A 55,200-nucleotide genomic window follows, 5' to 3' on the forward strand; every position below is an offset into this window, starting at 1 on the left:
GTCCGCCTCTGGCAGTACCCACCCCGCAGCGCTGGGCAGCGCCCTCACGCTCGCCATTTCCCGCCACGGCCCGCCGCCCGACTGCATCTCCCGATTATTCGCAAATCGCGAACACTGTCCTCGGACTTTGCTACGTAGTCAGTGCACGGCGCCTTGCCTACTATGCACACACCCCAGGCGAACACCACTGGTGAACGAATACAGCGGTAGCAATAACTAACTTCACAGCCTATCCAGGCGCCCCCTGACCGGAGATCATCATGACGAACCCCAAGCTCGAAGTCCTGACCCCGCAAAACAGCCAGCTGATCTTTATCGACCACCAGCCGCAGATGGCCTTCGGGGTGCAGTCGATGGACCGCCAGGCCCTGAAGAACAACACCGTTGGCCTGGCCAAGGCGGCGAAGATCTTCAATATCCCGACCACCATCACCACGGTGGAAACGGAGTCGTTCTCGGGCTTCACCTACCCGGAACTGCTGGATGTGTTCCCGGACCACAAGCTGCTGGAGCGCACCTCGATGAACTCCTGGGACGACCAGAAGGTGCGTGACGCCCTCAAGGCCAACGGTCGCAAGAAGGTGGTGGTGTCCGGCCTGTGGACCGAGGTCTGCAACAACAGCTTTGCCCTTTGCGCCATGGCCGAAGGCGACTATGAGATCTACATGGTGGCCGATGCCTCCGGCGGCACCTCGAAGGAAGCCCACGACTACGCCATGCAGCGCATGGTCCAGGCCGGCGTGGTGCCGGTCACGTGGCAGCAGGTGCTGCTGGAATGGCAGCGCGACTGGGCCCACCGCGACACGTATGACGCGGTGATGAAACTGGTCAAGGAGCACTCGGGCGCCTACGGTATGGGGGTGGACTACGCCTACACCATGGTCCACAAGGCCGCGCAGCGCACCGCCACGCCGCATGAGGCACTGGCCGCCGTGCCTGCCCGCTGAGCCGGCACTGAACCAGCCGCAAGCTCACCCGATCCCTTGATTGCATCCAGGAGTCCCATCATGACCACCATTACGACGCAGGACGGCACGCAGATCTTCTACAAGGACTGGGGCAGTGGCAAGCCCGTGGTCTTCTCCCACGGCTGGCCCCTCAATGCCGATGCGTGGGACGCGCAGATGCTGTTCCTGGTGCAGCAGGGGTTCCGGGTGATCGCCCATGACCGCCGCGGCCACGGGCGATCGGACCAGCCGGCGCAGGGCAACGACATGGACACCTACGCCGACGACCTGGCCGCGCTGCTGGACGCGCTGGACCTGCGCGATGCCACGCTGGTGGGGCATTCCACCGGTGGCGGCGAGGTGGCGCACTACATCGGCCGCCATGGCACCGGCCGTGTCGCCAAGGCGGTGCTGATCGGCGCGGTGCCGCCGATCATGCTCAAGACCGCGGCCAACCCCGGCGGGCTGCCGATCGATGTGTTCGACGGCATCCGCAAGGGCGTGGCCGACAACCGCTCGCAGTTCTACCAGGACCTGGCGACGCCGTTCTTCGGCTTCAACCGCCCCGGCGCCAAGGTCTCGCAAGGCACCATCGATGCCTTCTGGGCGCAGGGCATGGCCGGCGGCATCGTGGGCCAGTACGCCTGCATCAGGGAATTCTCGGAAGTGGACTACACCGAGGACCTGAAGAAGTTCGACGTGCCCACGCTGATCCTGCATGGCGATGACGACCAGATCGTGCCCATCGATGCTGCGGCGAAGCGGTCGGTGGAACTGGTCAAGGGCGCGACCCTCAAGGTGTATCCGGGCGCTTCGCACGGCATGTGCGTGGTCAATGCCGACCAGGTCAACGCCGACCTGCTGGCCTTCCTGAAGGCCTGAGCCCGATGTCAGTCACCCGCCGGCAATTTATCGCCTCGGCCGCCGCGCTCGGCGCGGCGCCGCTCTCGGAGACCTTCGCCATGCCGCCTGGCAGCCAGCCCAGCCTCATTCTCGTCAACGGCAAGTTCGCCACGCTCGACAAGTCCAGGCCGCAGGCGGACGCCGTTGCGATCCGCGACGGGCGTTTCGTCGCCGTCGGCACGCGCCAGGACATCATGAAGCTGGCCGGCGCGCAGACGAAGGTGGTCGACCTGAATGGCCGGCGCGCCATTCCCGGGCTGATCGACAGCCATATGCATATCATCCGCGGCGGCCTGAACTACAACATGGAGCTGCGCTGGGACGGCGTGCGCTCGCTCGCCGACGCCATGCGCATGCTGAAGGAACAGGTCGCGCGCACGCCAGCGCCGCAATGGGTGCGGGTGGTGGGCGGCTTCACCGAGCACCAGTTCGCCGAGAAGCGGCTGCCCACCATCGAGGAACTGAATGCCGTGGCGCCCGACACCCCGGTCTTCATCCTGCACCTGTACGACCGCGCCATCCTGAACGGCGCCGCGCTGCGCGCGGTGGGCTACAGCAAGGACACCCCGAACCCGCCCGGCGGCGAGATCGCGCGCGATGCGCGCGGCAATCCCACCGGCCTGCTGCTGGCCAGGCCCAACGCCACCATCCTCTACGCCACGCTGGCCAAGGGCCCGAAGCTGCCGCCTGAATACCAGAAGAACTCCACGCGGCATTTCATGCGCGAGGTCAACCGGCTGGGTGTCACCGGCGTGATCGACGCCGGCGGTGGCTACCAGAACTACCCGGAGGACTACAGCATCATCGAGGAACTGCACCAGGCCGGGCAGCTCACGGTGCGCCTGGCCTACAACCTGTTCACGCAGAAGCCCAAGGAAGAGCTCAGCGATTTCAAGACCTGGGCCTCCAGGGTGAAGCCTGGCCAGGGCGACGACCTCTACCGCCACAATGGCGCCGGCGAGATGCTGGTCTACACCGCTGCCGACTTCGAGGACTTCCGCGTCGAGCGCCCCGAGATGGCGCCGTCGATGGAGGCCGACCTGGAGCCGGTGATCCGCCTGCTCGCGGAGAAGCGCTGGCCGTGGAGGCTGCATGCCACCTACGACCAGACCATCTCCCGTGCGCTCGATGTCTATGAAAAGGTGGCCAAGGACGTCCCGTTCAACGGCCTGAACTGGTTCTTCGACCACGCCGAGACCATCTCCGACCGCAATATCGACCGCATCGCCGCACTCGGCGGCGGCATCGCGGTGCAACACCGGATGGCCTACCAGGGCGAGTACTTTGTCGAGCGCTACGGCGCACGCGCGGCCGAGGCGACGCCGCCGGTGAAGAAAATGCTGGAGAAGGGCGTCAAGGTCGGCGCCGGCACCGACGCCACGCGCGTGGCCTCTTACAACCCGTGGGTGTCGCTGTACTGGCTGACCACTGGCAAGACCGTGGGCGGCATGTCGATGTACCCGCAGGCCAACCTGCTCGATCGCGAGACCGCGCTGCGGCTGTGGACCGAGGCCAATACCTGGTTCTCGTCCGAAACCGGCAAGAAGGGCCAGATCAAGGCGGGCCAGCTGGCCGACCTGGCGGTGCTGTCCGCGGATTACTTCAGCGTGCCGGGCGACGAGATCCAGGACATCACCTCGGTGCTGACCATCCTCGGCGGCGAAGTGGTCTATGGCGACGGCGACTTCGGCAAGCTGTCGCCCGCCATCCCGCCGGCCATGCCGGACTGGTCGCCGGTGCGCCACGCGGGCGGCTACCAGCCGCGCCCGCAAGCCCAAAAGCTGGCCTTGAACACAGCCTGCGGCTGTGCCAGTTCATGCGGCGTGCACGGCCATGCGCATGCCAGGGCCTGGACGGCCGGCGTGCCCACCTCGGACGAGAGTACGTTCTGGGGCGCGCTGGGTTGCTCATGCTGGGCGTTCTGATGCCGCTGCGTTGCCGATACCAGGAGACCCGACCATGACTGCCCATCCCATCCGCCCCACGGCGCGCGCGGCGACCACGCCCGGCGCGCCCTCGGCCTGGCTGCGCTGGCTGGCGCTGCTGGCACTGTCCGCGCCCTACCTGCAGGGTGGACTGGTCAAGGCGGCTGACTTCGGTGCCGCCATCGCCGAGATGCAGCACTTCGGCCTGGCGCCGGCCGCGCCGCTGGCAGCGGCCGTGATCGTGCTGGAACTGGGCGCGGCCGCGCTGATGCTGAGCGGGCGGCTGCGGTGGCTGGGCGCGCTGGCGCTGGCCGTCTTCACCTTGTTGGCAACCTTTGTCGCCAACCGCTTCTGGCAGGCGCCGCCGGATGCACGCTTCGGGCAGGCCAACGCCTTCTTCGAGCATATCGCGCTGGCCGGCGGCCTTTGCCTGGTCGCCTGGGAAGACCTGCGGCAACGCCGCGCGGGCAGGGGCCAGGCATGAGCCCGGCCGCCAAGCCCGCGCCGATCCCCGGTGCCGCCGCGCCGGCCGGCGGCAGCTTCGCGCCGCTGGCGCATGGCACCTTCGCCGTGCTGTGGGCGGCGACGGTGCTGGGCAATATCGGCAGCTTCATGCGCGATGTGGCCAGCGCCTGGCTGGCGACTGACCTGTCGGGCTCGCCCGCCGCGGTCGCCATGATCCAGGCGGCCGGCACGCTGCCGGTGTTCCTGCTGGCGATTCCCGCCGGCGTGCTGTCTGACATCCTCGACCGCCGCCGCTTCCTGATCGTGATCCAGGTGGGGCTGGCAATGGTCAGCGGTTCGCTGATGCTGCTGGCATGGCAGGACGGGCTGACCATCGAGCTGCTGATCGGCCTGGCTTTCCTGGGCGGCATCGGCACCGCGATGATGGGGCCGACCTGGCAGTCGATCGTGCCGGAACTGGTGCCGGCCGGTGAGCTGAAGCCGGCGGTGGCGCTGAACTCGCTGGGCGTCAATATCGCGCGCGCCATCGGGCCGGCCGCGGGCGGCCTGTTGCTGGCCGCGTTCGGCGCGGCGGCGACCTATGGCGCGGACGTGGCCAGCTATCTGTTCGTGATTGCCGCGCTGCTGTGGTGGAAGCGCCCGGCACGCGCCGAAGACCCGCTGCGCGAGCATTTCTTCGGTGCTTTCCGCGCCGGCGTGCGTTTTGCCAGGGCGCACAGCAAGCTCCATGTGGTGCTGCTGCGCGCGGCCTGCTACTTCGCGCTGGGCAGCAGCATCTGGGCCTTGTTGCCGCTGGTGGCGCGCCAGATGCTGCACGGCGGCGCATCGCTGTACGGCATGCTGCTTGGCGCGGTCGGCGTGGGTGCGATCCTGGGCGCGCTGGTGATGCCGCGCCTGCAGAAACGGCTGGACCTGGACCAGCTGATGCTGGCCGCGGCACTGGCTACCGCCGCGGTGATGGCGGTGCTGTCGGTGGCGCCGCCGGCATGGGTCGCCATGCTGGCGCTGCTGCTGCTTGGCGCCGCGTGGATCCTGGCGCTGACCACGCTGGCCGGCACGGCCCAGGCGATCCTGCCCAACTGGGTGCGCGGCCGCGCGCTGGCGGTCTACCAGATGGTGTTCAACGGCGCCATGGCGCTGGGCAGCCTGGTGTGGGGCTTTGTCGCGCAGGGGCTGGGCACTCCGGCGGCGCTGATGATCGCCGCGGCCGCGCTGTGCGTGGCCGCCTTCGTCATGCACCGCGTCAAGCTGCCGCGTGGCGAGGAAGACCTGGGCCCGGCACGGCACTGGCCAGCGCCCGAAGCCGCCGAAGAGGTGGCGCACGACCGCGGCCCGGTGATGATCCTGATCGAATACCGCGTGCGCGCGGCCGACCGCCAAGGCTTCCTGCAAGCCATCCACAAGCTGTCCGAGGAACGGCTGCGCGACGGCGCGTTCAACTGGGGCGTGATGGAGGACCCGGCCGATGCCGAGGCCTACACCGAGTGGTTCCTGGTCGAATCCTGGGCCGAGCACCTGCGCCAGCACGAGCGCGTGCCGCACGCGGACGCAGACCTGCAGCGCGAGGTCGCGCGCTTCCACACCGGCGAAGGGCCGCCGCGGGTGCGGCACCTGCTGGCAGCGGGGCGGCCTCTGGAATAAGCAAGCCATAGCGACGGCCTTCCGATCTGCCGCTGCGGAACTCCCCTCTCCCGCTTGCGGGAGCGGGGCAGGGGTGAGGGCAGGCGTGGCGACCGACACCGCCCTTCAGGCAATGCCGCCACCCTGCCACCTACGCGTCCCTCGTCCCCAAGGACCCCCCATGCACAACCAGCTGTTTATCGACGGCCGCTTCGTCGACGCCCTTGACGGGGACACCCTCGACGTCGTCAATCCGCACGACGGCAGCCTGATCACGCGCGTGACCGCGGGCGCGCAGCTCGATATCGACCGCGCCGTGGCCGCGGCACGCCGCGCCTTTCCCGCATGGTCGCGCCTCGCCGCCGGCGAACGCGGCAGGCTGCTGGCACGGCTGGCCGACGCCATCGAGGCCGACACGGGTCTGGCCGAACTCGAAAGCGCCGACACCGGCCACCCCATCCGCGATGCGCGCGGCCTCGACGTACCGCGCACCGCCGCGTGCTTCCGTTACTTCGCGGGCATGGCCGACAAGATCGAAGGCACCGTGGTGCCGGTCGAACCCGGTTTTCTCAACTATGTGCAACGGGCCCCGGTCGGCGTGGTGGGGCAGATCGTGCCGTGGAACTTCCCGCTGATGTTCACCGGCTGGAAGCTGGGGCCGGCACTGGCGGCGGGCAATACGGTGGTGCTCAAGCCGTCGGAGCTGACGCCGCTGTCCGCGCTGCGCGTGGCGGCGCTGGCGGCTGACGTCGGTTTCCCGCCGGGCGTGATCAACGTCGTGCCCGGCTTCGGCAACGTGGCCGGGCAGCGGCTGGCCAATCATCCCGACGTGGACAAGATCGCCTTCACGGGGTCCACTGCCACCGGCCGGCGCATCGTCGAGGCCTCGCGCGGCAACCTCAAGCGCATCCAGCTAGAGTTGGGCGGCAAGGGCGCCAATATCGTCTTTGCCGATGCCGACCTGGATACCGCCGTGGCGGGCGCGGCCTGGGCCAGCTTCCACAACCAGGGCCAGGCCTGCATCGCCGGCTCGCGCCTGCTGCTGCATGAGGACATCGCCGATGCCTTCCTCGAGCGCTTCGTGGCGCTGGCGCAATCGATCCGCGTGGGCGATCCGGCCGACCCTGCCACCGAGATGGGGCCGCTGACCTCGGCCGCCCACCGCGACCGCGTGCTGGAGTCTGTGGAGATGGCACAGGCCCAGGGCGGCACCGTGCTGGCCGGAGGCAAGGCCCCTGCCGACCCCGGCCTGCGCCAGGGCTTCTATGTCGAGCCCACTGTGGTCGCTGCGCGCCCGCAGGACCGCATCGCCCAGGAAGAGGTCTTCGGCCCGGTCGTCACGGTGCTGCGCTTTGCCAGCGACGAGCAGGCGCTGGCCATCGCCAACGCCACGCAATACGGGCTGGGCAACGGGCTATGGACGCGCGACCTGGCCCGCGCGCACCGCCTCGCGCGCGATATCCGCGGCGGCATGTGCTGGGTCAACTGCTACAAGCGCGTCCATCCGGGCAGCCCCTTCGGCGGCGTGGGTGAATCCGGCTACGGGCGCGACATGGGGTTCGAGGCGATGCACGGCTACACCGAGTCGCGCTCGGTATGGATCAACGTGGATGCCGGCATTGCGCCGCACTTTGCGCGCTGAAGCCCGCGCGGCACCACCAATCATTTCAGGGAGAACGCAATGAAGCTCTATCTGGTATCACTGGCCGCCGGCATCCTGGTCGGCATCATCTATGCACTGCTGCAGGTGCGCTCGCCGGCGCCGCCGGTGGTGGCGCTGATCGGCTTGCTGGGCATGCTGATCGGCGAGCAAGTGGTGCCGCCCGTCAAGCGCCTGCTGGCGGGCGAGGCGGTCACGGTGGCCTGGTTCCGTGGCGAGTGCGTGCCGAAGATCACCGGCGCACCGTCGGCGCCGACGGCGGCACGCCCGGCTGCGGAAGCAGCACGGGACGAGCCGCAGGCGCACTAGGCATCGCGCTAGCTCAGCGCCAGCGTGCGTTGCCGCGCCAGTTCCGCCCAGCGCGCCGCTTCGGAAGCGACCAGTGCATTCATCGCCTCGCGTCCGCTGGCCACGACTTCAAAGCCATTGTCGTACAGGTACTGCGTGACGGCCGCTTCGCGCAGCGTCTGGCTGACTGCGGCGGCCAGGCGGTCGAGCTGCGCGGCCGGCGTGCCGGCCGGCGCGATCATGCCGACCCAGGAATAGGTGACCAGGCCCGGCCAGGTGTCGGCCAGCGTGGGCACCGTCGGCAGATGCGGATTGCGCGCAGAAGAGCTGACCGCGAGCGCCCGCAGCTTGCCGGCCTGCAGTTGCGCCAGCACCAGCGGCAGGCTGGCGAACATCGAATCGACATGGCCGCCCAGCAGGTCTTTCAGTGCCGGGGCGCCGCCGCGGAACGGCACGTGCAGGCCATGGGTGCCGGCGGCCTGGTGGAACCATTCGGCGGTCAGGTGGTTGGAACTGCCGACACCCACGGAGGCATAAGACACCTCGCGCCATTGTCGGCACGCCCGCACATAGTCCTGCAGCGTGCGCCACGGCGACGCGGCCGGCACCACCAGCGCCATTGGCGCGCGCACCATATACGACACGCCGGTGAGATCACGCCCGGCGCGGTAAGGCAGGTTCGGGTAGGCCAGCGGCTCGGTCGCATACGAGTCATAGACCAGGCCGATGGTGTGGCCGTTGGCCTTGCTGCGCGCCACGATGCCCGTGCCGATGGTGCCGCCGGCGCCGTCGTGGTTCTCGATCACCACGGTCTGGCCGAGCCGGCGTCCGAGGCCAACATGGACTGCGCGCGCGGTCTTGTCGACCACGCCGCCTGGCGCAAACGGCACGACCAGCACCAGCGGGCCGTTGCTGCGCGCTTGTGCGCCGGTGCGGCCGGCCAGCAGCATGGCCGCGGCGCCGCCCAGCACCAGGCGACGGCGATGCAATGCACGGATCTGCATGACGGATCTGCCCCTCGTTCGCTATGATTGCCGTCGAACTGCCTTCTGATCGCGGCCGGGATGTCGCCGCGCCTCACCGTTGTGCAAGCAACCGCGGTACGTTCGGCCTTGCTGGCCCGGCGAGGGCCAGATGGTAGCACTGCGGTGGGTCATGATCCTCTTCGCACGGGTTTGCCATGGACCGTTTTCTCAGTATCGAAGCCTTTGTCAGGGTCGCGGACACGTTAAGCTTTGCCGAGGCCGCGCGCCAGCTCGGCGTGACCAATTCCGTCGTCAGCCACCGCGTGCAGCAGCTCGAGAAGTACATCAACGCGCCGTTGTTCCATCGCAGCACGCGGCACGTGCGCCTGTCGGAAGTGGGCGAGACCTACTACCGTCAATGCGCCGACGTGGTCGCCAACCTGGCCGACCTGACCGACCAGATGCGCGACCTGCGCGCCACCCCGGCGGGGCGCCTGCGCATCCAGGTGCTGCCCGGCTTCGCCATTGGCCACTTCGCCGATATCCTGGCCGGCTTCAGCCAGCAGTATCCGGATATCGAACTGGACGTCGTCGTCAACGACCGCGTCATCGACCCGATCGAGGAAGGCTTCGACGTGGCCTTCCAGATCTTCGCGCCCCAGAACGATTCGCTGATCGCGCGGCGCCTGTTCACACTGCGCCGGATCTTCTGCGTGGCCCCGGAGTTCATTGAACGCTGGGGCAAGCCGGAGCGGCCGGCGGACCTGATCTGCAGCAAGGTGGCGCTGTACTCCGCCTACCCGACCCGCAACAAGTGGACCTTCTCGCGCGATGCCGAATCGGTCGAGATCGACCTGGCCCCGCGCATGCGCACCAACTCCGTCCACCTGCTGCGCGACTATGCGGTCAGCGGTGCCGCCGTGGTTTGCCTGCCCACGCTGGTCGCCAGCGAAGACCTGCTGGCCGGCCGGCTGGTCCCGGTGCTGCACGACTATGCGCTGTCATCGTTCGAGTTCGCCGCCGTGTATCCGGCCACGCAGCGGCAGGCGCTGAAGGTGCGGGTGCTGGTGGACTACCTGGCGGAAAGGCTGCAGGGCGAGCCGCCGTGGGATGTGCCGTTGATGGAGAGGGGGTGGGTGCGGTAAGGGGGAGCGATAAGCCAGTGCGACGAGGCTTCACTATCGCAGGCCGATGTAGGGGAGCATCGAGCCTTGGGACGTCCGGCGATGCCCAGAGACACGGTCGCGGCATTCATTTCCGTTGCCGAAAGGATGGTTGATATAACGCCCGGAAACGGTATCCGCCCGCTCGATTTCTTCAAACGTGAGCGCCTTGGCCCATGCGCCGAAGGGCCGGGCCTCGGGGTAGCGGGCCAGTTCGTAGAAGCCATCGTGGCCTTGCCACAGGCCTGGCTGTTGCTGACCGCGGCCACCGACCCGTCCGCCTGCAGGTCCACCGCGAAATCCTTGCGTTGGTAGCGCAGCAACTCGGCGGCGCCGGGCATCAGGCCGGGGCCGGCTGCGGTGGTGCGCTGGAACGAGCGAGCCCCGTCAGCGGAAATGCGGCTACGATAGCGTCGATCCCCAATCGTTCACCGCAAGCGATATGCTGGAACTCAGACCGGGCTGCGAGCATTGCAACAAGCCCCTGCCACCCGCATCGACCGAAGCCCGTATCTGCTCGTACGAATGCACCTTCTGCGCAGACTGCGTGGATACGCTCCGCAATGTCTGCCCGAACTGCGGGGGCGGCTTCGTGCCGCGTCCGGTGCGCCCGGCACGCGACTGGAAGAACGGCAACTACCTCGGCAACAACCCGGCCAGCACCAGGGTCAAGCACCGGCCGGTGGACCTCGAGGTGCATGCCCGCTTTGCCGGGGCGATCGCCCCGGTCCCGCCCGAGCAGCGCTAGCGGTGGCCTGGGCTAGCCCTTGGATTTCGGCTTGAGCAACTCGCCAGCCTCCTTCACATTTTGCTCGGCGCGCTTGCTGATCACGGCCAGCGCTTCGGCCTGCGCCTTCTGCGCGGTTTCGGCCAGCGCGCGCATGTTCTCCAGTGCCTGGTGCAGCTGCTGCTGCACGAATTCGCTGTGCTTGGCCATGGCCTCGGCAGGATTGCCCGCGGTGCTGTACTGCTGAGCGGCCGCCTGCAGCTGCTGCATGGTCTGGGCGAAGATCTCCTGCTGCTTCTGCACCAGGGCCTGGATGCCCTCATAGGCCAGCTTGTTGGCCTCGGTCAGGGCCTCGATGTCCTTGCGGCGCGCTTCCATTACCGCGCTCATGTCCACGCCCGGCAGGCGGAACTGTTCCATCATCTTGGTGAAGTCTGCAAAGGGATTGGGAGGCGTGGCCATGCTGGGTCTCCTTCTGGAAGGACTGGCAGGGTGGCCGGCGGCGGGGATGGAGCGTGCCCTTCGGCCGGGTTCCTGTCCACTATAGCCGGTATCCGCACACTTCTGGCCGTCAATCGAGGAAGACCCTAAAGTTTCCGGACCCCATGCCGTTGGCATCCATAGCCCGCAAGTGCGTCGGCCCGAGCGGGCCCGTCCGCGGACGATGAGAGCGAAGAACGCCGCGCCGTCCCAGGCGCGGACCGGCACTTCGCCGTAACCAGTGCTAATCAGGTAGAAGACATGAAGAATCTAGGCATCGGGGTCCGCCTCGGCATCGGCTTTGGGGTGGTATTGCTGCTTTCTGCGTTCATGACGGTATTCGGCATGATGCGCCTGCAACAGGTGGCTGAGCGCACGCACGCGATGATGCAGCAGCCGCTGACCAAGGAGCGGCTGGTCAGCGACTGGTACCGCCTCATGCACACCAGCGTGCGCCGCACCACGGCGGTGGCGCGCAGTGCCGACCCGTCGCTCGGCGCGTTCTTCGCGGCCGAGACCAAGGCGTCGATCGAAGGCATCGCCGCCTTGCGCGACAAGCTCCAGCCCATGCTCAGCTCGGCCGAGGAAAAGGCCGCATTCCAGAAGATCCTGAGCGTGCGCGACCCGTACAACAACGGCCGCGACAAGATCACCAAACTCAAGCAAGAGGGGCTGACCGAAGAGGCCAACCAGGTGCTGGAGAAAGAGTTCGTCCCGGCCGGCGACGCCTACCTGGGCGAGATCCAGAAGCTGCTCGACATCCAGCGCGCCAGCATCGACGCCACCGCGCGCGAGATCAACAGCATCTACGTCAACGCCCGCAACAGCCTGATCGGGCTCGGCGTGGTGGTGCTGGCGATCGGCATCGCGTTCTCGGTATGGCTGACGGCAGGCATCACGCGGCCGCTGCATCGCGCCGTGGCGGTGGCGCGCACCGTGGCGTCGGGCGACCTGACCAGCCGCATCGACGTCGACAGCCGCGATGAAACCGGACAGCTGCTGCAGGCACTGGCGGACATGAACGCCAATATCCTGCGCATCGTACGCCAGGTGCGCGCGGGCACCGAGTCGATCGTGTCCGGCACCAGCCAGATCGCGGCCGGCAACACCGACCTGTCGCAGCGCACGGAAGAACAGGCCTCGTCGCTGCAGCAGACCGCGGCCAGCATGGAAGAGCTGACCAGCATCGTGCGCCAGAACGCCGACAACGCGCGCCAGGCCAGCACGCTGGCGGTCAATGCCTCGGACATCGCCGAGAAGGGCGGCGACGCGGCGGGCAAGGTTGCCGAGACCATGGAGGAGATCAACGGCGCGTCGAGGAAGGTGGTCGACATCATCGCCGTGATTGAAGGCATCGCTTTCCAGACCAATATCCTGGCGCTCAATGCCGCGGTGGAAGCCGCGCGCGCCGGCGAACAGGGCCGCGGCTTCGCCGTGGTCGCGGGCGAGGTGCGCACGCTGGCGCAGCGCAGCGCTTCCGCAGCCAAGGAGATCAAGGCGCTGATCGGCGATTCGGTCGATCGCGTCGAGAAGGGTTCCATGCAGGTGACGCAGGCCGGCCAGACCATGGTGGAGATCGTTGCCGCGGTCAAGCGCGTGACCGACATCATGGGCGAGATCAGCGCGGCCTCGGCCGAGCAGAGCGCCGGGATCGAGCAGGTCAACCAGGCGGTGACGCAGATGGATACCGTGACGCAGCAGAACGCGGCGCTGGTGGAAGAGGCCGCTGCTGCAGCAGGCTCGCTGGAGGAGCAGGCGCAGCGGCTGAAGGAGGCGGTGTCGACGTTCAGGCTGGCGGCGTAAGCGTAGCCTGCTTGTTTTCTCCCCTCTCCCGCAAGCGGGAGAGGGGAGCACCCCCCATCACAGCAGACGCTCACCGCGCCTTCAGGAACTCCCCCACCTCCAGCAGCACCAGCTCGTTGTCGTCCGCCTTGTTCGGCTCGCGGCTGCTGCTGAAGGGCAGGTTGTTGTCGTTGCCCACCACGATATGCGTGGCGTCGACCACGTCGACGTTCTCGATGGTGAAGAACGGGAACGCCAGCACGCCATCGGTCAACGGCTTGCGCGCAAGCTTGCCCGGGTCGGCAATGCGCAGCAGGTCGATATAGCCGATCTTGCGCAGCGGCCCGCCGGCGTTGGCATCGCTCAGCTCGACCTTGTACACGCGCTTGAACTTCGCCACATCGTCAAAGCAGTCCGGGCGCTTCTGCCCGGCCGGGCAGGCCTTGTCCGGCGTGCCTTCGCCGTTGTCGCGCTCGATGATAAGGCCGGTGGTGGCATCGATCATGTTGAAGTCGCCGATGGCGTGGCTGGCGCCTTCCAGTACGTACTTCCAGTGGCGGCCGGTCCAGGCCTGCTGCCTGACATCAAACTCCAGCACGCGCAGGTAGGGCTTGCCGCCTTCGTTCTCGTAGCCCTTGGCGGCCTCGTCCCACAGCGCGCCTTCCAGCAGCGCGTACAGCTTGCTGCCATCGGGCGAGGACGCCATGCCCTCGAAGCCCTTGGAGCGCCGCACCTGGAACTTCACGCTGCCGTCTGGCGCACCGGGCGCGGTGACGGCGGGATGGTCGGGCGAGCGCACCACCTTGCCGTCGACCTTGGTGTCGAACACGGCCAGCACCTTGCCGTCCAGGTCCGCCTTGATCAGGAACGGGCCGAACTCGTCGCCGATCCAGATCGCTCCGTCGGCGAACTGGAAGCTCTCCGTATCGAAATCCGACCCCGTCAGGTAGCGCTGCCTGGTGCCCTCGTGGACGATGCGGAACGGCACCTTCTGGTCCGGGTCGTGCAGGAAGATGGTCTTCAGGCGCTGCAGGCGGCCGCTGCCGAAGTCCACCTTGTAGTGGTTCAGGTACAGCATGAAGTCCGGCGAGTTGGCCTTGGCGCCGGCGCCGTTGTCGGTCAGCACCCAGAAGCTGCCGTCGGCCATGCGCTTGATGCCGGAATGCCCCTGGGCCGGCTGGCCGCGGAACGGCAGCGACACGCCGGTGGGGCGGCCATTGGACTTGCCTTCGACCGTGCCCGGCGTGTCCACGCGCTGCGCGGTGGTGAACTTGCCGCTGACCTGCAGGTCAGCGGGCGCGTCCTTCGGCACGGCAAGCAGGGTCTGGGCCGGCAGCACCGCGTGGCCTGCCAGCGTGGCGGGGTAGGCGACAGGGGCCTGCGCCCACGCCTGCGCCGCGCCCAGGCAGCCCAGTGCGATGGCCGCCGGGGCCAGCAGCAAATGACGAGACATTGTGGTTTTCCTTGGCGTTGAAGAGGACAAAACCCTGCATTGTCGGCGCCAAGTTTGACAGAGCTGTGATCCGTGGGGCGCACGGCCCCGGCATGTTGCGTCGCAGCGTAGATGCGATATGGGCACCGTGCCGGTGCAATCTGCGAACGATCATGCTGTGCGGGCGGGCCCAAACGCGGCACCGGCATCCGGATTTCTGCCGATAGCCGCGCAAAAAGCAGTGGGTTTTCAGGCCCCTGAAAGCAAACTGAGGCAAAATTCTATTTTTCGCCTAGTATGCCGCCGCGCTGTGACCCAGCAGGCGGATGTCCTACCACCCGTTCGAGGATCTGAGAGAAGCAATGAGTACCCAGCAACCCACCATCATCTACACGCTGACCGACGAAGCTCCGCTGCTGGCGACCAGTGCGTTCCTCCCGATCATCCAGACCTTCACCAAGCCCGCCGGCATCAACGTCACCACCAGCGACATCTCGGTGGCGGGCCGTATCCTGGGCGAGTTCCCCGAATTCCTGACCGAAGCGCAGCGCGTGCCGGACAACCTGGCCGAGCTGGGCAAGCTGACCCAGCTGCCGGACACCAACATCATCAAGCTGCCGAACATCAGCGCCTCGGTGCACCAGCTGGTCAGCGCCATCCGCGAACTGCAGGGCAAGGGCTACAAGGTGCCGGACTATCCGGAAGATCCGAAGAACGACGAAGAAAAGGCAATCCAGAAGCGCTATTCCAAGTGCCTGGGCTCGGCCGTGAACCCGGTCCTGCGCGAAGGCAACTCCGACCGCCGCGCACCGGCAGCGGTCAAGAACTTCGCGCGCAAGCACCCGCACAGCATGGGCGAGTGGAGCATGGCCTCGCGCACGCACGTGGCGCACATGAAGCATGGCGACTTCTACCACGGCGAAAAGTCCATGACCCTGGACCGCGCGCGTGACGTCAAGATGGAGCTGGTCACCAAGAGCGGCAAGACCATCGTGCTCAAGCCCAAGGTCTCGCTGCTGGATGGCGAGATCATCGACAGCATGTTCATGAGCAAGAAGGCGCTGTGCGACTTCTATGAAGAGCAGTTCGAAGACGCGCGCAAGACCGGCGTGATGCTGTCGCTGCACGTCAAGGCGACCATGATGAAGGTGTCGCACCCGATCGTGTTCGGCCACGCCGTCAAGATCTTCTACAAGGAAGCCTTCGCCAAGCACGGCGCGCTGTTCGACGAACTGGGCGTGAACGTCAACAACGGCCTGGTCAACCTGTACGAGAAGATCGAGGCGCTGCCCAGCTCCAAGCGCGAAGAGATCATCCGCGACCTGCACGCCTGCCACGAGCATCGCCCGGAACTGGCGATGGTGGATTCGGCCAAGGGCATTTCCAACCTGCACGCGCCCAACGACGTGATCGTGGATGCCTCGATGCCGGCCATGATCCGCATCGGCGGCAAGATGTGGGGTGCCGACGGCCGTCCGAAGGACACCAAGGCCGTGATCCCGGAAAGCACCTTTGCCCGCATCTACCAGGAGATCATCAACTTCTGCAAGACCAACGGCAACTTCGACCCGACCACCATGGGCACCGTGCCCAACGTGGGCCTGATGGCGCAGAAGGCCGAAGAATACGGCTCGCACGACAAGACCTTCGAGATCGCCGAAGACGGCGTCGCCAACATCGTCGACCTGGCCACTGGTGAAGTGCTGCTGACGCAGGATGTCGAGCAGGGCGACATCTGGCGCATGTGCCAGGTCAAGGACGCGCCGATCCGCGACTGGGTCAAGCTGGCCGTGACGCGCGCGCGCAACTCGGGCATGCCGGCGGTGTTCTGGCTGGACCCGTACCGTCCGCACGAAGCCGAGCTGATCAAGAAGGTCGAGACCTACCTGAAGGACTACGATACCAACGGCCTGGACATCCAGATCATGTCGCAGGTGCGCGCCATGCGCTACACGCTGGAGCGCGTGATCCGCGGCCTGGACACCATCTCGGTGACCGGCAACATCCTGCGCGACTACCTGACCGACCTGTTCCCGATCATGGAACTGGGCACCAGCGCCAAGATGCTGTCGATCGTTCCGCTGATGGCCGGTGGCGGCATGTATGAGACCGGCGCCGGCGGTTCGGCTCCGAAGCATGTCAAGCAACTGGTGGAAGAAAACCACCTGCGCTGGGATTCGCTGGGCGAGTTCCTGGCGCTGGCGGTGTCGCTGGAAGACGTTGGCATCAAGACCGGCAATGCCAAGGCCAAGATCCTGGCCAGGACGCTGGATGCTGCCACCGGCAAGCTGCTGGACAACAACAAGAGCCCGTCGCCCAAGACCGGCCAGCTGGACAACCGCGGCAGCCAGTTCTACCTGGCGATGTACTGGGCGCAGGAACTGGCCGCCCAGTCGGAGGACGCCGAACTGGCCGCGAAGTTCGCGCCGCTGGCCAAGACGCTGACCGACAACGAGCAGAAGATCGTTGGCGAACTCGGCGCCGTGCAGGGCCAGCCGGTGGATATCGGCGGCTATTACATGCCGGAAGCCGACAAGCTCAGCGCCGCGATGCGCCCGAGCCAGACGCTGAACGCCGCGCTGTCGACCGTGACGGCCTGACCGGACTGGCCCGCTCGGCGGGCCGGCAGGTGTCGCAACCCCGGGCCCTGGCCCGGGGTTTTTCTTTGCGCCGCGGAAGGCGTTATGGCTGCTGCGCTTCCATATGGATGTCCCACCCCTGTTCCGGGCCGCTCTTCTGGTCCCGGTAGGTCCAGAGCGCGCCGCAGTCCTGGCAGACGAAGCTGCTGATGGTGACGGCGGCGGAGCCGGCGGGCTTGATGCGTCGGGTGTCGGTGATGCGCAGTGCCGCGTGCCCGGGGGCGCCGCGCACGTGGCGTTCAATGGCCTGGCAGGCAGTGCAGAGTGTCATCCGTGTCTGTTCCGTTCGATCGGCCACTGTAGCATGCCGGCGCCTTCGGGGCCGGAAGTGGGAGGGGTACATGCCGCATACACAGGATTTCGCCCGGCGAGACCCTCAACCCGCACTTTCCCCGTGATTTGGGCCCGATCCGGTGAAGTTCGTTGACACGCCTGGGTGGGGCCTGTATAAGGATGAGTGCAGGATCTTTCAAGCAGCAACCTAGAAGTCCAGGTGCTTGCCCACACGGCGCCACTTTTTCTCCTTGTGTCTTCCTTGATCGTCATGCCTTGCCGGCGCTTTTGCCGGTGAGAAAAAACTTATTGAGGAATCCAACATGGAAACCGGTACCGTCAAGTGGTTCAACGATTCGAAGGGTTTTGGCTTCATTACGCCTGATGCAGGCGGCAACGACCTGTTCGCGCACTTCTCCGAAATCCAGGGCAACGGCTTCAAGTCGCTGCAAGAAGGCCAGAAGGTGCGTTACGTCGCTGGCGTCGGCCAAAAGGGCCCGGCCGCGACCAAGATCGAGCCGATCTGAATCGCACCGACCTGAGTTGAGCTGAGCGCCGAGGCGCCAGTCCAATGAAAAAAGCTCCGCCAACGCGGAGCTTTTTTATTTCCGTTGCCGCAATTCCCCGCAACCGTGAAATAAAGCCACTGCTGGCGCGGCAACAAGCGTAGAGTGGGGGCAGGATCACCAAACGGCGGAGGCTGCCATGGATATCTATCCGGCTGCAACTTACAAGGGCTACGACCTCTATCCCCTTGTGTACAAGCACGCCGCCGAGCGCGTGTGGCCCGAGCCGCGGCCGGACCGTTCCTTCGATGCTGCCGTGGTGATCTGCCTGGAAGGCGAGTCGCCAGAAGGCATGCAGGCGCGCACGTTCCGCCTGGACGCCGCACCGTGGGATAACGTCGGTGGCGCGCGACGCGGTGCGTTGCGCTATGCCGAGGCCATCATCAATGGCGCGGTGCCGGGGGTGTCGGTAATAGCGGCCGGCGCGCCGATGGCATCCTGAAGCTCCGACGACGGGCCCTGGCGCCGTGGTGCATTTGCGCCGCTGACGCCCGCGCCGGGCCATGGCTCATGCCGTGCGCGTGATCCAATGAGTTCAGCAATCCTTCCCATCAGCGCGGCACGATGCCGCATGGAGATGTCGTGAGCGACAGCAGTCCCAGCCGCAGTCCCGGCAACACTGTTCCCGGCAGTACGCCCTTTGCCAGCTACAAGGGTTTCGATCTGTATCCCCTGGTTTATCGCCATCGGCCTGAGCAGGCCTGGCCGCGCACCAAGCCCGACAACAGCTTCCTCGCGTCGATCGTGATTTGCCGCGAGGGCTATCGCCCTGGCAGCGACCATGCGCGCGTGTACCCCATGAGCGAGTCGCGCTGGGAGAACATCGGCTCGGCGCGCCGCGGCGCGCTGCAGTTCGGCGAAGACATCATCAATGGCCTGGTCGCCGGCGAATCCGTGACGTCGATCTAGGTATCCGGTTCCGTAGCGCGGCCTGGTCACAGGCCAAGTTGCGGAGCGGGGAAACAGGCGCGGCGCTATCCGTCAGACTGCAAGGAGTCCGTTCATGGACATGCGTTCGGGATCATCTGGTTTTCTGTGCACGTTGCCCGGTGAGGGCAAAGGCATCACCTATCACGTTGCAGTCTGCTTTATCGATGCGGAGCGCCCCACCGGGGTGTTGTTTACCAGCTTCGTGGGTATGGGGCGGCGGTCGTTCGGCGTGCTGGCCGAGCCAGGGGCCCTGCAGGGCCAGCTTGCCGCCAGCGGCGAGGTGCTGTGCCGCCTGGCCATTGGCCAGGTGGTACGCGACCAGCTGCACGACAAGGCGCGCGAGGGCGATGCGGTGCTGGACCTCGCCGCCGCGCCATGGGACGGCGAACTGAGGCCGGTCGGCGCGGGGCTCAGGACGGCCCGGCCGCATGTGCGCGTGCTTGGCTGAGGCCGCACGCAGTCGTCAAGCCAGGTCAGTCAGATCTGGAATACCGGGTCGCCGTGGCGCTCCAGCAGCGCTTCGATCAGCGCCATGTCGGTAATCTCGGGAGTACGGTCTTCAACCGCGCGCGACGGCCCGCAATAGGTGGCCGTTACGTGGCGCCTGACGGTCAGCACGCCGGAAGCGGGCGGTGCGACTTCAACCGCCTGCCACGGTGCATGCCGGTAACTGCCTGCCTGCCAGCCTTCGGGCGTCAGGTGCACGGCTTCCCATTCTTCGATGACGGACATGATCGGTTCTCCTTGATTGAGGGATGAATCGTTAGCGGGACGGCACGCGCCGGCGCGGCGCATGCCATGACGACGGCCTACGACTTGTGCCGGTAGTTGATGCGCCCCTTGGTGAGGTCATAGGGCGACATCTCCAGCGTGACGCGGTCGCCCGCCAGCACGCGGATGCGGTTCTTCTTCAGCCGCCCGGACGAATACGCCCAGACTTCGAAGCCGTTTTCCAGGATCACGCGGAAACGGTTGTCGGGCAGGACTTCCGACACCTTGCCGCCGAATTCGACCAGTTCTTCTTTTGCCAAGGAGGCTCCTTGCTGTAGCCGCGCCGCTTGTGCGCGAGCTGTTGTGACGGCCAACTGGACACCAACTGGCCGATGGGATGGGGCTTACGGTGCCTGGCTTACTGCTGGCGCAGGCGTGCTGCGGCGCGTTCGCCGGCACGGCGGGCGGACTGCCTGGCGCGGGCTTCAGAGCGGTGCGTGTCGTGGCGCATTGCCACGTTGGCGACGATGCGTTCGGCGCCATTGCGGTATTCCGCAATCATGTAGGTCGCGAACCAGAGGCCGGGTTCCTGCTGGATGGGATAGACGGAAACGGTGTAAGGGGTAGGGTTGACTCGATTCAATGTGATGCCTGTTCTGAGGCACGGCCGCAGGGGCGCGGAGCATCGTTCCGATGCAGGCGTCGCGCGGTGGCGGCCGTTCGCCGTTGCTGTAGGCCAGCGTCGGGCCCGCGCGGCTGCGCAGGCGTTGCATCTGGCGTGAAGTGGACCATGCCTGCGCAGGCCGATGCGCCAGGTACAGGAGCGATCGTTGCGGAGCGGACGTGCCGCTGGTCGGATAGGGTGGTGGGCCGTTCTGCATCGGCTGGCCCAAAGACGCATCGGGTGTACGCCCGATAAGCCGCCGCTAATGCTTTTGTGGGATTGTTTGCGGCTGGCGCACAGAGGTCGGGCGTTGCCGATCCGTGCATAGGATCCTGGATGATACCACTTCCGGGCCAATCCTGCCCGCGTGACGGGCAGTGCCCCTGGCGCGGCCGCCTTGCGATGCCTAGAGTTCGCTGATCTGCGCGAAGCGCTGCGACAGGAAGTCGATCAGTTCACGCACCGAAGGCAGCAGCCCGCGCCGTGACGGGAACACGGCGTGGATCACGCCGCCCCTGACCGACCAGTCCGGCAGGACTTTTACCAGCCGGCCATCGCGCAGCTGGTCGGTCATCATCATGACCGGCAGCTGCACGATGCCGGCACCGGCCACGGCCGCGGTGCGCAGCATGATCATGTCGTCGGTGACCAGGCGGGGCTTGTGGTGCAGCTCGGCGCTGGCGCCATCGGGGCCGTATAGCGACCAGGTGTGCGAGGGGCGCGGCGGCCCCAGGTCCAGCGTTGGCAGCGCGTTGAGGTCCGCGGGTGCCAGCAGCGGCCCATGGCCGGCCAGCAGCGCCGGGCTGGCCACGAAGCACCAGGCGCGCTCGGCCAGCACGCGCATCACCAGGTCGCTGTCTTCGAGTGGCGGCACGCGCACGCGGATGGCCAGGTCGATCCCCTCCGCCACCACGTCCACGCGCCGGTTGGTGGCTTCCAGGTGCACGATGACCTTGGGGTTGGCCGCCATGAAATCCGCAATCATGTCGCCCACCCGTGCGTGCAGCAGCGCCACCGGGCAGCTCATGCGCACCAGGCCGCTGGGTTCGGCGCGGGTTTGCTCGATCGCGCTCTCGGCCGCTTCGGCCTCCACCAGCATGGCCTTGCAATGGGCGTAGTACGTCTGCCCCAATTCTGTCACGGAGAAGCGCCGCGTCGAGCGCTGGATCAGGCGCACGCCCAGGCGTTCTTCCAGCATCGCCACGCGCCGGCTCAGCTTGGACTTGGGTATGCCGAGCACGCGCCCGGCGGGCGCAAAGCCCTGGTGATCGACTACCTGCGCGAAGTAATACAGGTCATTCAGGTCGGGATGCAAGCGGGCGGCTCCTGTCGTCCTGCCAGTAGGACGCTGAGGGCAGATTTTCCATCCTAGCGATGCGATCTGCCAAGACCTATGCTTTGGCCACACGGTCGGCTTGAGGATTGCCCGGAGTCGCCGGTTTCGCCAACCGCATAGGAGAAAGCCAAATGACCACACCCGCGAATTTCAACGGCAAGCGTCCGGTACTGGATCCCGCCGATACGGCCATGCTGCTGATCGACCACCAGAGTGGCCTGTTCCAGACCGTTGGCGACATGCCGATGCCTGAGCTGCGCGCCCGTGCGGCCGCGCTGGCCAAGATGGCGACGCTGTGCAAGCTGCCCGTGATCACGACGGCATCCGTGCCGCAAGGCCCGAACGGCCCGCTGATCCCGGAAATCCACGAAAACGCCCCCCATGCCAAATACGTCGCGCGCAAGGGCGAGATCAACGCCTGGGACAACCCCGACTTCGTCGCCGCGGTGCGTGAGACCGGCAAGAAGACCCTGATCATCGCCGGCACCATCACCAGCGTGTGCATGGCATTCCCGTCGATCAGCGCGGTGGCTGACGGCTACAAGGTGTTCGCGGTGATCGATGCGTCGGGCACGTATTCCAAGATGGCGCAGGAAATCACCCTGGCGCGCGTCGTCCAGGCCGGCGTGGTGCCGATGGATACCGCCGCCGTGGCCTCGGAGCTGCAGCAGAGCTGGAACCGTCCGGACGCGCAGGAATGGGCCGAGGTCTACACGCAGATCTTCCCGGCCTACCGCCTGCTGATTGAAAGCTATCTCAAGGCGCAGGACGTCGAGAAGAAGCACGAGGTGCTGGACTCCCAGCGCTGACGCCTTGCCGGTAACGCACGGCATACCCAGGGGTACGCACGCGTGGCTCAAGCCAAGCGTGCGTACCTTTTTTTGTTGACAGGAGCACACCATGAGCAAGCCCTACAAGCGCCTTGACAAGAGCCAGGCCGCCGTCCTGATGGTCGATCACCAGGCCGGCCTGCTGTCGCTGGTGCGGGATATCGAGCCCGACAAGTTCAAGAACAATGTGCTGGCACTGGCCGACCTGGCCAAGTACTTCAAGCTGCCGACCGTGCTGACCACCAGCTTCGAGGATGGTCCCAACGGACCGCTGGTGCCTGAGCTCAAGGCCATGTTCCCTGACGCGCCGTTCATTCCGCGCCCGGGCCAGATCAACGCCTGGGATAACGAGGACTTTGTTGCCGCGGTGCGTGCCACCGGCAAGAAGCAGCTGCTGATCGCCGGCGTGGTCACCGAAGTGTGCGTGGCCTTCCCGGCGTTGTCGGCGATCGAAGAGGGTTTCGAAGTCTTTGTCGTGACCGATGCCTCGGGCACCTTCAATGAAATCACGCGCGATTCGGCCTGGCAGCGGATGTCGGATGCTGGCGCGCAACTGATGACGTGGTTCGGTGTGGCTTGCGAACTGCACCGCGACTGGCGCAACGACATCGAGGGTCTGGGCACGCTGTTCTCGAACCATATTCCGGATTACCGGAATTTGATTACGGCGTACACGACGGTGAAGGGCAGCAAGTAAGCTACGTCCTTCAGCGCTGCCGGTTCGCTCCCTCTCCCGCAAGCGGGAGAGGGAGCGAACAACTGGCGGTTGACTTCTCTCAGGCCTCCTTCACAGTTCCTCGCACCGGCGCCGCAGCGACTTCCGCCTGCGCCGACGCCGACCTCCGGTGGTTGATCATCGACACCGCCCCCACTGCAATCACCGCCGGAATCGCCATCGCCATGAAGTTCTGCTGCAACGGCAACGACATCCCAACCAGCACGCCGATCACGATCGGTGCCAGGATGGCGCCGCTGCGTCCCACGCCGGACGCCCAGCCGATGCCGGTGCCGCGCACCGCCATCGGATAGAACTGGCCCGCATAGGCATAGGTGACGATCTGCGTGCCGATGGTGGAAGCACCTGCCAGGCCCACCACGACGAACAGCGCTGCGCTGGGCATCGGGTAGCCCAGCAGCGTGATCGACACTGCCGCCAGCGTGTACATGCCGATCAGCACATGCTTGATCGGCAAGCGGTCGGCCAGCCAGCCGCCGCCGATGGCGCCGAGCATGGCGCCGAAGTTCAGCACCAGCACGAAAGTCAGCGCCGAGCCCAGGCTGTAGCCTGCGCCGGCCATCAGCTTGGTCAGCCACGAGCTGAGCGCGTACACCATGAACAGGCACATGAAGAACGCCACCCAGAACATCACCGTGCTGAAGCCGCGGCCGTCCTGGAACAGGCGGCGGATCGGCGCGCTGCCGGCCTTGTCGTCCGCAGCCAGCGTAAAGACGTCGCCGGCTTGCGCGCGATGCGACGGCACCAGGCGCGATACCACGGATTGCAGAGCGTCGGTCTGGCCGGTGCGGAGCAGGTAGGGCATCGACTCCGGCAGCGAGCGCAGCACCAGCGGGACCAGCAGCACCGGCAGGCCGGCGGCGAGGAACACCGACTGCCAGCCATAGCTTTCGATCAGTCCCTTGCCCAGCAGCGCGGCCAGCATGCCGCCCACCGAATAACCGCTGAACATCAGCGTCACCAGCGTGCCGCGCAGCTTGCGCGGCGAGTACTCGGTCATCTGCGCCACCACGTTGGGCATCACGCCGCCGATGCCCAGGCCCGCCAGGAAGCGCGTGACGCTGAACGTCACCGGGTCGCTGGTAAAGCCCGCCGCCGCGGTGAAGACACTGAACAGCACGATGCAGATGGCGATGGCGCGCCTGCGGCCGATGCGGTCGGCCACGGTGCCGAGGAAGATCGCGCCGAACATCATGCCGAACAGCGCCGAGCTGACCATGAAGCCGGCGCTGGTTGCGGTCACGCCCATCTCTTTCATGATCGACGGCAGGGCGATGCCGGCCACGGCCAGGTCGTAGCCGTCGAAGATGATGATCAGCGCGCACCAGAACAGGATGAGCGCATGGAAGCGGTTGAAGCGGGCCTCGTCGGCCAGCTTGTGGACATCGATCTGACGCATGGTTTGTCTCCGGTATGGTGGTATGACGGGGCGGGCGGCGTTGCCGCTCACGCCGCCGCGACGGCGCGCTCTGCGGCGGCCTTCAGTTCGCGTTCGCGCAGCATGAAGCGCTGGATCTTGCCGGTGGCGGTCTTGGGCAGCGTATCGACGAACTCGATCGCGCGCGGGTACTTGTATGCCGCCAGCCGCTCCTTGACGAAGGCCTTCAGTTCGCCGTCGCCAAGCTGCGCGCCCGCCTTCAGCACCACGAAGGCCTTGGTCTTGACCAGTCCTTCATAGTCGGGTACGCCGATCACCGCGGCCTCCAGCACTGCCGGGTGCTGCACCAGCGTGGCCTCGACCTCGAACGGCGAAACGTAGATGCCGCTGACCTTGAGCATGTCGTCGCTGCGCCCGGCGTAGCTGTAGGTGCCATCCGGGTTGTGCACGTATTTGTCGCCGCTCTTGGTCCAGCCGCCGCGGAAGGTCTCGCGCGACTTCTCGCGGTTGGCCCAGTACATCAGCGCGGCGCTGGGGCCCTGGATATAGAGGTCGCCGATCTCGCCGTCGGGCACCGGGCGTCCTTCTTCGTCGCGCAGCTCGATGGCGTAGCCCGGCACCGGCCAGCCGGTGGTGCCGTAGCGCACCTGGCCGGGGCGGTTGGACAGGAAGATATGCAGCATCTCGGTGGAGCCGATGCCGTCGATGATCTCGCAGCCGAAATGCGCGGTGAAGCGCTGGCCGATATCGGCGGGCAGGGCCTCGCCGGCGGACGAGCACAGCCGCAGCGTGACCTCGGCGCGCTGCGGCAGCGCCGGCGAGGCGAGCATGCCGGCGTATCCTGTCGGCGCACCGAAGAACACCGTTGGCCGGTGTTGCAGCCAGCGGCGGAAGGTGGCCTCGGGTGTGGGCCGCTCGGCCATCAGCACCACGGTGGCGCCCACGCTGAGCGGGAAGCTGAGGCCGTTGCCCAGCCCGTAGGCGAAATACAGCTTGGCCGCAGAGAAGCAGACGTCCTGCTCCTGCAAGCCGAGCACCGGGCCTGCATAGAGCGCCGCGGTCCAGTACGGGTTGCCGTGGCTGTGCACCACGCCCTTGGGCTGGCCGGTCGAGCCGGACGAGTAGAGCCAGAAGCCGGGATCGTCGCAACTGGTGGCGGCAGGCGCCTGCAACGGCGTTTGCGCGGCAAGCAGCGCATCCAGCGCCGTCATGCCATCGGGCAGAGGCTCATGCGCGCGGGACACGAACACTTGCCCGACTTCATGCCCCGGACGGGCCAGCGCCTCCTGCAGCACGGGCAGCAGCGCGGCCGACACCAGCACAGCCTGCGCGCGGCTGTGCTGCAGCATATAGCTGTAGTCGTCGGCGGTCAGCAGCGTGTTGACGGCCACCGGGACGATGCCGGCGTACATCGCGCCCAGGAAGCAGACCGGCCAGTCGCTGCAGTCGTGCATCAGCAGCAGCACGCGTTCCTCGCGGCGGATGCCGGCGCCGAGCAGCGCCGCGGCCAGGCGCCGCACCTGCTGCGCCAGTTCGCCGTAGGTGAGCTGGCCGTCGTCATCGATATAGGCGACCTTGCCGGCGCGCCCGGCATTGCAGCCGAGCAGGTGCCCGGCAAAGTTGAAGGACGTGCCGGGTGGCCGGACGGGTGGTTCTGCGGGCGTGGCGGTCATGGGTGTCTCCCCGTTGCTGGTGTACGGTGTGCCGCGCGCCGCCATGCGGACGTGGCGGCGCTGTGAAGCGGGTTGGCTTGAACGGTCAGGCGAGCTCGTCGAGCACCGCGGTACTGGCCTGAATGGCGCTGCGCCGGTGATAGAAGTGCAGGGCGCGCAGTCCGCCCAGTTCCTCGCCGCCGCCGGCGCGGCCGGGGCCGCCATGCAGCGATTGCGGCATGACGTTGCCGTGGCCGGTGTGCAGCTGCGCCACGTCGGGCGAGATCACATGCACGCGGCCATGGCTGTCGGCCAGCTCGACGGCGGCCGCACCGAGCGCGGCCGCGTCGCTGCCATAGAGCGATGCCACCAGCGAGCCCTGTCCACGGCGCACGAGTGCCAGTGCGTGGGCGGTATCCCGATAGGGCAGCAGCGTGGCCACCGGGCCGAACACTTCGGTGTCGTGCACCGCGGCGGCGGCGTCCGCATCGGCCACGCCCAGCAGCGTCGGGCCGATGCAGCAGGCCACGGCCGGATCGGCATCGACCAGCGCCTGCTGCGTGCCGTCATGCAGCACCTGTGCGTGCTTGCGCAGGGTTGCCAGCCCGTCTTGCACGGCGTTGAACTGCGCACGGCTGACCAGCGCACCCATGCGCACCGTATCGTTGCGCGGGTTGCCCACGGTCACTTTCGACAGCCGTGCGCCGATCGCCTCGGCGGCCAGGCCATACAGCGCTTCAGGCACGAACACGCGCCGGATCGCGGTGCATTTCTGGCCGGACTTGACCGTCATCTCGCGCACGACTTCCTTCGCCAGCAGGTCGAAGGCGCCGGTATCGGGGCCGTCCTGCGGCAGCAGCACGGCGGAATTGATGCTGTCCGCTTCGATATTCACGCGAACAGAGCGTTGCGCGATGGCGGGATGCGAGCGGATCACCGCGGCCGTATCGGCCGAACCGGTAAACGACACCACGTCAAAGGGCTGCAACTGGTCCAGCAGGCCGGCCGAGCTGCCGCACACCACCGACAACGCGCCGGCCGGCAGCGCCCCGGCCTCGACCACGTCGCGCACCATGCGCTGGGTCAGCCAGGCGGTGGCGGTAGCGGGTTTGACGATCACCGGCACGCCGGCCAGCAATGCCGGCGCCGCCTTTTCCCACAATCCCCAGCTCGGGAAGTTGAAGGCATTGATAAACAGCGCCACGCCGCGCGTCGGTACCAGCACGTGCTGCGACTGGAACAACGGGTCCTTGCCCAGCCGCACGGCCTCGCCATCCGGCAGGTAGTGCCGGTCGCCGAGCGCATCGCCCAGCCTGGCGTAGGTGCCCAGCGTGAAGATGCCGCCGTCGATGTCGACCGCGGAGTCGTTCCTGACGGTGCCGCTGTTGGCCGTGGCGATGTCGTAATAGGCATCGCGATTGGCCTGCAGCACCTTGACGATGTCAGCCAGCAACGCGGCACGCTGGCGATAGGTCAGCGCGCGCAGGGCCGCGCCGCCCTGTTCGCGGGCAAAGGCGAAGCCGGCAGCGAGGTCCAGCCCGGTGGCGTCAACGCGCACCAGTTCGTCGCCCAGCACCGGATCGAACAAGGGCGTGCCGGCACCGCTGCCGGCCTGCCACTTGCCGCCGAGATAGTTGGATAGCAATTCAGTCATCGGGAATCTCAGCGCGTGAAGTCGATGCGGCCTTCCGGCAGCAGGTAGAGCACCAGCGCGCGGCCGTTGCTGACGGTGGGGCGGTGGGCGCTGCCCGGCGGGCATACCAGCCAGCCGGCGGGGCGGCCGTCGAACTGCGCGTCGCCCTCGAGCGGCATGATCAGGTCGATCTCGCCGTTGGGATGGGTGTGATGCGGGCCGGCAATGTCCTGCATCTCGACCACGTCGACGGAAAAGCCGTGCAGGTCGTCGGCCGGCTTGAAGATGCGGCCGTAGCGGATGCCGCCGCCTTCGCGGTCGCACAGCCAGCCTTCGGCCACGCCGGCCTGGCAGGCGTCCTTAAGTTGCTGGTAGGTGGGGCTGCCGGCGCCGTGCTCGGCATTGAGCCAGGCATCGAGTGCGGCATCCAGCGGACGGCCTGCCAGTTGCGCGGTGAACTGCGCGATCTGGCTGCGGAATTCTGTGGGGGACATAGTGGGGGGGCTCCGTCTGGTTCGCCAGTTGCCATCACTGGCTTCATGCATTATTGTGCATGTATGAAAAATAGAGCCGCGCCGAAATCATGTCAAGCACTATATTGCATGAATCTGGGTTAACCCCGGAAGTCGACCTGCATCATGATTCAGATGCACGTGCTGCCAACGGCACTGACAAGAACCCGTTTCTGGTCGCGCTGGGCGAGCGTGTGCGCGAGTTGCGCGCCTGCCGCGGCCTGACCCGAAAGGCCGCCGCGCAGGCCGCCGGCGTGTCGGAGCGGCACCTGGCCAACCTGGAATACGGCAGCGGCAACGCTTCCATCCTGGTGCTGCAGCACATTGCCGATGCGCTGCAGTGCTCGCTGGCCGGGCTGCTGGGCGACATCACCACGTCGTCGCCTGAATGGATCCTGTTGCGCGAACTGCTGGAGCACCGCGACGAAGCCACGCTGCGGCGCGTGCGCATTGCCGTGGGCGAGATGCTCGGCACGGGTGGCGAGAATGCCGGCCAGGCTGCGCGCAGCCCGCGTGTGGCGCTGATCGGGCTGCGCGGCGCCGGCAAGAGCACGCTGGGCGGGATGCTGGCCGAAGACCTCGACTTCCCCTTTATTGAGCTGAGCCGCGAGATCGAGAAGTTTGCCGGCTGCAGCATCTCGGAGATCCAGGGCCTGTATGGCATGAACGCCTATCGCCGCTACGAGCGGCGCGCGCTGGAAGAAGCCATCCAGATCTATCCCGAGGCCGTGATCGCCACGCCCGGCGGCCTGGTCTCTGATCCGGCCACCTTCAACCTGTTGCTGGCCCACTGCACCACAGTCTGGCTGCAGGCGGAGCCGGAAGACCATATGGAGCGGGTGCGCGAGCAGGGCGACTTCCGCCCGATGGCGGCCAGCAAGGAGGCGATGGAGGACCTGCGCCATATCCTGGCCGGGCGCGCGGCCTTCTATTCCAAGGCGGAGTTCTCGCTGGACACCAGCGCTCAGCCGCTGGAACCCACATTTGCCGCGCTGCGCGAGCTGGTACGCCAGGCCTTGCGCATGCCGTTGTGACGGCAGGGGCGCAATAACCCGGCATCAGGAGCGGTGACCCGCACCTCTTGAAAGATCTGCACAATAGTGCTTGCAGGAAATCTGATTGATGAACTATAGTTCGTGTTACCAGATTCCTGTTCATGCATGATAGTGCAGTTTCGCAGAGGAGACACCGCCGTGACCACCGCCCCCCGCGTCGATTACCAGACCGCCCCCGCCCAATACAAACACCTGAAGCTGACGTTCGACGGCCCCGTCGCCACGCTGGCGGTGGACATCGACGAGAACGCCGGCCTGCGCCCCGGCTACAAGCTCAAGCTCAACAGCTATGACCTCGGCGTCGACATCGAACTGAACGATGCGCTCAACCGCGTCCGCTTCGAGCACCCGGAAGTGCGCACCGTGGTCGTCACCAGCGGCAAGGACAAGGTGTTCTGCTCCGGCGCCAATATCTTCATGCTGGGCGTCAGCAGCCATGCGTGGAAGGTCAACTTCTGCAAGTTCACCAACGAGACCCGCAACGGCATCGAGGACTCGTCGCAGCACAGCGGCCTGAAGTTCCTGGCCGCGGTCAACGGCGCGTGCGCCGGCGGCGGCTATGAACTGGCGCTGGCCTGCGACGAGATCCTGCTGGTGGACGACCGCTCGTCGGCCGTGAGCCTGCCGGAAGTGCCGCTGCTGGGCGTGCTGCCGGGCACCGGCGGCCTGACCCGCGTGACCGACAAGCGCCATGTGCGCCATGACCTCGCCGATATCTTCTGCACCACCACCGAAGGGGTGCGCGGCCAGCGTGCCAAGGACTGGCGCCTGGTCGACGATATCGCCAAGCCCGCCGTGTTCGCGCAGAAGGTGCAGGAGCGCGCGCTGGCGCTGGCCGCGCAGAGCGATCGTCCGGCCGATGCGCAGGGCGTGGCGCTCGAGCCGATCGAGCGGACGATCGAAGCGGATGCGCTGCGCTATATGCATGTGACGGTCGAGATCGATCGCGCCGGCCGTACCGCGACCTTTACCGTGAAGGCACCCGTCGGTGCGCAACCGCAAAGCATCGAGGAGATCGTCGCCGCCGGCGCCGCCTGGTACCCGCTGCAACTGGCACGCGAACTGGAAGACGCGATCCTGTCGATGCGCACCAATGAACTGGACATCGGCACCTGGCTGATCAAGACCAGCGGCGACGCCGCCGCGGTGCTGGCCACCGACGCCGCGCTGCTGGCGCACAAGGACCACTGGCTGGTGCGCGAGACCATCGGCCTGCTGCGCCGCACGCTGAGCCGCCTGGATGTGTCGTCGCGCAGCCTGTTCGCGCTGATCGAGCCGCAATCGTGCTTTGCCGGCACCTTCCTGGAACTGGCGCTGGCCTGCGACCGCAGCTACCACCTGGCGCTGCCGGACGACGAGGAGCGCGCGCCGAAGATCACCGTGGCGGAAGTCAATTTCGGCCTGTACCCGATGGCCACCGGCCAGAGCCGGCTGGGCCGCCGCTTCTACGACGAGCAGCCCGCGCTGGACGCCGTGCGCGCCAAGGCCGGCCAGCCGCTGGATGCCGATGCCGCGTATGCGCTGGGCCTGGTCACCGCCAACCCCGACGACATCGACTGGACCGACGAAGTGCGCATCGCGCTGGAAGAGCGCGTGGCGATGTCGCCCGATGCGCTCACCGGTATGGAAGCCAACCTGCGCTTCAACGGCCAGGAAAACATGTTCACCCGCATCTTTGGCCGCCTGACCGCATGGCAGAACTGGATCTTCCAGCGCCCCAACGCGGTGGGCGACAAGGGTGCGCTCAAGGTCTACGGCAAGGGCGACAAAGCCGCCTTCGACTGGAACCGCGTCTGATCCAGCCTTACACGACAACCGAATCGTCCCCTGAAGGAGACCACAATGTCCGGCATCAACTACAGCGACAAGATCCCCAACAACGTCAACCTGAGCGAAGACCGCACCCTGCAGCGTGCGCTCGAGCAATGGCAGCCCAACTACCTGAGCTGGTGGAACGACATGGGGCCGGAAGGCTCGCACAGCCATGACATTTATCTGCGCACCGCGATCAGCGTCGATCCGCAGGGCTGGGCTCACTTCGGCCACGTCAAGATGCCGGACTACCGCTGGGGCATCTTCCTGAACCCGGCCGAGGCCAACCGCAAGATCCATTTCGGCGACCACAAGGGCGAAGACGCCTGGCAGGACGTGCCCGGCGAATACCGCGCCAACCTGCGCCGCATCATCGTGACGCAGGGCGATACCGAACCGGCGTCGGTCGAGCAGCAGCGCCACCTGGGCCTCACCGCCCCCAGCATGTACGACCTGCGCAACCTGTTCCAGGTCAACGTGGAAGAGGGCCGCCACCTGTGGGCGATGGTCTACCTGCTGCACAAGTACTTCGGCCGCGACGGCCGCGAGGAGGGCGAGGCCCTGCTGGAGCGCCGCAGCGGCCAGCAGGACAATCCCCGCATCCTGCAGGCGTTCAATGAACAGACCCCGGACTGGCTGTCGTTCTTCATGTTCACCTACTTCACCGACCGCGACGGCAAGTTCCAGCTGTGCGCGCTCGCGGAAAGCGCCTTCGATCCGCTGGCGCGCACCACCAAGTTCATGCTGACCGAAGAAGCGCACCACATGTTCGTGGGCGAGTCCGGCGTGTCGCGCGTGATCCAGCGCACCTGCCAGGTGATGAACGAACTCAAGACCGACGATCCCGCCAAGCTGCGCGCGGCCGGCGTGATCGACCTGCCGACGCTGCAGCGCTACCTGAACTTCCACTACAGCGTCACCATCGACCTGTTCGGCGCCGATGAGTCGAGCAACGCCGCCACCTTCTACAGCACCGGCCTCAAGGGCCGCTACGAAGAAGGCAAGCGCATGGACGACCACGTGCTCAAGGGTCAGACCTACCGCATTCTGCAGGCGCAGAACGGCCAGCTGACCGAGAAGGAAGTGCCGATGCTCAACGCGCTCAACGAAGTGCTGCGCGACGACTACATCAAGGACAGCATGGGCGGTGTGGAGCGCTGGAACAAGGTCATCGAGAAGGCCGGCATCCCGTTCCGCCTGAAGGTGCCGCACAAGGCCTTCCACCGCAATATCGGCGCGCTGGCGGGTGTCAAGGTATCGCCGGACGGCCGCGTGATCTCCGACGCCGAATGGCGCGACTTCCGCGACCAGTGGCTGCCCAGTGAAGGCGACCGCGCCTTTGTCGCCAGCCTGATGGGCCGCGTGGTCGAGCCGGGCAAGTTCGCCAACTGGATCGCGCCGCCGGTGATGGGTATCAACCGCCAGCCGGTGGATTTCGAGTACGTGCGGTTCAACTGAGCCACGGCCTTACCCATTGCTCCCTGTTTGCTCCCCTCTCCCGCTTGCGGGAGAGGGGCCGGGGGAGAGGGCAGGCGCGTCCATGAAGCGCCGCTGCAACAACGACCCTCACCCCGAAACGCCCCTGATCCTGTGGAGACCGCCATGGACATGGCAGAAATTCAAGTCATCAAGCAGCACCTGATCGATCCCGAGATCTGCATCCGCTGCAACACCTGCGAAGCGACCTGCCCGGTGGGCGCGATCACGCACGACTCGCGCAACTACGTGGTCGATGCCGACAAGTGCAACCTGTGCATGGCCTGCATTTCCCCGTGCCCGACCGGCTCGATCGACAACTGGCGCGCCATGCCGAAGCTGCGCGCCTACAGCATCGAAGAGCAACTCAACTGGGACACGCTGCCGGAAGAGCTGACGCCCGAGCAACTGGCCGACCTGGCGCCCGGCGCCGAGCTGCAGACCGCCGCGCCGGAGATTCCCGCCGCGTCGCCGCTGGCCGGCACCGGCGAAGACGCCGTCAACAGCGCCCGCTACGGCGCCACCGTGCCGCCGTGGTCCGCCGCGCATGCCTACACCAACCTGTATGGCGCCAAGTCCGCCAACAAGACCATCACCGCTACCGTGACCGGCAATGTACGCGTGACCGAAGTGGGGCGCGAGTACGACACGCACCACATCGTGCTGGACTTTGGCGCGACCCCGTTCCCGGTGCTGGAAGGCCAGTCCATCGGCATCGTGCCACCGGGCACCGACGCCGGCGGCCGCCCGCACCATGCCCGCCAGTACTCGATCGCCAGCCCGCGCAACGGCGAGCGTCCCGGTTACAACAACCTGTCGCTGACCATCAAGCGCGTGCTGCAGGACCATGACGGCAACCCGGTGCGCGGCGTGGCCTCCAACTACATGTGCGACCTGAAGGTTGGCGACAAGGTGGAGGTGATCGGCCCGTTCGGCGCCAGCTTCCTGATGCCGAACCACCCGCGCTCCAACATCGTGATGATCTGCACCGGCACCGGCAGCGCGCCGATGCGGGCCATGACCGAATGGCGCCGGCGCTTGCGCAAGGCTGGCAAGTTCGACGGCGGCAAGCTGATGCTGTTTTTCGGGGCGCGCACGCAGGAGGAACTGCCGTATTTCGGCCCGCTGCAGAACCTGCCCAAGGATTTCATCGACATCAACCTGGCGTTCTCGCGCACGGCGGGGCAGCCGAAGCGCTACGTGCAGGACCTGATGCGCGAGCGCGCGGCGGACCTGGCAGCGTTGCTGGCGGGTCCCGATACCTGCTTCTATGTGTGCGGGCTAAAGAGCATGGAAGAGGGCGTGGTGCTGGCGCTCAGGGACGTCGCGCAGCAGGCGGGGCTGCAATGGGAGGCGCTGGCTGAAGGGTTGAAGCGGGAAGGGCGGCTGCATCTGGAAACGTACTAGATGCAGCCGCGGGCGCGAACCCCTCAATCCGTATCCTGCTGCGCCTTGTGTTTCGATGCCATCTTGTCCTGCTGCGCCGGCGGCACGTTGTCGTAGTGGCTGAACTGGATGGTATAGCTGCCGTGGCCGCCGGTGATGCTGTTCAGCCGTGACTGGTAGTCGTTGAGCTCGGACAGCGGCACCTGGCCGGCCACCACCACGGCGTTGCCGACCGCGGTGCGCGTGCCGTGGACCTGGCCGCGCTTGGTTGAGAGGTCGCCGATGATGTCGCCCATGGCTGTGCCCGGCGCCGTCACCTCGATGTCGACGATCGGTTCCAGCACGCTGGGCCTGGCCTTGAGCACCGCGTCGATAAAGGCCTTGCGCCCGGCGGTCGCGAACGCGACTTCCTTGGAATCGACCGGATGGCTCTTGCCGTCATACACGGTCACGCGCACGTCCTGCATCGGGAAGCCCGCCAGCGGGCCGCTGTCCAGCACCTGGCGGATGCCTTTTTCCACGGCGGGAATGAACTGGCCGGGAATCGCGCCGCCCTTGACCGCATCGACAAAGTCGAAGCCCTCGCCGCGCGCCAGCGGCTCCACGCGCAGCATCACTTCACCGAACTGCCCGGCGCCGCCGGTCTGCTTCTTGTGCCGGTGATGGCCCTCGGCCTTGCCGCCGATGGTTTCGCGATAGGCAATCTTGGGCGGGCGCGTCACCACCTCCAGCTTGTATTGCTCGGTCAGCCGCTCCAGCGCGCAGCGCAGATGGAATTCGCCCAGGCCGAACACCACGGTCTCATTGGTGCCAACCGGATGCTCGACGCGCAGGCACGGGTCTTCCGCGCTGAGCTTGTGCAGCACTTCGGCCAGGCGCTGCTCGTTGCCGCGCCGCGCCGGTTCGATCGCCAGCCCGTAGATGGGAGTTGGGAACTCCAGCGGCGTCAGGTGGATATTGCCGTCCTCGGTGGCGTCGTGCAGCACGGCATCGAAGCCCAGTTCGTCGACCTTGGCCACCGCGCAGATATCGCCCGGGCCGGCCCGCGGGATCTCCTGGGTCTCCTTGCCCTGCAGCCGCAGCAGGTGCGCCACCTTGAACGGCTGGCGCCCGTCGCCGATATAGAGCTGGCTGTCGCGCGTGACCGTGCCCTGGTGGATGCGGAACACCGCCAGCTTGCCGACATAGGGGTCGATCACCACCTTGAAGACATGGGCCAGCACGTGCTTGTCAGGCACGGGCTCGGCGCGCACGGCCTTGCGGTGTTCGCTGCCATCGCCCGTATCGCGATAGAACAGCGGCGGATTGCCTTCAGTCGGGTTGGGCAGCAGTTGCACGAACACGTCGAGCAGTTCCGTGATGCCGGCGCCGGTGGCGGCCGAGGTAAAGCAGATCGGCACCAGGTGGCCTTCGCGCAGCGCGCGCTCGAATGGCGCGTGCAGCTGCTCCGGCGTGATCGCCTCGCCTTGTTCCAGGTACAGCTCCATCAGTTCGGGATCGATCTCGATCACCTGGTCGATCAGCGCATCGTGGGCGGCGGGAACAGATAAAAAATCCGACTCGCCGGCCGGATTGAAGAAGCAGTCCACCACCTGGCTGCCGTTGCCGGCAGGCAGGTTGATCGGCAGGCATTCCTTGCCAAAGGCCTCCTGGATGTCCGCAAGCAGCGCGGGCAGGTCGACCTTGTCGCCGTCGATGCCGTTGACGATGATCATCCGGCACAGCTGGCGCGCCTGCGCCCACGCCATCGCGCGGCGCGTGGTCATCTCGATGCCGGTCTGGGCATTGATGACGATGGCGGCGGTTTCCACCGCCGCCAGCGCGCTGATGGCGAGGCCGGAGAAGTCGGGATAACCGGGGGTGTCAAGCAGGTAGATGCGGGTGTCGCGGTAGTGCAGGTGGGCGGCGGCGGTGGTGAGCGAGCGTTTGTACTTGCGCTCGAGCGGGTCGCTGTCGCACACCGTGGAACCGCGTTCGACGCTGCCGGGCGTGTGCAGGGCACCGCCCTTGTGCAACAGCGCTTCGACCAGCGAGGTCTTGCCGCACCCCGCGTGCCCTAGCAAGGCGACGGTGCGGATGGCATCGGGACTATCGTGCATGGTGGCTCTCGTCCGGCAATGGCTGTCCGGGAATTATTGGCGAAATTCGCCGGAAGCGACATACGCGGATGCCCGACTCGGTGCATTGCCTGACGCAAGATGGCCCGCAAGTGGCGAGGCCGGCGCTCGGTCGGCCTCGTTTCGCGTTTCGCACGGCATGCCCGCATTGCAGCAAACCGTGCGCTGGTGCGCTGCAGCAAGATCAGCGGCGCACGTCGTCGTGGTCGGTCGACACCGCCAGCGCCTGCCACGCGGCCAGTTCGCTTTCCACCTTGCGGTTCTTCTCGGTGATGCGGTAGACCGTGTCCGAGCCCAGCGGCAGCCGCACTGGCGGGGTTTCGCTGTCGGCCAGGGTCAGCAGGGCTGCCGCCAGCTTGGCCGGGTCGCCGGGCTGCTGGTGGTTGGCCGAAGCCATGTGCTCGCGCATTGCCCCGACCGTATCGGCATATGCGGCGATCTCGGTGCGCACGCGCACCAGCGAGCTGGCATCGAGGAAGTCGGTGCGGAAGAAGCCCGGCTCGACCACGGTGGCGCGGATGCCCAGCGGCGACAGTTCCGCATCGAGCGCTTCGGTCAGGCCCTCCACCGCGAACTTGGTGGCGCCATAGACGCCCCAGCCGGGATACGCGGCGTAGCCACCGATCGACGAAATGTTGAGGATGCGGCCGCTGCGCTGACGGCGCATCTGCGGCAGCACCGCACGCGTCACGGTCAGCACGCCGAACACGTTGGTGGCGAACTGCTGCTCGACTTCCTCTGCGGAGGCCTCTTCGACCGCGCCGAGCAGGCCGTAGCCGGCGTTGTTGACCAGCACGTCGATGCGGCCGAAGCGGGCCACGGCGGCCTCGGCGGCGGCGATGGCCTGCGCTTCGTTGGTGACGTCCAGCGCCACGCCCACCAGGTTATCGTGCTCGCCCAGTGCGGCGGTGATGGCTTCCGGGCGGCGCGCGGTGGCGACGACCCGGTCGCCGCGTGCCAGCGCGGCACGGGTCAGTTCCAGGCCGAAGCCGCGCGAAGCGCCGGTGATGAACCAGACCTTGCTGGCAGCGTTGATGGCGGTGTTGGTGGTGTTGGCGGACATGGTGAATCTCCTTTCAGGGTGCTCGGTTTGACTGCGATGTCTGATGGCGGGGGCCACGGAGACAAATTTAGGCCGGCAACGCCCACAACACTAGGCGGTGCAATCGCGTTTCAATGACAACTATTAGTTTGGAATGGACGTCCGGCGCGTCGATTGAGGAAACCTCAACCGTATGGCAGACTCCCCGGCATGGACAAACTGCCCCCACTGAACGCGTTGCGCGCCTTCGAGGCCGCCGCCCGGCACCTCAGCATCACCACGGCCGCCGAGGAGCTGCATGTCACCCCCGGCGCCGTCAGCCGCCAGATCCGCGCGCTGGAGGACGGGCTGGGCGTGCAGCTGCTGCATCGCGGCCACCGCCAGATCTCGCTCACGCGCACCGGCGAGGACTACTACCGCGCCGTGACCAGGGCGATGGACGACCTGCGCGAGGCCACGCGGCGATTGAGCAAGCGCGCCAAGCGCAGGCAGCTGAAGGTACGCGCCTACACCACCTTTGCCATGCGCTGGCTGATCCCGCGGCTGTCGAGCTTCCATGCCGCCAATCCCGGCATCGAGGTGCTGCTGACGGCGTCGCTCGATCCGGTCGACTTCCGCAAGGAAGACATCGACGGCGCGATCAGGCTGGGTGACGGCAAGTGGAGCGGCGTGAATACCTACCGGCTGGTGTCGAACATCCTGGTGCCGGTATGCAGCCCGGGGCTGCTGGAGGGCGGGCCGAAGGTGAAGAAGCCCGCCGACCTGCAGCACCAGACCCTGCTGCACTCGATCGCGCGGCCCGACGATTGGGCCCACTGGCTCAAGGCCGCGCGCGCCGACAAGGAGGTCGATGCGCGCAGCGGCATGACCTTCCAGAGCTCGGCCATGGCCTATGCGGCCGCGGCAGAAGGGCAGGGCTTCGCGATCGCGCAGCGCTTCCTGGTGGCGGCGGATCTCGACGCCGGCCGGCTGGTGGCGCCGTTCCGCCAGACTGTGGACATGGGCGACTTCACCTACTACCTGCTGACGCCTGCCGATCGCAAGGAGAGCCCGAGCATGGCAGTGTTCCGGCAATGGCTGCTGGCGCAGTTTGACACTCAGGGTTGAGCGCGCTCACGATGCCGCCGCGACCACGTGTCGCTTTTCCTCGATATCGCCGCAGCGGATAGCGCCCCGAGACGACAGCGCGGCGATTTCGTCGCGGCTGTAGCCAAGCTCGCCCAGCACCGCCTGCGTATGCTGTCCGCAAGCTGGTGCCGGCCGCGATGGCAACGCGTTCTCCTGAGCGCTGTTGATCGGGAATCCCGGCATGCGGATCTCGCCCAGCGTGTCGTGCCGGACGCGCTGCACCATGCGGTTGGCGGCCACCTGCGGATGCGCCATGACGTCCTCGTAGGTCGCCACGGGGGCGCACAGAATGTCGGCGTCCTGGAGCAACGCCAGCCATGTGTCGGTCGCGCGGGTGACGAAGGCACTGGTCAGCACCTCCACCATTGCCGCGCGATTGACCACGCGCAGCGGTGAAGTCGCAAAGCGCGGATCGTCGGCCAGTTCGGGCCGGCCCAGCACATCGCACAACCGGCGCCAGCGCTCGGGCATATAGGCGGCCACCATGACCCAGCCATCGGCGGTGCGGAAGGCCTGGTTGGGCGCTGAGTAGGGCGCCGCGCTGCCCACACGTTCCGGCAGTTGCCCGTCGGCGCAGTAGCTGGTGATGGACGACTGCTGCAGCGCCAGCGCCGCATTGAGCAGGTTGACGTCGAGATGGCCGCCCAGGCCGTCGCGGGCCCGCTGCGCGAGCTTCGCCAACACGCCCACGGAGGCCACGTAGCCGGTCATCACGTCGACGACCGGCGCCTGCACCTTGCACGGCTCGCCGTCGGGCAGGCCGATCAGGCTCATCAGGCCGGAATCCGCCTGCATGATGCCGTCGACGCCGGCGCGGCTCGCATATGGTCCCTCCTGCCCGTAGGCGGAGATCGAGCAGTAGATCAGCGCGGGGTGTTCGTCCGCCAGTTGCGCATGGCCAAGGCCGAGGCGTTCCATCACGCCGGGCCGCATGCTTTCCACCACGATGTCGGCACCCACGATCAGGCGGCGGGCCACGGCCACGCCGTCGGCGGACTTCAGGTCGATCGCCACGCCCAGCTTGTTGCGGTTGAAGCCGTGAAACAGCGCGCTGTCGTCGCCGAGCCAGCCGGGCCCCAGCCCGCGGCCCATCTCACCGCCCGGCGGCTCCACCTTGATGACCCTCGCGCCCATGTCGGCCAGCAGCATGGTGCAGGTCGGCCCGGCGCCGATCTGCGTGAAATCGATGACGGTCAGGCCGTCCAGTGCGTCGCGCAACATGTCATGCCTCCGGTAGGGTGCGGGATCGTTTGAACGTGCCTTGCGCGGTCGCCACCAGCACGCCGGCATCGGTGGTCAGCTCCGCCGAGGCGAAGTACAGGCTCTTGCCGGCGCGGGTGAGTTGCGCCGTGGCGCGCAGCCGGCCCGTGCTGGCCTTGCTGAGATAGCTGATCGTCAGCATGACGGTGACCGCGTGGCCGAGCGTGCCGTCCGGGCCGGCGGGCAACCCGGCGTAGCCGCAGGCGGCGTCGAGCAGCGTGGCGGTGACGCCGCCCTGCACGCTGCCCTGCCGGTTCAGGTGGCGTGGCTCGAGGTCGAGCTCGAAGGTGCAGCGGCCGTCGCCGACGCTGGCCAGGCGGATGCCGAGGTAGTCCAGCAGCGGGTTGTCGGTTGACGGCACCGTGGCGGGATGCATGTTCATAAGGCCACCTTGATGCCGTTGTCCTGGATCAGCCGCTGCCAGCGCGCCATTTCCTTGCCGATATAGGTCTTCAGCTCGGCCGGCGACGACGCCTGCGGCTCGAAGCCTTGCTTTGCCATCTGCTCGGCGATGTCAGGCGATTTCAGCGCGGCCACCAGTGCGGCGTTGAGCTTGTCGACCACTGGCTTCGGCGTCTGCGCCGGCGCCAGCAGGCTGTACCACAGCTCGGCGTCGTAGCCGGCGATGCCTGCTTCCGCAAAGGTCGGCAGGTCGGGCATGAGCGCGGTGCGCTTCTTGCCGGCGATGCCCAGCGCGCGCAGTTTGCCGGCGCGCACATACTGGATCGCCGAAGCAAAGGTCGCGAACGAGATCTGCACTTGCCCGCCCATCAGATCGGTGATCGACGGCCCGGTGCCGCGATAGGGCACGTGCAGCAGTTCGGTCTTGTTGAGCCTGGCAAAGACTTCACCGGCCAGGTGCTGGGGCGTGCCGTTGCCCGGGCTGCTATAGCTGAGCTTGCCGGGATTGGCGCGGGTGTACTGGATAAAATCCTGCAGCGTGCGGAACGGCTGGTCGGGGTTGGCGACCAGCATGATCGGCACTGACGCGATCCGCCCCACCGGCTCGAAGTCGCGTTCGATGCTGAACGGAATCTTCGTGCCGAGAAACGGGTTCATCGTCACCTGGCTGGATGCGATCACCAGCGTATAGCCGTCCGGCGCCGCGTGGGCGACATAGTCGGCGCCGAGATTGCCGCCCGCGCCGGGCTTGTTCTCGATCACGACGGTCTGGCCCAGCAGCTTGCCCATCTTCGGCGCGATCAGCCGCGCGAGGATATCGTTGCCGCCGCCGGGGGCGAACGGCACCACCAGCGTAATCGGTTTTTGCCTGGGGAAGGGCGCCTGCGCCGCGGCGCCCAGCGCCGTGGCTGCCAGCATGCCGGCCAGCGCCACGCGTGCGAATCGGGTAATGCGGGTCATGGTCTGTCTCCTGTCTGTCTGTTTGCGAACGCTTAGCGCCCGGTGTAGCGGGGCTCGCGCTTCTCGGCGAAGGCCTGCCGGCCTTCGGTGCGGTCCGCGGTATCGCGCAGCACGCCCCAGTAGAGTTCGGTCAGTTGCTGGGCGTCGGCTTCGCTGAGGTGGCTGGTCTGGCGCGACAGCTTCTTGACGGCCTGCACCGCCAGCGGCGCATTGGCGGCGATGCGGGTCGCGATCGCCAGCGCACGGTCGAGCAGCGTGGCAGGCGCCACCGTCTCGGTGACCAGCCCGATGCGCGCGGCCTGCGCCGCGTCGATTCGCTCGCCGGTCAGCACCATCTGCATCGCATGCGCCGCCGGCACGGCCTTCAGCAGGCGATGCAGGCCCGAGACAGCGGGGATTGACCCGACCGCGGCTTCGGGCAGGCCGAAGCTCGCTTGTTCTGACGCGATCCGCGCATCGCATTGCAGCGCTATCTCAAGCCCCGCTCCAAGGCAATGGCCGTTGACCGCCGCGATCAGCGGCTTGAACAGGCCCAGGTCGGTCAGGTCCATCAGCCGGATATAGAGCCCCAGGTCGGCGGCCTGCTCCGGCGCGCGGAACAGTGCTTCCGGATAGGTCGCGGGCGAGCTGCGCGTGCCTTTCAGGTCGGCGCCCGCGCAGAAGGCGCGCGTGCCGGCGCCGGTCAGCACCGCCACGCGCAGGTCGTCGCGGTCGCGCACTTCGATGAGGTGCGCGCGCAGTTCGCGCAGCGCGGCCACGTCCAGCGCATTGAGTGCCTCGGGCCGGTCGATCGTTAGCACGGCGACCGCGCCTTCGGTGTGGAGTCGTACGGTCATGGCTTGCCTCCTTACACGCTTGGCGACGACAGGCTGCGGCCGCCACAGACATAGAGCACCTGCCCGGTCACGTAGGACGACTGCGGGTCGAGGAAGAAGCTGACCGCGTTGGCGATATCGTCGGCGGTGCCGATGCGCTGCACCGGGACCGACTTCTGCAGCCGGGCCTGCACGTCGGGCGCGAAGCCGCGGAACAGCGGGGTATCGACGATGCCCGGCGCCACTGCATTGACGGTGATGCCCTTGCTCGCAAACTCGATCGCCAGCGAGCGCGTCAGGCTGACTACGCCGCCCTTGGCCGCGGAGTAGTTAGCCTGTCCGAATCCGCCCAGCCACGCCCGCGACGAGATATTGACCACGCGCCCGTAGCCGCGCTCGACCATGCCGGGCAGCGCCGCGCGGCAGCACAGGAACTGCGAGCGCAGGTTGGTATCGATGACCAGGTCCCAGTCGTCGTCGGTCATCTTCAGGAAGCGCATGTCGCGCACGGCGCCGGCGTTGTTGACCAGGTAGTCGACGCGGCCAGTGCGCGCCTGGATTTGCGCGAAGGCATCGTTGACCGCGGCCGAGTCGGTCAGGTCGGCACTGGCGCCAAAGGCGTTGAAGCCCTCGGCAACCAGCGCACCGACGGCGGTATCGAGCGCGGCGGCGTCGCGGTCGAGCAGGGCCACGGCCAGCCCCTGGCGGGCCAGTTGCGTGGCGATGCCCAGGCCGATGCCGCGCGCTGCGCCGGTGACCACCGCCACATGGGAAGGATCGAAGCGTTGCGTGCCCATCTCAGACTCCCAGCAGGTGGACGGAAGAAGCGGCGTGGTCCACGCCCGCGATGCCGCCGCCGGTGCATTGCGTCAGGCCGATGCGGGTATCCGCCACCTGGCGTTCGCCGGCGCGGCCTTGCAGCTGCCACAGGATCTCGACCATCTGCGCCACGCCGGTGGCGCCCAGCGGATGCCCCTTGGCCAGCAGGCCGCCGCTCGGGTTGACCGGCACGCGCCCGCCCAGGCGCGTCGCGCCGGACTTGAGCAGCGCCACGGCATCGCCACGCGGCGCCAGGCCGAGGGCTTCGTAGTAGAGCAGTTCGGCGATGGTGAAGGCGTCGTGCAGTTCGACCACGTCGACGTCCTGCGGGCCGAGCCCGGCCTGTTCGTAAGCCTGGCGCGCGGCGCGCGCGGTGATCTCGGCATCGAGGATATCGTCGTCGGCCTCCTCGCGCATGCCCGACACCACTACAGACGACAGCACCTTCACCGGCCGCGCCTGCGCCGGCCGGCGCGTGCTCAGCACCACCGACGCCGCGCCATCGACCTGCGACGGGCAGCACTGCAGCAGCGTCAGCGGGTCGGCGATCATGCGCGAGGCCAGCACTTCCTCGACCGTGGTGGTCTTGCGCTGCTGGGCATACGGGTTCAGCGAGCCGTGGTAGCGGTTCTTCACGGCCACTTCAGCGAGGTCGGACGGATTGGCGTCGCGCTCGTGCAGGAAACGCGTGCCGCGCATCGCATACACCGCGGGCAGTACCATGCCGGACTTCGCATAGAGGTCGGTCTTGTGGTCATTGCGCTGCAGCGGGATGGTGCCGCCGCCGAGCGCGGTCAGCTGCTCGATGCCGAAGACCAGCACCGTGTCGTATTGCCCGGCCAGCAGCGCGTGCCGTGCCAGGTGCACGCCGGTGGCGCCGCTGGCGCAGGCGTTCTCGACGTTGTAGACCGGGATGCCCTTGAGCCCCAGATCGCGCACGATCAGCTGGCCGAGGATCATGCCGCCCAGGACGTTGGCGCAGTAGACCGCCTGGATGCGGCCGGCCGGCACGTCGGCATCGGCCAGCGCCTTCAGGATTGCCTGTTGCGCCAGCTCCGGCGCCAGCACGGCGGGGTGCCGGCCGAACGGCGTCATCGCGCCGCCATGGATGTAGATGTCCTGCATCTTGCTTACCTCTCCTTCTCTCGATCGATCAGACCGTGACGGCCTCGAAGACATAGCCCAGCTCGGCGTCATGCCGCTGCGCGTAGCGTTCGCCGATGACCGGACGCGCCGCGCCCTGCAGGCGGCCGAAGATTCGCACCGGCCCGACGAAATCGACATAACCCAGCGCATATGGAGCCAGTCCGCTCTTGGGCGCGGGATGGATCACGGTGAAGCTGTAGAGCACGCCCGTGCCGGTGATGGCGACGGTCTCGTGGCCGTCCGCCAGCGGAGAGTCGGCGGGCAGCGCCGGGAAGATCCACTCGCCGGTGGCGCGGTCACGCGAGGCGAGCAGGTGGGGGACGGGTTCCGCGCTCCAGAGCGGATAGGGCTGGTCTGACATGGCTGTCTCCTGTGGGTTGGCCTTGGCGTAATAGTTGTCGTCGGCGGCCTGCACGACAAACGATATTTCCGGCGCTTTCGGTTGAGAAAAAGTCAAACGAAAAGGCGAGGCAGGGCGTCTGGAAAAGCGCTTTGTCCGGGGATTGGAGTCAGCCGTTCAGGGCTCGTCCTGCCGCGTTGCGTCGACTTCGGACCGGGCGATCACACCCACGCCGATGCGCCATTCAAGGCCGTGCCGCGCAGGCGCGGATTGCCTTCGACCGCACGGGCACCCTCGGTGTACGGATCGAACTTTCGCCCCGGCGTGGCCGAGACCCCGCTGCGGTCGAGCCCGGCGACGAGCGCAGTGGCGCCACTGTCATGCGCGCCTTCTGAGAAGGTGTCGAAGCGGCCCTGCCGCTGGCCGTCGGTGAACACGTCATGCGTGCGCGCTGCCACGCTGGCGGGCGCGCTGTTGCCGGCTTGCGCGGCATTGGCGTTCTGGAGGGAGACGGCGGCCACCAGCGAGATGGCGGCGGGAACAAGGGTGCGTGCGAGTTGGGCAATCATGATGTCGCTCCTGGAGACTGGTCATCAGAGAAAGAGGCGGACGGTGGCTGCTGCGCGTTTCCCGGTGTGGTTCCGGGGATGGCGCTGTGCAGCCGCCGTTGAGACCAATTTAGGCGTGGAGCGAACGTCGCACTAGAGAGTGGAATGGCGTTTCAATAGCAACTTCTGGTTGTCTGTGCTGCGGGGTAGCAGGCTCAGGTCACGACCCCGACCAGCCGTGACAGCGACTGCTCCGCGCCCCGGCCCGCCTCCACCACGAAGTCGATGAAGCGCCGGACCCGCACCGGCATCTGGCTGCGATGCGGGTAGTACATGTACATGCCGACATTGCTGCTGCTGTACCCCGGCAGGATCGCCTTCAGCCGCCCGCTCACGAGGTCGGCGTGGATCATGTAGGCGGGCAGCTGGCCGATGCCCATGCCGGCGCGCACCGCTTCGACCTCGGTTTCCACGTCATTGAAGCTCGCCACGGCAGGCACCTCCTGGTAGATCAGGTCGCCGTCCACCTGCAGCTCCCACGGCACCATGCGCCCGGTCGCGGGGCGGCGGAAGCCGGTGCACTGGTGCTGCGGCAAGTCGTCGAGGGTTGCCGGCTCGCCGTGCCGCGCCAGGTAATCCGGCGCCGCGCAGATGACCAGCGGCAGGTCGCACAGCCGCCGCGCCACCAGGTTCTGGCCGGGGCTGGTGCCGACGCGGAAGCCGACGTCGATCTTGGCTTCGACCAGGTCGGTGAAGAGGTCGCTCAGCACTACATCGAAGGTGATGCCGGGGTATTGTTCGCGAAAGCCCCGCACCAGCGGGACCAGCACGCGGCTGCCGAGCGACGGCGGAGCGGTCAGGCGGATCAGACCGTCGTTGTCGCTCTTGCTGCTGCGGACCTGCTCGAGCGCTTCGTCGAGCTGGCGCATGCCCGGCGCGGCCAGCTCGAACAGGCGTGCGCCTTCTTCCGTCAGGCTGAGCTTGCGCGTGGTCCGGTGCAGCAGGCGCACGCCGAGATGATCCTCCAGCGTGCGCACGGCCTTGCTGGCGGCCTGCGGGGTGACGCCAGCTTCCACCGCGGCGCGGTGGAAGCTGCCGGCGCGTACCACGCCGAGGAAGAGGGTGAGGACACGGGCCTTGTCCATGACTGGCAACGGATGGTGGAGAATGCCGCCATCATAGTGCCGATTTGGGGACAACCGGCGGGCGTGGGCCGCCACAGACCCCGTGCCTGTGAATTGCGGATAGAGCGAACAGAGCGGATTGAGCGGGCAGAGGCGTCTACTTCAGCTCGCAATGCATGCACAGCCCTGGCGGTATGCCTGCAATCCTGAGCGTGTGCGACGCGCGGACTTCAGCGGGAAGGTTCTCCGCGGAGACCAGCTGGAAGCCATAGCGGGCGAAATGACTCGGGCAATTGCTGGTCGCCAGTACGGCGCGACGCACGCCTTGCGCGCGCGCCCGCATCAATACCGCGGAGACCAGGTGAGTCGCCACCCCGAGCTGGCGATATTCGGGAAGGACGGCCACAGACCGGATGACGACGAGATCGTCGTATCGTTCGGCGCCGGCGCATCCAACGATGCGGCCTTCCAGCACGGCAACATGGAAAGTCTCCAGATGCGCTTCGATTTCGTGCTCGTCCAAGCCGCATTGCGCGAGAACCTTCGAAATTGCCGGCAGATCTTGCGTGCCCGCAGAACGAATGCGTAGATCTTTGATCATGATGAAGCCTGTCGCCGGCGGTCCTTGACGCGTGGGCGGATACGGAGTGTTTTGGTGTTGGCGGGAGAAAAGTACCTTATCAATCCCCGGCAGCCTAGGTTTTCGTACACTAGAAAACCCTAGGTCCTCGGGTAAGCCCTGTAGAGAAATACATTTCAAAATCGCGTCGAGCCTGCGGATCCCCGCCGACGCCGTCAGTTTGGGCGGCGTCGGCGGCATGTCGCACTTGCCGGACTAGTGCTCGACCAGGTGCTCGATGCGGATCGGAAGCTCCCGCACGCGCTTTCCCGTTGCGTGAAACACGGCGTTGGCTACGGCCGGCGCCACGCCCACCAGCGCGATTTCACCTAACCCCTTGACGCCCAGTTCGTTCACATGGGGATCGACCTCGTCGACAAAATGCGCTTCCAGCCCGTGGATATCCAGGTTGACGGGCACGAGGTAATCCGCCATGTGCGCATTCACCGGCCGGCCGTCCCGCGGATCCAGCGCGGTTCGCTCCATCAGCGCCATGCCGATGCCGCCGACCATCCCGCCCGTGCATTGGCTGGCTGCGAGCCGCGGATTCACGATACGACCCGCGCCATAGGCGCCGACCACGCGCCGGACACGGATCGTGCCGACATCGGGATCGATGGCGACTTCGACGAACACGGCACCGAAGGCATGCATGGAAAACCGGCTGCGCACCTCGCCATCCGGGCCTGCCGTGGCGCTCGCTTCGATGGCGCCGTCCGTGCGATCCGCGCGCGCCTGGCGCTGGTCCAGCGCGGCAATGCAGGCCGCGCGCACGGCCGAGCCGACGGACGCGAGGGTCATCGAGCCCCCGTGCGGCGGGGTAGGTGGGAAATCCGAACGGCCAAGGCTGAAGCGCACGCTGTCCATCGGCAGGCCCAGCGTCTCGGCGGCAATCTGCGTGATCGAGGTGTAGGTGCCGGGCCCCATGTCGCTGGCGGCGGCTTCGACTTCGGCCGTTCCGTCGGCAAGCAGGCGCACGCGGGCGCTGGCCTGGCCGTGGAAGACCGGGTAGCTGGCACAGGCCATCCCCCAGCCGATATGCAGGCGGCCGTCCCGCATCGAGCCGGGCGAGAGCGTGCGGCGGGACCAGCCGAACGCGTCGGCGCCGCGTTCGTAGCAGGCAAGCATGGAGCGACTGGAGAACGGCAGTTGCATGCCCTCGTCGAGCCCGGGTTCATTGCGCCGCCGCAGTTCCAGCGGATCCATCTCGAGGGCGTAGGCCAGCTCGTCCATCGCGCATTCCAGCGCAAAGACGCCGGTGGCCTCGCCCGGACCCCGCATAAAGGTCGGCGTGCCGATGTCCAGCGGCACCAGCCGGTAGCGAGTGCGCACATTGGGACAGCGATAGAGGAACGGCGTCACCGCAGTGAGTGCCTCGGTGAACTGCTCATGGCGGCTGGTTTCGCCGGTGCCTTCGTGCACGATGCCGGTCAGCCTGCCGTCGGGCGTTGCCGACAGCGCAATGCGCTGCACGGTGCGCGGCCGGTGCCCCGTCTGATGGAACATCTGTCGCCGCGACAGCACCAGCTTGACGGGCTTGCCCACTTCGCGCGCGGCGACTGCCGCCAGCGTGACATGCGGCCAGGTGCGCAGGCTGGTGCCGAAGGCGCCGCCGATAAACGGGCAGATGACGTGGACGTTCTCAGCCGGGATGCCGAGGATCGCCGCGATCTCGGCCTGCTCGTTGATCACGAACTGGCTCTTGCTCCAGAGCGTCAGCTGGTCGCCTTGCCAGGCGGCAACGGTGGCGTTCGGTTCGATCGGGAAGTGATTTTCTCGCGCGGCATCGTAGGTGGCGTCGATGCTGACGGCAGCCGCCGCCAGCGCGGCCTCGGGGTCGCCGCGGACCCGGTCCGCCGAATGGGGGCCTGGTTCGCGTCCCGCCTCCGGCACCACGGCTTCGGCGCGCTGGTCGAGCGGGTCGGAGACCGGTGATTCCTCGGCATAGCGAATCAGCAGCAGGCAGGCCGCATGCTCGGCCTGGTCCAGCGTCTGCGCCACGACCACGGCAACCGGCTGGCCATAGAAGCGGACGTGATCGTCCTGCAGGACATGCAGACGTTCGCCGTGTTCCGGATCGATAAAGCCCTTGTGCGGGGCGTACGCCAGTTTCGGCGCGTTTTCGTGCGTCAGTACCGCCAGTACCCCTGGCAGTCGGCGCGCGGCTTCGGCGTCGAGTGCGATCACGCGACCGAGTCCGATCGAAGCGCCCACGATCACCGCGTAGGCCTGTCCTGGCTGGTTGAAGTCGGCGGCATACCGCGCGCTGCCGGTCACCTTGGCGCGCCCGTCGACGCGGGCATGCGGCTGGCCGATATGGTTTGCGTTCATCTGCCTTCTCCTGCGAGTTCGAGGGCCCGTACCACCGTTCGTTGCAGCAGCGCGACCTTGTAGCGGTTGCCTGGCAGCGGGGTGGCGCCTGCAATCGTGGTAAGCGCTGCCGCCTCGAAGCTCGCGCGCGTGGGCGGCCTGCCTTGCAGCGCGAGTTCGGCCGCGCGCATGCGCCATGGCCGGGTGCCCACGCCACCGCATGCGAGGCGAGCGGCCTGGATCACGCCATCCCTGACCTCGAAGGCTGCCGCGGCAGATACCAGGGCAAACTCATACGAGGCCCGGTCCCGCACTTTCAGATAGCGCGCAGTCCGTGCATAGGCGAGCGGTGGAACTCGCACCTCGGCAATGAGTTCTCCGGCCTGCAAGGTGTGTTCGAGATGCGGCGTGGTTCCGGGCAGGCGGTAAAGGTCTTCCACGCGGAAATGGCGCGCGCCGTGCGGACCCCGTACGTGGACCACCGCGTCCAGCGCGACCAGGGCAACCGCAAGGTCGGACGGATGCGTTGCGGAGCAATGGTCGCTGGCGCCCAGGATGGCATTGCCCGCGTGCAACCCGTCGATGGCCGCGCAGCCGCTGTCCGGGGTGCGCTTGTTGCAGGCGGCATCGAGCATGCGGAAGTAAGGACAGCGCACGCGCTGGAGCAGGTTGCCGCCGATGCTGGCCATGTTTCGCAACTGGGGAGAGGCGCCCTCGACCAGCGACTCGGCGATCACCGGGTGGAGCCGGCAAACGTCGGGATGCGCGGCGACATCGGACATGCGGGCCAGCGCGCCGATGACCAGCTCGTCGCCCTCCATGCGGATATGGTTCAGCGGCAGCGCGTTGATGTCTACCAGTTGCGTGGGCTGTTCCACGTGCTCGCGCATCAGGTCCACCAGCGTGGTGCCGCCGGCGATGAAGCGGGCCCCGGCCGCGGCCGCCGCCAGCGCTTCAGCTTCCGAGCCGGCTTTCTGCAGTGTGAACGGGATCATGGCAGCATCCTCCCGCCGACCTCGGCGATCGCCGCGACGACCCCCGGGTAAGCCCCGCAACGGCAGATATTGCCGCTCATCCAGAAGCGCACATCGTCGGCGGAGGTGGCATGACCCTCATTGATGCAGGCGACGCCGGACATGATCTGGCCTGCCGTACAGAATCCGCATTGGAAGCCATCGTGCGCGATAAACGCGGCCTGTAGCGGATGCAGCTCGCCGTCGGCCGACGACAGGCCTTCGATCGTGCTCACGTGGGCGTCGTTGTACATGGCGGCCAAAGCCAGGCAGGCGTTGATCCGGCGCCCGTCCACCAGCACCGTGCAGGCCCCGCACGCGCCCTGGTTGCAGCCCTTTTTCGTGCCCGTGAGGTCCAGGCGCTCGCGCAGTACGTCAAGCAGGGATTCGCGCGGATCGATATCGAGGCGATGCAGCGTGCCGTTGACCGTCAGGCACAGCGGCATGCGGGTTGAGCCGTAGCTATCGCCAGGCTGTGGTTGGCTTGCGTCGGAACGAACAGAACTGGACATAGTCGACATTCCTCTTTGCATAGCCCGGATGATTCGGGCGGTTGGGGACAGGGACTTCGCCCGGGCCTGCGCCAGCTTCGGCAGCGAACTGCCGGAATGACTGGGGGCGCATTCTGCAAGTCTCTGCAGGTTTGGCCTGACACTGGCCTGCCTCGGGACCGGAAGGTGTGTGGCTGCCTCGGACTGGTGGGACAGTCGTTGAAACGCTACAGGCACCGGCGGCCATCGCAATAGAACGTGGTTGCGCTGCGGTGGACGACTCTTGCGCTGACTCGTTGGATGATAGGTATGAAAAGGAGGACCGGCCGGCATGGCTTGCGTCAGGTCCCGCGGATTGTGCGGGCCGCTTTACTTCAACCGGATAAATTCATATGCTTTCATGCGCAGCGGGGACCTGGCCCTTGCCCCGACGCTACCGTCGTGGGCCCTTGCGGGGTATGTGCCTATGCGATCGCCGACGAGACATGGCGTGATCGATGCGGAGTTGCCGGTTCGTCCCGATGTCAGCAGCAGCAGACGCCCGTGGGCTGGCATCACCGTGCAGATCCATCACTGGCGCTCGGCCGGATCGGTGTCCTCTCCGGAGCTGGACCACGACATGCTTGCGATGCGACTCGCGGGACACGCCAGGCTTGAGCAGCGGCGACTGGGCCAGGTGCATCGCGGCATCGTCGTTCCCGGCAATATCAGCCTGCACCCGCGGCTGGTCGAATCCAGCTGGAGTTGGGACAGGCCCGGTTCCATCGTCATTGCGAGGATTCCGCAAAGCCTGCTGGCCGAAGCCGCTGATGCCACGATCCGCCAGCCACGCGCCGCGCACAGGCTCCGCAATTGCTTCGGGCAGCGCGACGGCTTCGCCGAGACCATTACCTTTACGCTGGCGCGAGAGATCCAGGCGGTCGCGCATCCGGCGCAAATGCTGATCGCCGAGCCCCTTTCCTGCGCGCTGTCGGCGCATCTAGTGCATCGCTTCAATGTCAGTGACCCGGGCGCCTCGTCACTTCCCGGCGGGCTCCATCCGCAGGCCCTCAGCAGGGTCCTGGACTATATCCACGGTACACCGGAGGCGGTGAAGCTGCAGGCGCTGGCGGATATGGCCAATGTCAGCCGCTTTCATTTTGCGCGCATGTTCAAGCGCAGCATCGGCGAAACGCCGATGGCGTATGTCGAGCGCGTTCGCTTGCTGCGCGCGCGCGAGATGATCCGCTCGGGAGACTATCCGTTGGCATTGGTTGCCACGCTTGTCGGTTTCGCCGACCAGTCTCACTTTGGACGGCGGTTCAAGCGGCATTTCGGATGTACGCCGGGTGAATTTGCCGGGCATAAGGATGCCAGTCAGGGAGCCGCTCTTTAGGCTGTCATGGGGCGGCGGTGGCCATGGCCGGTCCGGCGCCCGTCACCTGCCTCGGCGATTTCATCCATTCCGACGACGCCTTGAACCCTTCGCCATGTGAACAATGTCCCACCCCCCAAGGAGACAATCACATGACAAAGCATCCATTCGACCTGAGCGGCAAAGTGGCACTGGTGACCGGCGGCAACGGCGGCATCGGCCTGGGCATTGCCGAAGGGCTGGCCGCGGCCGGCGCCGATATCGCGATCTGGGGCACGAATGCCGACAAGAACGCTGCCGCTGCCGGCCGCCTGGCCCAGCATGGGCGCAAGGTGCATACCGAGCTTTGCGACGTCGGCGACGAGCAGGCGGTCGATGCTGCAATGCGGCGCACGGTGGCGGCGCTGGGGCGCATTGACGGCTGCTTTGCCAATGCCGGCGTGGGCAGCGGCAACAAGGGGCCGTTCGACCAGATGCCGACCGAGGCCTGGCGCAGGACCATGCGCGTCAACCTGGACGGTGCCTTCTTCACGCTGCGCGCCGCGGTGCGGCAGATGCTGGTGCAGGGCGAGGGCGGGGTGCTGTGCAGCACGGCCTCGGTCGCGGCGATTGAAGGCGCGCCGCGCTCCGAGCACTATGCGGCCACCAAGGGCGGCGTGATCTCGATGATGCGGGGGCTGGCGGTGGAGTACGCGCGCAAGGGCATCCGCGCGCACTCGATCCTGCCGGGCTGGATCAGGACCGAGATGACCAGCGTGGCCCAGGGTAACGATGCCTTCCAGGAAATGGTGCACAAGCGCGTGCCGATGCGCCGCTGGGGTGAGGGTAGTGACTTCGCCGGGATTGCGGTGTACCTGATGAGCGCGGCGTCGGCCTACCACACGGGCGATACCTTTGTGATCGACGGGGGCTACACGCTGTTCTGAGGCGGGCCAGAAGCGTGGGCGCGCCAGGCGGCACGCCCACGCGCGAGTTACAGCACGTCGTCCTTCAGGTGATACCAGTGGTACAGCACCCGCTGCCCCATCCTCCGGAACGGCGCGAACATCTGCGATTCCACCATCTCCCGCACATTCGGGAATGGCAGCGGCGAACGGAAGATCGGCAGTTCTGGCAGCGCGGCAGCCTTGCCAGCAATCAACGCCGCCAGCCGCTTGCCAGCCTGCGCGGAGTACATCACGCCATTGCCGCCGTACCCCATTGCGTAATAGATCGACTGCGCCGGATCCGGCTGCGTGATACGCGGCATCATGTCGTGGCTGACATCGACCCAGCCCCACCACGAGTAATCGACCTGGATCCCCTGCAGCGCCGGGAACTTGCGGTGCATGTCGCCGATCAGCTTCTGCTTGTACTGCTCCTGCGGCGCGTCGTTGCCGGTGATGGCGCTGCGGCTGCCGATCTGCAGGCGGCCGTCTGGCATCAGGCGGTAGTAGTGGCGCAGGATGCGGGTGTCGGTGATGACCTGCGTGGTGCGGAAGTTGCACGCGGCCAGTTCGCTGGCCGTGAGCGGGCGCGTGACGATGGAGTTCGACAGGATCGGGAACAGCCGGTTCTTCAGCTCGCGGTGCAGCGTCTGCGAGGTATAGCCGCCGGTGGCCACGCCCACGGCGCGGGCGCGCACGATGCCGCCGGGGGTGCGCAGGTAGTGCACGCCGTTGCGCGTTTCCCAGCCGGTCACCGGGCTGGACGGATGCACCTTGGCGCCCAGCTCGCGCGCGCGGCGCAGGTAGCCGAAGGCGAGCTTGCCGGCGTGGATGCCGATGCCTTCGGGCTCATGCATGGCGCCCGCGGCTTCCTTGTCGTCGACATAGTCGCGCCGCACGGTGTCGGCGTCCATGATCCGTGCGTCGTACTTGAAGACTTCGCGCAGGAGCTTGGCTTCCTTCTCCAGCGCCGGCATCACCTTGGCGCGGTGCGCGATATACAGGTGGCCGCCAGGCTGCGGATCGCAGTTGATGTCCTGGATCAGGCCCTTGAAGGTCTCCATGCCGTCGCAGATTTCTTCATGCAGGCGCAGCGCGGTGTCCAGGCCGTAGCGCTGGATCCACTGCGAGCGCTTGAGCCGCCCGGACGCGCATTGCGCCTGGCCGCCGTTGCGCGTGCTGCAACCCCAGCTGACGCGGTTGGCTTCGAGCACGGTGGCCTTGATGCCGTATTCCTGTGCCAGGAAGATGGCGCAGGTCAGGCCGGTGAAGCCCGAGCCGATGATCGCCACATCCACGTCGATGTCATGCGTGATCGGGCCGTCGTCGGCGGGCGGTTCGCCCGCGGTGCCGATCCAGTAGGTGGGCGCGTATTCGCGGCCGTGACCGGGGGTGGGTGTGTGCAGGGGATCGTAGGCGGGGTCGTACGGCCGGGTGGGCGCGGTGGACTGCTCGCCGGCAAGGAGGCTGCTGCGGGGGGCTACGGCTTGCATGGCGCGTCTCCTCGGTCAGGCTGCGGGCGCTACGACGGGCGGGCGCTCCTTGCGGTACGCGTTCTTGACCGCGATCTTGCCGTCGCGGAAGGTGAAGACGTCCACCATGCGCGCCTCGATGCGGGCGCCGTCGGCACGGGTGCCGCGGAAGGTGGATTCGCTCACGCCGCGGTCGCCCACGACAAAGTGGTCGCCATCGACCCACTGCGCGTCAGGGAAAGTCTGCCAGGCCAGCTGGAAGCCTTCGCGCACCGCGTCGCGGCCGATAAAGCTGCGGCCCAGCAGCTCGGGCCCGGCCACGCCGTGGAAGGCGCAGTCATCGGCCATGAAGCCCATCAGGGCCTCGATGTCGTGGCGGTTCCAGGCGTCGTTGAAGGCCTGCAGCAGTTCGATGCCGGCGGCGGTGTTGTCCTTGGACATGGGTTGGTCTCCTGAGTGTTGTCTGCCGGTCCGTGGGGAACCGGCCATGACTCGAGGATAGGGAAGCCGCGCGCGGCGCTGTAGCGCCAGTTCGGGACAATCGCTTGGGCCAGCGGCGGCAGACACCGCCGCGGGCCGGCTCAGGCCGCGGGACGGACCCGGGAAGTGACGGCGGCGATGGTTGTGGCGCCGCTGGCGGTGGCCTGCAGCTCACGCGCCACGCCCGCCAGCACGCGGATGCCGGGCTCGATGCGGTCCAGCGAGATCGACGAGTATCCGAGCCGGAAGCCATTGCGCGGCGCGGGCTCGGCCATGAAGAAGACGCTGCCGGGCTCTATCAGCACGCCCTGCAGCTCGGCCAGCCGCGCCAGCGCATCGGCATCGAGCCAGGACGGCCCCTCGATCCAGCATGAGGCGCCGCCGGCGATCGGCACCGCGCGGAAGTCAGGCATATGCGTGGCCAGCGCCGCCAGCACGGCTTCGGCGCGCTCGCGGTGCGCGGCCGCCAGCCGGCGCAGGTGCGCGTCATAGTGGCCCAGCGACAGGAACAGCGAGAACGCGCGCTGGATATACGCCGACGGATGCCGAAGCATCAGCCGCCGCGCGCCGCGCAGCTCGGCGATCAGTGCCGCCGGCCCGACGATATAGCCGATGCGCAGCCCCGGCGCCAGGCTCTTGGACAGGCTGCCGACATAGATCACGCGGTTGCTGCGGTCCAGGCTCTTGAGCGTGGGGGTGGGGTCGCCTTCGAAGCGGCTTTCGCTTTCGTAGTCGTCCTCGATCAGCACGAAGTCAGCTTCCTCGGCCTGGCGCAGCAGGGCCTGGCGGCGCGCCAGCGGCATGGTGACGGTGGTGGGGCACTGGTGGCCCGGGGTCACGTAGACGTAGTCGCAGGCGCGTTGCGCGTCAGACAGGGTCAGGCCGTCG

Annotated in this window: 54 protein-coding genes (1 of these 54 only partly in view); 24 read left to right on the forward strand and 30 right to left on the reverse strand. The window is 67.1% G+C overall.

The annotated features are described in order from the left end of the window. Window positions 1-260: 260 nt before the first annotated feature. The 7 genes from AC3WQZ_RS01610 (at window position 261) to AC3WQZ_RS01640 (ending at window position 7,829) form a co-directional block, all read left to right on the forward strand. On the forward strand, window positions 261-947 hold the full coding sequence (locus AC3WQZ_RS01610; protein WP_010812814.1) for a hydrolase: 687 nt from the start codon (window positions 261-263) through the stop codon (window positions 945-947). 60 nt (window positions 948-1,007) lie between these two features. Then, window positions 1,008-1,829 (forward strand): alpha/beta fold hydrolase, encoded by an 822-nt coding sequence (locus AC3WQZ_RS01615; RefSeq protein WP_010812815.1) that lies wholly within the window; start codon window positions 1,008-1,010, stop codon window positions 1,827-1,829. A gap of 5 nt (window positions 1,830-1,834) precedes the next feature. Further along, the gene (locus AC3WQZ_RS01620; protein ID WP_010812816.1) at window positions 1,835-3,775 is read left to right on the forward strand and encodes an amidohydrolase; all 1,941 of its coding nucleotides are present in this window, start codon (window positions 1,835-1,837) and stop codon (window positions 3,773-3,775) included. Between the two features lie 34 nt (window positions 3,776-3,809). Next, window positions 3,810-4,259, forward strand: a complete 450-nt coding sequence (locus AC3WQZ_RS01625) for a DoxX family protein (RefSeq protein WP_010812817.1) — start codon at window positions 3,810-3,812, stop codon at window positions 4,257-4,259. Then, window positions 4,256-5,881 carry an MFS transporter gene (locus AC3WQZ_RS01630; protein WP_454749700.1) on the forward strand — a complete coding sequence of 542 codons (1,626 nt, stop codon included), beginning with the start codon at window positions 4,256-4,258 and terminating at the stop codon, window positions 5,879-5,881. The genes AC3WQZ_RS01625 and AC3WQZ_RS01630 overlap by 4 nt, the downstream gene beginning before the upstream one ends. Window positions 5,882-6,041: 160 nt before the next feature. Then, complete coding sequence (locus AC3WQZ_RS01635) at window positions 6,042-7,502, forward strand: aldehyde dehydrogenase family protein (RefSeq protein ID WP_439669249.1); 1,461 nt, start codon at window positions 6,042-6,044, stop codon at window positions 7,500-7,502. A 39-nt stretch (window positions 7,503-7,541) separates the two neighbouring features. Next, window positions 7,542-7,829 (forward strand): XapX domain-containing protein, encoded by a 288-nt coding sequence (locus AC3WQZ_RS01640; protein ID WP_010812820.1) that lies wholly within the window; start codon window positions 7,542-7,544, stop codon window positions 7,827-7,829. Between the two features lie 8 nt (window positions 7,830-7,837). Here the strand turns inward: AC3WQZ_RS01640 and AC3WQZ_RS01645 are convergent, their stop codons facing one another. Then, the gene (locus tag AC3WQZ_RS01645) at window positions 7,838-8,812 is read right to left on the reverse strand and encodes a tripartite tricarboxylate transporter substrate-binding protein (RefSeq protein WP_010812821.1); all 975 of its coding nucleotides are present in this window, start codon (window positions 8,810-8,812) and stop codon (window positions 7,838-7,840) included. A gap of 176 nt (window positions 8,813-8,988) precedes the next feature. Between AC3WQZ_RS01645 and AC3WQZ_RS01650 the strand changes: the two genes are divergently transcribed. After that, window positions 8,989-9,918 carry a LysR family transcriptional regulator gene (locus tag AC3WQZ_RS01650; RefSeq protein WP_010812822.1) on the forward strand — a complete coding sequence of 310 codons (930 nt, stop codon included), beginning with the start codon at window positions 8,989-8,991 and terminating at the stop codon, window positions 9,916-9,918. A gap of 460 nt (window positions 9,919-10,378) precedes the next feature. Continuing rightward, window positions 10,379-10,684, forward strand: a complete 306-nt coding sequence (locus tag AC3WQZ_RS01655; protein ID WP_010812824.1) for a DUF1272 domain-containing protein — start codon at window positions 10,379-10,381, stop codon at window positions 10,682-10,684. Window positions 10,685-10,696: 12 nt separating this feature from the next. Here the strand turns inward: AC3WQZ_RS01655 and AC3WQZ_RS01660 are convergent, their stop codons facing one another. Beyond that, window positions 10,697-11,125, reverse strand: a complete 429-nt coding sequence (locus AC3WQZ_RS01660) for a phasin family protein (RefSeq protein WP_010812825.1) — start codon at window positions 11,123-11,125, stop codon at window positions 10,697-10,699. Window positions 11,126-11,404: 279 nt separating this feature from the next. On the opposite strand from AC3WQZ_RS01660, the gene AC3WQZ_RS01665 reads away from it, so the two are divergent. After that, window positions 11,405-12,946, forward strand: coding sequence for a methyl-accepting chemotaxis protein (locus tag AC3WQZ_RS01665; protein WP_058696526.1), 1,542 nt, complete (start codon window positions 11,405-11,407; stop codon window positions 12,944-12,946). 70 nt (window positions 12,947-13,016) lie between these two features. On the opposite strand, the gene AC3WQZ_RS01670 is transcribed toward AC3WQZ_RS01665, so the two are convergent. Beyond that, entirely contained in the window at window positions 13,017-14,378 is a 1,362-nt protein-coding gene (locus tag AC3WQZ_RS01670; RefSeq protein WP_492299932.1) for an esterase-like activity of phytase family protein, read from the reverse strand. A gap of 341 nt (window positions 14,379-14,719) precedes the next feature. On the opposite strand from AC3WQZ_RS01670, the gene AC3WQZ_RS01675 reads away from it, so the two are divergent. Beyond that, window positions 14,720-16,957, forward strand: a complete 2,238-nt coding sequence (locus tag AC3WQZ_RS01675; protein ID WP_010812828.1) for an NADP-dependent isocitrate dehydrogenase — start codon at window positions 14,720-14,722, stop codon at window positions 16,955-16,957. A gap of 82 nt (window positions 16,958-17,039) precedes the next feature. On the opposite strand, the gene AC3WQZ_RS01680 is transcribed toward AC3WQZ_RS01675, so the two are convergent. After that, window positions 17,040-17,267, reverse strand: coding sequence for a hypothetical protein (locus AC3WQZ_RS01680; RefSeq protein ID WP_010812829.1), 228 nt, complete (start codon window positions 17,265-17,267; stop codon window positions 17,040-17,042). A gap of 325 nt (window positions 17,268-17,592) precedes the next feature. Between AC3WQZ_RS01680 and AC3WQZ_RS01685 the strand changes: the two genes are divergently transcribed. The 4 genes from AC3WQZ_RS01685 (at window position 17,593) to AC3WQZ_RS01700 (ending at window position 19,213) form a co-directional block, all read left to right on the forward strand. Beyond that, window positions 17,593-17,796, forward strand: coding sequence for a cold-shock protein (locus AC3WQZ_RS01685; RefSeq protein WP_010812830.1), 204 nt, complete (start codon window positions 17,593-17,595; stop codon window positions 17,794-17,796). Window positions 17,797-17,974: 178 nt separating this feature from the next. After that, window positions 17,975-18,277 carry a hypothetical protein gene (locus AC3WQZ_RS01690; protein ID WP_010812831.1) on the forward strand — a complete coding sequence of 101 codons (303 nt, stop codon included), beginning with the start codon at window positions 17,975-17,977 and terminating at the stop codon, window positions 18,275-18,277. Window positions 18,278-18,417: 140 nt separating this feature from the next. Then, window positions 18,418-18,744, forward strand: a complete 327-nt coding sequence (locus AC3WQZ_RS01695; RefSeq protein WP_010812832.1) for a hypothetical protein — start codon at window positions 18,418-18,420, stop codon at window positions 18,742-18,744. A gap of 94 nt (window positions 18,745-18,838) precedes the next feature. Next, window positions 18,839-19,213 (forward strand): hypothetical protein, encoded by a 375-nt coding sequence (locus AC3WQZ_RS01700; protein WP_492299933.1) that lies wholly within the window; start codon window positions 18,839-18,841, stop codon window positions 19,211-19,213. 29 nt (window positions 19,214-19,242) lie between these two features. Here AC3WQZ_RS01700 and AC3WQZ_RS01705 read toward each other — a convergent pair whose 3' ends face one another. The 4 genes from AC3WQZ_RS01705 to AC3WQZ_RS01720 all read right to left on the reverse strand — a co-directional run bounded on the left by AC3WQZ_RS01705 (window position 19,243) and on the right by AC3WQZ_RS01720 (window position 21,455). Beyond that, window positions 19,243-19,497 carry a hypothetical protein gene (locus AC3WQZ_RS01705; RefSeq protein ID WP_010812834.1) on the reverse strand — a complete coding sequence of 85 codons (255 nt, stop codon included), beginning with the start codon at window positions 19,495-19,497 and terminating at the stop codon, window positions 19,243-19,245. Window positions 19,498-19,574: 77 nt separating this feature from the next. Then, window positions 19,575-19,796, reverse strand: a complete 222-nt coding sequence (gene infA / locus AC3WQZ_RS01710; RefSeq protein ID WP_008646230.1) for a translation initiation factor IF-1 — start codon at window positions 19,794-19,796, stop codon at window positions 19,575-19,577. Window positions 19,797-19,894: 98 nt separating this feature from the next. Beyond that, window positions 19,895-20,119, reverse strand: coding sequence for a hypothetical protein (locus AC3WQZ_RS01715; RefSeq protein WP_037023361.1), 225 nt, complete (start codon window positions 20,117-20,119; stop codon window positions 19,895-19,897). A gap of 427 nt (window positions 20,120-20,546) precedes the next feature. Next, window positions 20,547-21,455, reverse strand: coding sequence for a LysR family transcriptional regulator (locus tag AC3WQZ_RS01720; RefSeq protein ID WP_010812836.1), 909 nt, complete (start codon window positions 21,453-21,455; stop codon window positions 20,547-20,549). Between the two features lie 152 nt (window positions 21,456-21,607). Here AC3WQZ_RS01720 and AC3WQZ_RS01725 point away from each other — a divergent pair, with 152 nt between their 5' ends. Together AC3WQZ_RS01725 and ycaC are read left to right on the forward strand one after the other, a co-directional pair. Further along, entirely contained in the window at window positions 21,608-22,285 is a 678-nt protein-coding gene (locus AC3WQZ_RS01725; protein WP_010812837.1) for an isochorismatase family protein, read from the forward strand. Window positions 22,286-22,376: 91 nt separating this feature from the next. Then, window positions 22,377-23,003, forward strand: a complete 627-nt coding sequence (ycaC, locus tag AC3WQZ_RS01730; RefSeq protein WP_010812838.1) for an isochorismate family cysteine hydrolase YcaC — start codon at window positions 22,377-22,379, stop codon at window positions 23,001-23,003. A 79-nt stretch (window positions 23,004-23,082) separates the two neighbouring features. Here the strand turns inward: ycaC and AC3WQZ_RS01735 are convergent, their stop codons facing one another. The 4 genes from AC3WQZ_RS01735 to AC3WQZ_RS01750 form a co-directional block, all read right to left on the reverse strand. Beyond that, window positions 23,083-24,441: an MFS transporter gene (locus AC3WQZ_RS01735; protein ID WP_010812839.1), complete on the reverse strand. Its 1,359-nt coding sequence runs from the start codon at window positions 24,439-24,441 to the stop codon at window positions 23,083-23,085. Between the two features lie 47 nt (window positions 24,442-24,488). After that, on the reverse strand, window positions 24,489-26,093 hold the full coding sequence (locus tag AC3WQZ_RS01740; RefSeq protein WP_492299935.1) for a benzoate-CoA ligase family protein: 1,605 nt from the start codon (window positions 26,091-26,093) through the stop codon (window positions 24,489-24,491). Between the two features lie 85 nt (window positions 26,094-26,178). Then, window positions 26,179-27,726: a 3,4-dehydroadipyl-CoA semialdehyde dehydrogenase gene (locus tag AC3WQZ_RS01745; RefSeq protein WP_492299937.1), complete on the reverse strand. Its 1,548-nt coding sequence runs from the start codon at window positions 27,724-27,726 to the stop codon at window positions 26,179-26,181. Between the two features lie 8 nt (window positions 27,727-27,734). Continuing rightward, window positions 27,735-28,199 carry a DUF4863 family protein gene (locus AC3WQZ_RS01750; RefSeq protein WP_010812842.1) on the reverse strand — a complete coding sequence of 155 codons (465 nt, stop codon included), beginning with the start codon at window positions 28,197-28,199 and terminating at the stop codon, window positions 27,735-27,737. Between the two features lie 89 nt (window positions 28,200-28,288). Between AC3WQZ_RS01750 and AC3WQZ_RS01755 the strand changes: the two genes are divergently transcribed. The 4 genes from AC3WQZ_RS01755 to boxA all read left to right on the forward strand — a co-directional run bounded on the left by AC3WQZ_RS01755 (window position 28,289) and on the right by boxA (window position 33,967). Next, window positions 28,289-29,251, forward strand: a complete 963-nt coding sequence (locus AC3WQZ_RS01755) for a helix-turn-helix transcriptional regulator (protein ID WP_011617543.1) — start codon at window positions 28,289-28,291, stop codon at window positions 29,249-29,251. A gap of 159 nt (window positions 29,252-29,410) precedes the next feature. After that, entirely contained in the window at window positions 29,411-31,069 is a 1,659-nt protein-coding gene (gene boxC, locus AC3WQZ_RS01760) for a 2,3-epoxybenzoyl-CoA dihydrolase (RefSeq protein WP_010812844.1), read from the forward strand. A gap of 45 nt (window positions 31,070-31,114) precedes the next feature. Further along, window positions 31,115-32,542, forward strand: a complete 1,428-nt coding sequence (boxB, locus tag AC3WQZ_RS01765; protein WP_010812845.1) for a benzoyl-CoA 2,3-epoxidase subunit BoxB — start codon at window positions 31,115-31,117, stop codon at window positions 32,540-32,542. Window positions 32,543-32,686: 144 nt separating this feature from the next. Continuing rightward, window positions 32,687-33,967: a benzoyl-CoA 2,3-epoxidase subunit BoxA gene (boxA, locus tag AC3WQZ_RS01770; RefSeq protein WP_492299938.1), complete on the forward strand. Its 1,281-nt coding sequence runs from the start codon at window positions 32,687-32,689 to the stop codon at window positions 33,965-33,967. Window positions 33,968-33,990: 23 nt separating this feature from the next. Here the strand turns inward: boxA and fusA are convergent, their stop codons facing one another. Together fusA and AC3WQZ_RS01780 are read right to left on the reverse strand one after the other, a co-directional pair. Then, entirely contained in the window at window positions 33,991-36,045 is a 2,055-nt protein-coding gene (gene fusA / locus AC3WQZ_RS01775; RefSeq protein ID WP_010812847.1) for an elongation factor G, read from the reverse strand. A 202-nt stretch (window positions 36,046-36,247) separates the two neighbouring features. Continuing rightward, complete coding sequence (locus AC3WQZ_RS01780) at window positions 36,248-37,126, reverse strand: oxidoreductase (protein WP_492299939.1); 879 nt, start codon at window positions 37,124-37,126, stop codon at window positions 36,248-36,250. 189 nt (window positions 37,127-37,315) lie between these two features. Between AC3WQZ_RS01780 and gcvA the strand changes: the two genes are divergently transcribed. Beyond that, entirely contained in the window at window positions 37,316-38,212 is an 897-nt protein-coding gene (gcvA, locus tag AC3WQZ_RS01785; RefSeq protein WP_492299941.1) for a transcriptional regulator GcvA, read from the forward strand. 6 nt (window positions 38,213-38,218) lie between these two features. Here gcvA and AC3WQZ_RS01790 read toward each other — a convergent pair whose 3' ends face one another. From AC3WQZ_RS01790 to AC3WQZ_RS01850, 13 genes are all read right to left on the reverse strand, one after another. After that, window positions 38,219-39,454, reverse strand: coding sequence for a CaiB/BaiF CoA transferase family protein (locus AC3WQZ_RS01790; RefSeq protein WP_492299942.1), 1,236 nt, complete (start codon window positions 39,452-39,454; stop codon window positions 38,219-38,221). Window position 39,455: 1 nt separating this feature from the next. Beyond that, window positions 39,456-39,875 (reverse strand): PaaI family thioesterase, encoded by a 420-nt coding sequence (locus AC3WQZ_RS01795; RefSeq protein ID WP_010812851.1) that lies wholly within the window; start codon window positions 39,873-39,875, stop codon window positions 39,456-39,458. Continuing rightward, the gene (locus tag AC3WQZ_RS01800) at window positions 39,872-40,855 is read right to left on the reverse strand and encodes a tripartite tricarboxylate transporter substrate binding protein (RefSeq protein WP_010812852.1); all 984 of its coding nucleotides are present in this window, start codon (window positions 40,853-40,855) and stop codon (window positions 39,872-39,874) included. Before AC3WQZ_RS01800 ends, AC3WQZ_RS01795 begins: the two co-directional genes overlap by 4 nt. Window positions 40,856-40,887: 32 nt before the next feature. Continuing rightward, window positions 40,888-41,691: an enoyl-CoA hydratase/isomerase family protein gene (locus AC3WQZ_RS01805; protein ID WP_454749692.1), complete on the reverse strand. Its 804-nt coding sequence runs from the start codon at window positions 41,689-41,691 to the stop codon at window positions 40,888-40,890. Between the two features lie 11 nt (window positions 41,692-41,702). Further along, on the reverse strand, window positions 41,703-42,467 hold the full coding sequence (locus AC3WQZ_RS01810) for an SDR family oxidoreductase (protein WP_010812854.1): 765 nt from the start codon (window positions 42,465-42,467) through the stop codon (window positions 41,703-41,705). 1 nt (window position 42,468) lies between these two features. After that, window positions 42,469-43,614, reverse strand: a complete 1,146-nt coding sequence (locus AC3WQZ_RS01815; protein ID WP_439669244.1) for a thiolase family protein — start codon at window positions 43,612-43,614, stop codon at window positions 42,469-42,471. 28 nt (window positions 43,615-43,642) lie between these two features. After that, window positions 43,643-43,996 (reverse strand): Zn-ribbon domain-containing OB-fold protein, encoded by a 354-nt coding sequence (locus AC3WQZ_RS01820; protein WP_010812856.1) that lies wholly within the window; start codon window positions 43,994-43,996, stop codon window positions 43,643-43,645. 200 nt (window positions 43,997-44,196) lie between these two features. Continuing rightward, on the reverse strand, window positions 44,197-44,544 hold the full coding sequence (locus tag AC3WQZ_RS01825; RefSeq protein ID WP_058696519.1) for a hypothetical protein: 348 nt from the start codon (window positions 44,542-44,544) through the stop codon (window positions 44,197-44,199). A gap of 194 nt (window positions 44,545-44,738) precedes the next feature. Beyond that, entirely contained in the window at window positions 44,739-45,668 is a 930-nt protein-coding gene (locus tag AC3WQZ_RS01830) for a LysR family transcriptional regulator (protein WP_010812858.1), read from the reverse strand. Between the two features lie 136 nt (window positions 45,669-45,804). Continuing rightward, entirely contained in the window at window positions 45,805-46,248 is a 444-nt protein-coding gene (locus AC3WQZ_RS01835; protein ID WP_010812859.1) for a GNAT family N-acetyltransferase, read from the reverse strand. Between the two features lie 234 nt (window positions 46,249-46,482). Next, window positions 46,483-48,597, reverse strand: a complete 2,115-nt coding sequence (locus AC3WQZ_RS01840) for a xanthine dehydrogenase family protein molybdopterin-binding subunit (protein ID WP_058696518.1) — start codon at window positions 48,595-48,597, stop codon at window positions 46,483-46,485. Next, window positions 48,594-49,571, reverse strand: coding sequence for an FAD binding domain-containing protein (locus AC3WQZ_RS01845; protein ID WP_010812861.1), 978 nt, complete (start codon window positions 49,569-49,571; stop codon window positions 48,594-48,596). Before AC3WQZ_RS01845 ends, AC3WQZ_RS01840 begins: the two co-directional genes overlap by 4 nt. Next, complete coding sequence (locus AC3WQZ_RS01850) at window positions 49,568-50,101, reverse strand: (2Fe-2S)-binding protein (RefSeq protein ID WP_011617534.1); 534 nt, start codon at window positions 50,099-50,101, stop codon at window positions 49,568-49,570. The genes AC3WQZ_RS01845 and AC3WQZ_RS01850 overlap by 4 nt, the downstream gene beginning before the upstream one ends. 469 nt (window positions 50,102-50,570) lie before the next feature. Between AC3WQZ_RS01850 and AC3WQZ_RS01855 the strand changes: the two genes are divergently transcribed. Continuing rightward, complete coding sequence (locus AC3WQZ_RS01855) at window positions 50,571-51,455, forward strand: helix-turn-helix transcriptional regulator (RefSeq protein ID WP_492299944.1); 885 nt, start codon at window positions 50,571-50,573, stop codon at window positions 51,453-51,455. A 131-nt stretch (window positions 51,456-51,586) separates the two neighbouring features. Next, window positions 51,587-52,360 (forward strand): SDR family NAD(P)-dependent oxidoreductase, encoded by a 774-nt coding sequence (locus tag AC3WQZ_RS01860; protein WP_492299945.1) that lies wholly within the window; start codon window positions 51,587-51,589, stop codon window positions 52,358-52,360. Window positions 52,361-52,407: 47 nt separating this feature from the next. On the opposite strand, the gene AC3WQZ_RS01865 is transcribed toward AC3WQZ_RS01860, so the two are convergent. The 3 genes from AC3WQZ_RS01865 to pdxR form a co-directional block, all read right to left on the reverse strand. Next, complete coding sequence (locus tag AC3WQZ_RS01865; protein ID WP_436225061.1) at window positions 52,408-53,853, reverse strand: NAD(P)/FAD-dependent oxidoreductase; 1,446 nt, start codon at window positions 53,851-53,853, stop codon at window positions 52,408-52,410. A gap of 15 nt (window positions 53,854-53,868) precedes the next feature. Further along, window positions 53,869-54,273: a nuclear transport factor 2 family protein gene (locus AC3WQZ_RS01870; protein ID WP_492299947.1), complete on the reverse strand. Its 405-nt coding sequence runs from the start codon at window positions 54,271-54,273 to the stop codon at window positions 53,869-53,871. A gap of 140 nt (window positions 54,274-54,413) precedes the next feature. Continuing rightward, window positions 54,414-55,200 carry the 3' portion of a MocR-like pyridoxine biosynthesis transcription factor PdxR gene (gene pdxR / locus AC3WQZ_RS01875; RefSeq protein WP_011617530.1) on the reverse strand. 776 nt of this gene lie beyond the right edge of the window, so only the last 787 of its 1,563 coding nucleotides appear in the window; its start codon lies beyond the right edge, outside the window — the gene reads right to left on this strand; it ends in the stop codon at window positions 54,414-54,416.

Source organism: Cupriavidus sp. FW305-26, assembly GCF_058787975.1.

Excerpts from the sequence above, each read along its gene's own strand:
- AC3WQZ_RS01610 (WP_010812814.1), top strand. The coding sequence starts at position 261 with ATGACGAACCCCAAGCTCGAAGTCCTGACCCCGCAAAACAGCCAGCTG.
- AC3WQZ_RS01615 (WP_010812815.1), top strand. The coding sequence starts at position 1,008 with ATGACCACCATTACGACGCAGGACGGCACGCAGATCTTCTACAAGGAC.
- AC3WQZ_RS01620 (WP_010812816.1), top strand. The coding sequence starts at position 1,835 with ATGTCAGTCACCCGCCGGCAATTTATCGCCTCGGCCGCCGCGCTCGGC.
- AC3WQZ_RS01625 (WP_010812817.1), top strand. The coding sequence starts at position 3,810 with ATGACTGCCCATCCCATCCGCCCCACGGCGCGCGCGGCGACCACGCCC.
- AC3WQZ_RS01630 (WP_454749700.1), top strand. The coding sequence starts at position 4,256 with ATGAGCCCGGCCGCCAAGCCCGCGCCGATCCCCGGTGCCGCCGCGCCG.
- AC3WQZ_RS01635 (WP_439669249.1), top strand. The coding sequence starts at position 6,042 with ATGCACAACCAGCTGTTTATCGACGGCCGCTTCGTCGACGCCCTTGAC.
- AC3WQZ_RS01640 (WP_010812820.1), top strand. The coding sequence starts at position 7,542 with ATGAAGCTCTATCTGGTATCACTGGCCGCCGGCATCCTGGTCGGCATC.
- AC3WQZ_RS01645 (WP_010812821.1), bottom strand. The coding sequence starts at position 8,812 with ATGCAGATCCGTGCATTGCATCGCCGTCGCCTGGTGCTGGGCGGCGCC.
- AC3WQZ_RS01650 (WP_010812822.1), top strand. The coding sequence starts at position 8,989 with ATGGACCGTTTTCTCAGTATCGAAGCCTTTGTCAGGGTCGCGGACACG.
- AC3WQZ_RS01655 (WP_010812824.1), top strand. The coding sequence starts at position 10,379 with ATGCTGGAACTCAGACCGGGCTGCGAGCATTGCAACAAGCCCCTGCCA.
- AC3WQZ_RS01660 (WP_010812825.1), bottom strand. The coding sequence starts at position 11,125 with ATGGCCACGCCTCCCAATCCCTTTGCAGACTTCACCAAGATGATGGAA.
- AC3WQZ_RS01665 (WP_058696526.1), top strand. The coding sequence starts at position 11,405 with ATGAAGAATCTAGGCATCGGGGTCCGCCTCGGCATCGGCTTTGGGGTG.
- AC3WQZ_RS01670 (WP_492299932.1), bottom strand. The coding sequence starts at position 14,378 with ATGTCTCGTCATTTGCTGCTGGCCCCGGCGGCCATCGCACTGGGCTGC.
- AC3WQZ_RS01675 (WP_010812828.1), top strand. The coding sequence starts at position 14,720 with ATGAGTACCCAGCAACCCACCATCATCTACACGCTGACCGACGAAGCT.
- AC3WQZ_RS01680 (WP_010812829.1), bottom strand. The coding sequence starts at position 17,267 with ATGACACTCTGCACTGCCTGCCAGGCCATTGAACGCCACGTGCGCGGC.
- AC3WQZ_RS01685 (WP_010812830.1), top strand. The coding sequence starts at position 17,593 with ATGGAAACCGGTACCGTCAAGTGGTTCAACGATTCGAAGGGTTTTGGC.
- AC3WQZ_RS01690 (WP_010812831.1), top strand. The coding sequence starts at position 17,975 with ATGGATATCTATCCGGCTGCAACTTACAAGGGCTACGACCTCTATCCC.
- AC3WQZ_RS01700 (WP_492299933.1), top strand. The coding sequence starts at position 18,839 with ATGGACATGCGTTCGGGATCATCTGGTTTTCTGTGCACGTTGCCCGGT.
- AC3WQZ_RS01705 (WP_010812834.1), bottom strand. The coding sequence starts at position 19,497 with ATGTCCGTCATCGAAGAATGGGAAGCCGTGCACCTGACGCCCGAAGGC.
- AC3WQZ_RS01725 (WP_010812837.1), top strand. The coding sequence starts at position 21,608 with ATGACCACACCCGCGAATTTCAACGGCAAGCGTCCGGTACTGGATCCC.
- ycaC (WP_010812838.1), top strand. The coding sequence starts at position 22,377 with ATGAGCAAGCCCTACAAGCGCCTTGACAAGAGCCAGGCCGCCGTCCTG.
- AC3WQZ_RS01735 (WP_010812839.1), bottom strand. The coding sequence starts at position 24,441 with ATGCGTCAGATCGATGTCCACAAGCTGGCCGACGAGGCCCGCTTCAAC.
- AC3WQZ_RS01740 (WP_492299935.1), bottom strand. The coding sequence starts at position 26,093 with ATGACCGCCACGCCCGCAGAACCACCCGTCCGGCCACCCGGCACGTCC.
- AC3WQZ_RS01745 (WP_492299937.1), bottom strand. The coding sequence starts at position 27,726 with ATGACTGAATTGCTATCCAACTATCTCGGCGGCAAGTGGCAGGCCGGC.
- AC3WQZ_RS01750 (WP_010812842.1), bottom strand. The coding sequence starts at position 28,199 with ATGTCCCCCACAGAATTCCGCAGCCAGATCGCGCAGTTCACCGCGCAA.
- AC3WQZ_RS01755 (WP_011617543.1), top strand. The coding sequence starts at position 28,289 with ATGTCAAGCACTATATTGCATGAATCTGGGTTAACCCCGGAAGTCGAC.
- boxB (WP_010812845.1), top strand. The coding sequence starts at position 31,115 with ATGTCCGGCATCAACTACAGCGACAAGATCCCCAACAACGTCAACCTG.
- boxA (WP_492299938.1), top strand. The coding sequence starts at position 32,687 with ATGGACATGGCAGAAATTCAAGTCATCAAGCAGCACCTGATCGATCCC.
- fusA (WP_010812847.1), bottom strand. The coding sequence starts at position 36,045 with ATGCACGATAGTCCCGATGCCATCCGCACCGTCGCCTTGCTAGGGCAC.
- AC3WQZ_RS01780 (WP_492299939.1), bottom strand. The coding sequence starts at position 37,126 with ATGTCCGCCAACACCACCAACACCGCCATCAACGCTGCCAGCAAGGTC.
- gcvA (WP_492299941.1), top strand. The coding sequence starts at position 37,316 with ATGGACAAACTGCCCCCACTGAACGCGTTGCGCGCCTTCGAGGCCGCC.
- AC3WQZ_RS01790 (WP_492299942.1), bottom strand. The coding sequence starts at position 39,454 with ATGTTGCGCGACGCACTGGACGGCCTGACCGTCATCGATTTCACGCAG.
- AC3WQZ_RS01795 (WP_010812851.1), bottom strand. The coding sequence starts at position 39,875 with ATGAACATGCATCCCGCCACGGTGCCGTCAACCGACAACCCGCTGCTG.
- AC3WQZ_RS01800 (WP_010812852.1), bottom strand. The coding sequence starts at position 40,855 with ATGACCCGCATTACCCGATTCGCACGCGTGGCGCTGGCCGGCATGCTG.
- AC3WQZ_RS01805 (WP_454749692.1), bottom strand. The coding sequence starts at position 41,691 with ATGACCGTACGACTCCACACCGAAGGCGCGGTCGCCGTGCTAACGATC.
- AC3WQZ_RS01810 (WP_010812854.1), bottom strand. The coding sequence starts at position 42,467 with ATGGGCACGCAACGCTTCGATCCTTCCCATGTGGCGGTGGTCACCGGC.
- AC3WQZ_RS01815 (WP_439669244.1), bottom strand. The coding sequence starts at position 43,614 with ATGCAGGACATCTACATCCATGGCGGCGCGATGACGCCGTTCGGCCGG.
- AC3WQZ_RS01820 (WP_010812856.1), bottom strand. The coding sequence starts at position 43,996 with ATGTCAGACCAGCCCTATCCGCTCTGGAGCGCGGAACCCGTCCCCCAC.
- AC3WQZ_RS01825 (WP_058696519.1), bottom strand. The coding sequence starts at position 44,544 with ATGATTGCCCAACTCGCACGCACCCTTGTTCCCGCCGCCATCTCGCTG.
- AC3WQZ_RS01830 (WP_010812858.1), bottom strand. The coding sequence starts at position 45,668 with ATGGACAAGGCCCGTGTCCTCACCCTCTTCCTCGGCGTGGTACGCGCC.
- AC3WQZ_RS01835 (WP_010812859.1), bottom strand. The coding sequence starts at position 46,248 with ATGATCAAAGATCTACGCATTCGTTCTGCGGGCACGCAAGATCTGCCG.
- AC3WQZ_RS01840 (WP_058696518.1), bottom strand. The coding sequence starts at position 48,597 with ATGAACGCAAACCATATCGGCCAGCCGCATGCCCGCGTCGACGGGCGC.
- AC3WQZ_RS01845 (WP_010812861.1), bottom strand. The coding sequence starts at position 49,571 with ATGATCCCGTTCACACTGCAGAAAGCCGGCTCGGAAGCTGAAGCGCTG.
- AC3WQZ_RS01850 (WP_011617534.1), bottom strand. The coding sequence starts at position 50,101 with ATGTCCAGTTCTGTTCGTTCCGACGCAAGCCAACCACAGCCTGGCGAT.
- AC3WQZ_RS01860 (WP_492299945.1), top strand. The coding sequence starts at position 51,587 with ATGACAAAGCATCCATTCGACCTGAGCGGCAAAGTGGCACTGGTGACC.
- AC3WQZ_RS01865 (WP_436225061.1), bottom strand. The coding sequence starts at position 53,853 with ATGCAAGCCGTAGCCCCCCGCAGCAGCCTCCTTGCCGGCGAGCAGTCC.
- AC3WQZ_RS01870 (WP_492299947.1), bottom strand. The coding sequence starts at position 54,273 with ATGTCCAAGGACAACACCGCCGCCGGCATCGAACTGCTGCAGGCCTTC.